Source organism: Acinetobacter sp. AG1 (assembly GCF_001005525.1).
GTDB lineage: Bacteria > Pseudomonadota > Gammaproteobacteria > Pseudomonadales > Moraxellaceae > Acinetobacter > Acinetobacter modestus.
Window position 1 is genome coordinate 1 of the sequence record NZ_LBMZ01000094.1, and the last position, 42,985, is coordinate 42,985.

The window sequence follows — 42,985 nt, forward strand, 5'->3', positions numbered from 1 at the left end:
GGTGGAACCATCCCTGATTTGGGAGAGAGCTTCAGTTAATGAGCTTGAACTTTTATCAATCATCTGACTACTTCCTGTACTATGAACCACTCAATCTTCATCCTGAAAACTGATGAAATTAAGCTGAGTGTTTTGTTCGGATTTCTTCTATTTATTTTTGATAAATTTTGATCTTAGTTCTATGCTTCAAAGTGTATTTTGTTCGATGATTGTTACTCATGTTCGATGATCGAACATTATCCAAGTAAAATAGTCTTCTTTAGATTAAAATAATGTTTAGAAAATAAATGCGGGATGGAAATCGAAATTATGGAAAATTCACAAGAGAAAAGTCTTCGCTTGATTCATCATACTGAGAACAAAAAAATCATTCGACATGAAGACTATATTGCGGGCATCGCTAAAGGTTTAAGTATTTTAGAATGTTTTGGACCAGATCGACATCGGCTTAATATTAGTACGGCAGCAGAAAAAACAGGGTTGACTCGTGCAGCAGCACGACGTCATTTACTCACCTTGGAATATTTAGGCTATTTAGATTTTGATGGTCATTATTATTATTTAACCCCTAAAATTCTAAAATTTTCAGGTGCTTATTTAGATGGCTCTCCTTTACCTAAAATTTGTCAGCCATTGCTCAATTTACTTACTAATCAAACCTCTCTGATTTATTCTGTTATGGTTCTAGATGGCTATGAAGCCATTACGATTGCGCGTAGTGCAGCACATCAACAAACAGATCGAGTAAATCCTTATGGATTACATTTAGGCAACCGCCTTCCCGCACATGCAACTTCAGCAGGTAAAATATTATTGGCACATCTAAATGCTGAAGAACAAAAACAGTGGTTAGAACAATACCCTTTAAAACGTTTAACTAAATATACGCATACGGATAGTGAAGTTTTCCTTTCATTATTACATGAAATTAAAGAACAAGATTGGTGCTATTCTTGTGAGGAACATGAACTAGGTGTACATGCGGTCGCTGTTCCGATTTACGATTCAAATGCAGATGTTGTTGCGGCATTAAATATTGTTTCACCAACAATGCGTACAACCAAAGATTATCTGATTACCCATATTTTACCGTTATTACAAGAAACTGCTCGAGATTTACGTCAAGTGATTTAATTTATAAAAAAAGCATTTCCTGAACATGGAAAATGCTTTTTAAAATATTACTAACTTAGATTAATTCTTATTTTTTGTGTAATCTCAAAATCAATTCATAATAATGAAACATGTTATTGATTATCAAAATTCTATAATTTATAGATAAAAATTTGTATCTTTAAGTAATTTTATTTTAACTTTCGTTAAAATTAAAACTTAATAACAATCACCTAAAATTTAAAAATTAATTAATTACAACCACTTAAATACCTATCAATTTAAAATACTAAAACCATCATAATTGCACACATCAAATTCACATAGTATTTTAAAAACATGAAAAATAAATAAATTTTAAACCTAAAGGTAGATAAATAATAAAAGTGAGATCATAAAATGATTGAATGGTTACAGAATGAATTAAAGCATAGTCCTGAAATACTCTTATTCTTATCACTTGCAATAGGATTTTGGATCGGACAATTTCAATTCGGAAAGTTCCAGTTTGGCGGTGTTGCTGGCTCTCTTCTTGTTGCAGTTGTACTCAGTTTAATTGGTGTTCCTGTCGATAATGGTGTCAAAGCAATTCTCTTCGCACTCTTTATTTATGCCGTTGGTTTCGAAAGTGGTCCACAGTTTTTTAAATCTCTTGGCCCACAGTCCATTAAAGAAATTTTACTAGCAGTATTTATGGCGGTGAGTGGCTTAATTACTGTACTCATTATGGCTAAAATCTTCCATCTTGATAAGGGATTAGCAGCAGGATTGGCCGCGGGTGGTATGACCCAATCTGCAATTATCGGTACTGCTGGAGATGCATTATCTCGCCTAGACCTCCCCTTAGCAGAAATTCAAAAACTGCAGGCAAATGTAGCAATTGGATATGCAGTTACTTATATTTTTGGCTCTCTTGGCGCGATCATTATTTGTGTAAATATCCTACCTAAATTTATGGGCCGAGAAATTCATGATGATGCATTAAAAGCTCAATCTGAACGCTTAAAAGGTGCTTTTGAACTCGCCCCTGGTCAAGAATTGGCGATGCCTGAAATCGTTGGACGAATTTATAAAGTTAAACAAGCCAATGGTCAAACGATTGCTGAATTCGAAGCTCAAAAACCAAGTATTACGATTGAGCGACTAAAGCGTAAAGATAAATTTATCGACGTATCTCCAGAGATTATTTTGCAAACTGACGACATTGTTTTGATCGTTGGACGCAGAGCGAGCGTTGTTTCGGTTGCTGATCAAACGGGTACTGAACTCCAATCCTCTCAAGGAATGGAAATGATTATGGATACCACAGATGTCATCCTGAGAAACTCAAAATATATCAATCGTACACTAGGTGATATTAAAGCCAATACACCCGACTATTTAAAACATGGCATCTATGTACTTGGTATTAAGCATAACGATGAAGTACAAATCTTAAATGATGACACGATATTACGCCAAGGCGATATCGTTACCGTTTACGGCACTAAAAGTGATCTTGAACGCTTAGTGAAAGAAGCTGGTAAAGCCTTACCTGAAAGCCTAAAAACTGACTGGATTTTTCACGGTGCAGGCTTGGTTGTTGGTCTACTGATTGGTTTATTTGTTATACGTATCGGTGATGTACCGTTAACGCTTGGTGCAGGTGGTGGTGCCCTACTCTCGGGTCTGTTATTTGGTTGGTTACGTAGCAGAAATCAAGTCCATGGCAATATGCCTTTGGCGGCATCACAACTACTTAAAGATTTAGGTCTCGCAGGTTTCGTTGCGGCTGTCGGTCTTCAGTCAGGTTTACAAGCCATTCAAACAATTAAGGAAAGTGGTCTATCACTCTTTATGATTGGGGTAGTCGTGACGCTGGTCCCACTCATTCTTTCAATGCTTTTTGCTCGTTATGTACTGCGTTATGACAATGTTGCTGTCATGGCGGGAGCATTATCCGGTTCACGTAGTGCTAATCCTGCATTTGGTGGTGTTCTAGATAAAGCAGGTAATTCAATTCCTACGGTTCCGTTTGCAATTACGTATGCATTAGCCAATGTTTTTCTAACCTTGCTTGGTCCACTGATCGTGGGCTTAGCTTAAATAAATTGATGATAAAAAATAATTCATCAGCTTTACTATAATGAAGGAGACTCCCCATGGGGAATATTGATTACTCTAAATACGCAAAACTTAGTCCATTTGAATTGAAAGACAATCTGATTGAATTAGCTCAAAGTAGAACCGACAGACTCATGCTTAATGCAGGACGAGGAAATCCGAATTTTTTAGCCACAATTCCTCGCAGAGCATTTTTCCAATTAGGTTTATTTTCAACAACAGAGTCAGAATTTTCCTTTTCTTATATGCCTGAAGGCTTAGGTGGTTTCCCCCGCCCTGTGGGTTTACAGTCTCGCTTTGATAACTTTGTAATGCAAAATAGAGATAAGCCTGGGGTAGTGTTCTTAGGAAAAGCAATTTCTTATGTTAGAGATCAACTCGGTTTAGACCCTGATGCGTTTTTGCTTGAAATGGTTGAAGGTATTTTAGGGTGTAATTACCCTGTGCCAGATCGTATGCTTCGACTCAGTGAAACGATTATCAAAGAATACATTTTACGTGAAATGGGCGTGCAAGGTATGCCTAAAGAAAATGTAGATTTGTTTGCAGTTGAGGGTGGAACTGCTGCAATGGCTTATATTTTCAACTCATTGAAAGAAAATAAAATTATTGCAACTGGTGATCGAATTGCAATTGGTGCACCTATTTTTACACCTTATCTCGAAATTCCTAAACTTAACGATTATCAACTGGAAGAAGTATTGATCGAAGCTGATCCAACACTTGGTTGGCAATACCCAGAATCAGAATTACGCAAATTAGAAGACCCATCAATTAAAGCATTTTTTCTAGTGAATCCAAGTAATCCACCATCAGTGAAAATGAGTGATGAAGGGTTAGCCATTTTAGCAGATATTGTAAAAAAACGCCCTGATCTAATTATTTTGACTGATGATGTATATGGCACATTTGCAGATAATTTCAAATCATTATTTGCAATCTGTCCAGATAATACCATCCTCGTATATTCATTCTCTAAATATTTTGGAGCAACAGGCTGGCGACTTGGTGTCATTGCGTTGAGTAACAATAATATTTTGGATCAAAAAATAGCTGCTCTCTCTAAAAAAGATAAAAAAGAACTCGAAGAACGATATTCTTCATTAACAACTGATCCAAGTAATATCAAATTTATTGATCGCCTCGTTGCAGACAGTCGTAATGTTGCATTGAATCATACGGCGGGCTTATCTACCCCCCAACAAGTGCAAATGGTTTTATTCGCATTATTCAATTTAATGGATTCACGTCAAAGCTATAAAAAAGCGGTTAAATCTGTAGTACGTGAGCGTGATGCAGCCTTATATCGACAATTAGGCGTTGATGTTCCACAAGATCCAAATGCGGTCGATTACTATACCTTAGTGAATTTAGAAAATACTTCGCGCACCTTATATGGTGACGAATTTGCAGATTGGGTAATGAAAAATAAAAATCCAACTGAATTATTGTTCCGTGTCGCAGACGAAACAGGGGTTGTGTTACTTCCTGGATCAGGTTTTGGTGTACAACATCCTTCTGCACGTGCGTCTTTAGCTAATTTAAATGAATTTCAATACGCAGCAATCGGAGATTCATTAAGACGTTTTGCTGAAGAAGCTTATCAAGAATATTTAAAGTCAAAAAAAGCGAAAAAATAATATTTCTTCGCTAAATCTTCAGTCTACTCAATCTATAAAGCCACGATGTTATCTCGTGGCTTTATTTTTTTAAAACAGGTTCATGTCAACACGCTCATGTAATATCGATCTAGTTCACATCAGATTCACATAACGCGCTCTAAGCTATTTATAAAATGAAATGAGTTTACGAGCATGGCATTTCTACGAACTTTAGCGGTTTCAACATTAGCCTTATTTTCTTTAGCCTCGTGTAAAAGTATACCGAGCTATTCATCTGACTACACCAAAGCAAGTAAACAAATCTCAGGCATAGCTTTGACGCAAGAACAAGCGACTGAAATCGGTAAGCGCTTTACTTCAGCATTCAATACACTTGGAACACCAAGTTTTATTAAAAATGCAAGCCAACTATATGCTGATGATCTATACATTAATGACACCTTATCCCAGTTTTCTAACAAACAAGATTTGGTAAAACATTTTTCAGGTATGAATGAGCATGTGAGTAACGTCAATGTCAAACTTATTAGTGCCACTTATCAAAAAGATTCAGCCTATATACATTGGTATATGGCTTATGATTTTAAAATGTTTGGTCGCAGTAAAACTATGGCATCGTATGGTATAAGTGAAATCAAGATCAATGCATCTAACCAAATTGTTTTTCAACAAGACTATTGGGACCCTGCCAATGGCTTATATCGTTCTTTACCTTATATCGGAAGAGCCTATTCTTTGATTCTACCATTCAAAAAATAGTTTAAAATTCAGCCACCAAAAATATAGAAAAAAATTATGGACGATAATTTCTTATTAAATCAATTTAGCCATATTGATGGTTTAATTGTTTTGGCTTTGATCGATATTGACGATGGCGCTATTTTAGAATCGATTGGAGATCATTATTTTAATATTGATATTGCTGCCCTAGAAATGGCAAATATATTTAATATTCAAAGAGAATTAGCTCAACAGCTTGATGAAATGGATTATCTTGAAGGCATATTGATTAGCTTACAAAATCAATATCACATTATCATGCCGCTCGAGAGTAACCAAAATCTGTTCTTGTATGGTGTTTTAGATCGTGATTCCAGTAATCTCGCTTATGCACGCCATGAAATTCAAAGAATTGAAAGAAATCTTAATTTTTATGCCTATTAAAAATATATCTTATTAAATAAGCTTTGAATTGAGTATTTCTTTGCACAATGGAGCTAAAAATGAATTCTAATTTAAACAAGAAAATATTTTTATTTTGTGCCATTAACTTAATAGTAGGTATTAATGTAGTTCATGCAAATGTTCAAACTTGTCAGAATGCCCCACTAATCGTTACGGGAAAAGTTGTTGGTTCAGTGACATACTTTGCAGAGGATTGTAAAAAAAACTGGGAAAACCAAAACATACGCCTAGACTTTTCTTATCGTAAAAACATTCCTGAATGGGCATTTAAACGCGCGGCAACTCATTTCCTTAAGAAAAATATTGCGGACTTCTCATATAATTCACCACTGAATAACATCACAGAATTATATCATCCTGTAAAAAAAGGTGATCTCTATAGCCTCAGCTACAATCAAAATAGCAATACACTTACATTATCTTTAAATCAAAAGACTCTCGGTGCGATTACAGATAAAAAAGCAAATCAGTATTTTAAAATTTGGTTTGGAAGTTCACCTTTTAATGCTAAATTAAAACAACAATTACTTAATCCATAGTGGATATTATTATGAGCAATCAATTTATCCTGATGGTTGAAGACCACTATGAACTTGCGGCAACTGTATGTGAGTTTTTAGAGGAACATAGTTTTGTAATTGATCATGCGCGTAACTTGGATGCTGCACGTAATTTTCTTAAAACACAGGCTTATCATCTGCTTTTATTAGACATAAACTTACCTGATGGCTCTGGTTATGATTTATGTGAATGGTTAAGAACAGACCAAGGTATGGATATTCCTGTGCTTATGCTTACCGCTCGTGACACCTTAGATGATAAATTGAAAGGTTTTGTTGCAGGCACAGATGACTATCTAGTTAAACCTTTTGATTTCAATGAATTAGTCATGCGTATTCGTGCCCTAATTAAACGTTCATTAGGCGAAGTTTCCAAAAATAAAATTCAAATTCATGACTTAATTTTAGATAGCTCCACACAAACCATTATCCGTGCAGGACAACACATCGAATTGCCACGCATTCAATTTAAATTACTTAAAATTTTAATGAGAAACTCACCAAGAGTAATAACCAAACAAGAAATTATTATTGAGCTTTGGGGTGATGAAGAGCCTGAAAGCGATGCTTTACGTAGTCATATTTATAATTTACGTAAAATGGTGGATAAACCTTTTCAACAGAAACTCATTCATACGATTTCGGGTGTTGGTTTAAAAATCGCAATTGAGGATTAAGTGCTTTAATTCATATATACAACAACAATTAATCCTGTTGTATTCGGCAGTTCAAGTTCAGTATGTGTATTTAAATAATATTGACGATCGAACAACTCAACTCTCCAGCCCAGTTGCATACATAGTTTTTCTACTAACTGTAGCCCTATGCCATGTCCTTTAGGGTTGAGTTTTAGCTGACTGCGACTTAATTCTCGGACTTTTAATTCATCTGGTAAGCTAATTCCAATGCCGTTATCAGCAATGATAATGCTATTTTTCTGTTGAATAATATGAATACTTGAGCCCTGAGAATAATTTAGCGCATTACGCAAAATATTGCTCAACACCATTTTTGTCATCGATGGATATAATAAACGTGTTGATTCTGAATCATCATACTGCACCAAGATTTCTATCCCTTTACTTTGGCTCACCATATCTAAATCGTGAACGAGATCAGTAATAATGACAGATAATCGAGTTTGCTCGGCATTTAGGTTATTGGTCGTGTTACGTGCAATTGCAAGTAAAGTATCTACGAGTAATTGCATGTCTTCAATGGTATTTGCTATACGGTTCAATGATTTATCATTACCATATCTTGCTTGGCAGATTTGGACATTACCTTTCAAAATCGTCAAAGGCGTACGTAATTCGTGACTAACGTCCCCTGTAAACTCGCGTTCACGATGAATAAATTCACTCAGTACTTCATGGTACTTTTCTAATGCCTGTTTTAGATATTCTGCTTCCAAATTGCCATTGGTACTAATATCTTGAAATGGAGAAGCTTCTTTATTTTGATGAACCCAGTCTATTTGTTCTAGCGCATTTGCAAGACGGGTAATCGGTGAAAAATAACGTTTCGCACGGCGATTTGACCACCATAAAATGCTATACAGCACGATCAAACTAAACATTAATGGCGCAAGACCAAACATCCAAACAATTTTATTGACGTTACTTTCACCAAACACCAACAACACATGTTGTCCATTTCGCTCGCCATAAACAGTCATACGATCTTTGCCATCTACAAAAATACGATGCACACCTTGCTGTAAAGTCAAATCACGAAATGGTTGCGGAGGCTTGTTTGATGACCATCGATAACCATATAAATTTTTAGTGTCTGGAAGATCAGCATTTGGATTTCGATCAACACGTATCCAATAATGTTCCATTTCTTGTTCAAGCGCAGTTTTGAGTAATGAACCTTTAATCACCCATGCACTACAAGCAATACCAATAATAATTGAAAGTGCGATCAGCCCGATCTGCAACCAATAATAGCGATTAAACATCTCACCGAGTGGATGATTATTTCCGTCATTTTGTTTCGATCTAAACATTGGCTGATCTACTTACAGAGCTATCTTTAATTATACGACTTTCTTTTTAAACAGGAAGTGACCGACAACCCACTCTTGCCCCTGTTCAAACCCAAATAATTCTGCACAAGCCATAAAGAAAATACGCCAACGTTGCCACCATGCTTCTGCATCTTGAGCGTAAACTTGTTCAAAAAGTGGTTTTAATTGTTCTACATTGCGATCCATATTTTCTAACCAAGCATTCGCTGTTTTCTCGTAATGAGTACCCGACCATTGCCAATGTTTAGATAGTTCTAAATGCTCTTGAAAATGTAAAAATGTTGAACTGGCTGGCATCAAACCACCTGTAAAGAAGTAGCGTGACATCCAATCATATTCACTTTTAATCTCAAATGGATAATGTAAGAAACGATGACAAAAAATATGACACCACAACATCCCATCCGCTTTGAGCCAAGACTGAATTTTCTCAAAAAGTTTTTGATAGTTTCGAACATGTTCAAACATTTCAACCGAAACCACACGATCAAAAGTATTCGCTTTTAACTCGAGCACATTAACATCACAGGTTAGGATTTCTACGTTGTTTAGACCACGCTTTTGAGCTTCTGCAAGAATATGTTGGCGTTGAGTAGCTGAATTAGACACTCCAGTAATTTTTGCATTTGGATAACGCTCTGCCATCCATAAAGTAAATGATCCCCACCCACAGCCTAACTCTAAAATTTGTTGACCATCATGTAATTGAGCTCGATCACTATATATCTGTAGTGCAAATTCTTCAGCTTCATCCAAATTTGTTCGATCATGGGGAAAGAAACATGCACTATATTTCAAACGTTTTCCTAGAACCGCCTGAAAGAATGCTGTAGGTAATTCATAATGCTGCTCGTTGGCTTTGTCCGTTTCGATCGCAATTTCACTGTGCTTTAACATATTAAGCACATCCATATAGCGCTGAGCACCTTGTTCAGGATCATAACGCCCTTCTTGAATCAAACGCTTTTTACTCAATGCACGGATGGCTGCACGAATCGCTTGATCAGGAACTAAACCGCTTTCGACGAGTTTTAAAGATTTTTGAATAATAAAGTCCATGTGCGTACCTACTCTTTGGGTTTCCACGGAATAAAGATAGAAGTTCGTTTTTGATAATCGAGATAATTTTGACCGCGATTTTTTAATGCTTGTTGTTCACTAAATGGAATACCTGTGATGTAGTACAAAAACAACCACATCAACACTGGATAAATCCACAAGCTATATAATCCTGCTGCTAATCCAATGGTTGGATAAGCAAACCAATGCAACCATTCAAAAAAATAGTTTGGGTGACGTGAATATCTCCATAGACCTTGATCCATTGTTTTACCATGGTTTTTCACATTTTCTTTAAAGCGGTAAAGCTGTTGATCAGCAATTACTTCTCCAATAAATGCGATCACCATAATCATTCCAGCAATAATCAAATAATCATTGGTATCTATGCTCCAAGACATGCTTGGTACATTCAATAAACACCACATTGGAAGACTAAATAAGATGGCCAATCCTGCCTGAAACATGAAAAAAGCAAAGAAACCTAAATGTTGATATTTTCCCATCGCCCTACGCATATTGGCGTATCGTCTATCTTCCTCATGTTCAGCCAGATAACGTCGAAACAAGTGCAAGCTCAATCGTAAAAACCAAATCGAACTGAATATTCCAATAAATAATCTGACGTACAATGGTGCAACATCAATAATTAATGCTGTCAGAGCAGTATTTAAAAAAATACAAAAGCTCCAAGCGACATCTACAATACCTGCTCGATGATTAGAGGTTGCCCACAACCAACAGAGTGACATTACTACGGCATCAATTAAAAATAATTGCCACAACATAACCACCTCCTTGATGCACTAAAAAATCATGGATTTTTTAATAAGGGCTTGCTTCAAATAGAAGATGCACATCACTGATCACCCCTTCTTTAAAGCCACCTTCGCAATAACAGAGATAGAAATCCCACATCCGAATAAAGTTTTCATCAAATCCTAAAGCCAAAACGTGTGCTTTAGCATTTAAGAAACGCTCACGCCATTGATGAATCGTTTCTGCATAGCTCAAGCCAATATCTTCAAGGTGTTTCAAACGCAACTGTTGTTCAGATGCTGCTTGAGTTAAAACGCTGATACACGGAATAAAACTACCTGGGAAAATATAGCGTTTAATATAATCCACGGTATTCAACGCTTTTTTATAACGTGCATCTTCAATCGTGATAGCTTGAATCAATCCCAAACCGTTCGGTTTTAATAAAGATCGACATTTATTGAAATAAGTCGATAAATATTGCTCACCTACAGCTTCGATCATTTCGATCGAAACCAACTTATCGAATTTTCCTTCTAATAATCGGTAATCTTTGAGTTGAACATTGACACGATGACTAAGGCCCGCATCTGCGATACGTTTGGTTGCTTCATCGTATTGTGCTTGAGAAATCGTAATCGTAGTGACTTTACAGCCATAATGCTGAGCAGCGTAGATCGCAAAACCGCCCCAACCGCTCCCAATCTCAACCAAGTGATCCATAGGTTTAAGCTGTAACTTCTGACAAATCAGTTCTTTTTTATAATCCGATGCTTCTTCTAAAGTCATATCTTTGTGCTTATACACAGCACTTGAATACATCATTGAAGAATCAAGAAAGAGTTTGAAAAAATCGTTACTCAGATCGTAGTGCTCTGCAATATTTTTACGACTACCAGATAATGAGTTCTTACGGGTTTTATACCAAGCTTTTAACAACAACTGACTGGCTTGAGAAATCACATTTTGATTAATTTTATCGAGCACATGGCGATTTCTTGCTAGAATCTGAATCACTTCAACAAGATGCTCAGTACTCCAATAACCACGAATATAACCTTCAGCTGCACCAAGTACACCGTTTTTAAAAATGAGATCGATCAATTCTTGATTATGAATCTCTATCGTCGCTTCTAAATCAGAAACCTCACCCACGGTACCATTCCATTCTCCACGAAAATGAATTTGTCCATGACGAAGTTTTAGCAAGCTTCGAAGAACCAAAGGCAGTGAATCCTGTTCACCGAAAATAAGCGTTTTCATCATGTTGTTTTAAATCCTTATCTTTTTTTGGGTGCCGATAAAATGGAACTTTCTTTCGCCATAGATGAAAAGCTTGAACGTAGATCGAAGCTAACATCTTGAAAGGTTCAAGGATATGATGAATAGCATAACGATTCAGTTGTGAAGGAACTGTGATGCTGGTTAACGTGAAACGCATCGTTGCATCAAAGATAAATTTATCTGATTGATAAAGCTGCATATGAATCACATTTTGTTCATCTGAAAAGTTAAATCGCCATTTGTACTGAATATCCATTGGCATAAATGGTGAAACATGAAAACTCTTTTCAAATTCGAACTCATAACTTTTAAAATGACTGTGCTTTTTTAATTTTTGACGGCAGTCATGCACATAAACTTTACGTTCATTCCAAGGGGTATTGGTAATTTCACTCAATATGAAAACAGGTTGTTTTTGAGGATTGAGTACAAAATAAAAGATGACTGAATTAAAACTAAATCCTAAAGTTCTTGGTAAAGCGAGGACACGAATTTCTGATTGTGTCGACAAAATCGTATCCACTTGCTGCAAAAGAATTTTCTTAATTCGTTCTCTGATCGAACCGGTATAGCCTTTTAGAAAATCATTTTCATAGAGATTTAAGATATTCCAACGCGAAGTTGAACAAAGCCATGAACGATCTAGGTTTTGATCGATACGATCTGGATCAAAACATAAATAGCTCAAACTAGACTGAAAATCGTGTACTTTTGGATGAAAGCGACGATGTCTAATCTGAGCTTTGGCTATGGAAAGTGAATCTTCAAACATATGATCACCTCCAAATTTAGTCATTCACTTTTAATAGTTCATCGACTACACGCTGAGCACTTCTCGCCCCATCTTCATGAAAGCCCCAACCCCAATATGCTCCACAGAATGAACTGCGGTTTTGACCATCGATCAAATCCCAACGTGCCTGTGACTCAATTGCTTTCTTATCAAAAACAGGATGTCGATAACGACGTTCGACATAAATCTTATCTTTTGCGATAGGCATATTCGGATTGAGTGTAGAAAATATCTGAGTTTTACACGGTAGCTTCTGCAAGCTGTTCATCCAGTAAGTAAATCCATAGTGTAATTGATGGGCTTTGCTATTTTTTTGAGGTTTCTCTTGAGCAGTGACATGCACATGCCAACTCGCCCATTGAGATTGACGCTTCGGCATAATCGAAGTATCACGATGTACTACCATAAAGTTATCTTGATAATCAAAACAACCTAATACTTCTCGCTCATCTGCCGAAGGATTTTGAATAAGCTTTAACGTATCATCAGCATGACTCGCAAACACAACCCAATCAAAAGTTTCTTGTTCTTGATTCGTGACAATATGAACTAAATCATTTTCACGAATCACTTGATGAACTTGCGCTTTTTTCCAAATAATTGATGGACAAGCTTTTTGAATCGCTCGTATATAAGAAGCTGAACCACCTTTGACCGTCTGCCATTGAGGGCGGTCTTCCAATTGCAACATACGATGATGTTGAAAAAAGCTTACGACAAACTTATAGGGAATATTTCCAACTTGATCCACTGGGCTTGACCACAATGCACCACACATTGGATATAAATGTTCTTGGCGAAAAACCTCTGAATAATCATTTTGATTCAGATAGTCTTCGATACTCAGTTCAGCGTTGCACTGATCTAACTGAATATCTTTGTTGTCTTGATAAAAACGAATCAAGTCGGACAGCATGATCCGAAATTTCTTGTTTAAAAAATTCTGAGGTCGAGTTAATAGTGACCATTTTTTTGATGGATTATATTGAAGCCCTGTCACTTGATTATTCACTGAAAAGCTCATGTCACTATTCTGTGCTTCTACACCTAATTTAGCCAGCATGGCACTAAATAGAGGATAATTATAATCATTGAATACAATAAAACCGCTATCTACAGCAACGTTTTTACGTTCAATCCAAAGATCATGTGTATCCGTATGTCCACCGAAATACTGTTCTTTCTCAAAGATAGTGACTTCATGCTCTTTTGATAATTTCCACGCAGCGTATATACCTGAAATACCAGAGCCTACGATTGCAATCTTCATCAAGACTCCTCGCTTTGAATTTTACTCGTGTTTATTTTGAGATTTAATTGATGACTTTTATGGGTATCATAAATACGTTGTGGTACAGGTTTAATTCCCCAAATCAGACCCAAAAAAGACATCATTTTTAAGATGTAATAAGTAATGTCGATTTGCCACCAGAAGAAGCCCTGCCGAGTACTCCCTGCATAATAATGATGGTTGTTGTGCCAGCCTTCACCCAATGTAATAATCGATAAAAATAAATTATTTCGACTATTATCCTTCGTCTCGAAGTCTCGACTGCCATACAAATGCGCAAGTGAATTGATACATAAAGTCGCATGAATCAGCAAAACAGTTGAAATCACAAATCCCCATACCAATAGCTGTAAGCCTGATGTACCTAAACTCGGATAAGCAATACTCAACCACTCACCTAAAACATAAATTGCAGAAGCAGTGAACAAGACCACAGGTAAACTAAAACGATCTAACCAAACAATTTCAGGAAACTTTAGCCAGTCTTTAATAACTTCTTTTCGTGTAGAAAAATTCTGTTCATTTAAAAACCATCCGATATGACTGTACCAAAATCCATGTGTAGATGAATGTGGATCGTGATCTGTGTCAGTAAAACGATGATGATAACGATGATGAGCTGCCCACCATAAAGGCCCTCGCTGTGCACTCATGGTTCCGATCAACACAAAAAAGAATTGTATTGGACGCGAAGTTTGAAAGGTTTTATGCGAAAGATAACGATGAAAAAAAGCAGTGATCGCAAACATACGAATAAAATAAAAAAACAGCATGAATGCGATAGCAAACCAAGATACACCCACCCAAAAAACTGCAAGACAAGCGATATGCAGCAAAATGAATGGTAAAATTCTAAACCACTGAATCTTGGTATCTTTTGAGCTTTCTCGAAAGGGAATATGCTGTTTATCTAAAGTATCAGTCAGTGACCAACTATCCATCCATCGCAGAAAAAATTTAAACATTGATTCTTCCTGACCCAATCTCTTTTTATATTTATAATATTAATAGAAATCATATGAAGTTTATGTGAAGCATCGTTTTAAGCATGCTAGTGAACTCTTAGCATCATAATACAAAATTACATAAGAAACATAAATTTATGTATCTTTTAACCTAAACTCAAAACCTCATCGCTTGAGTCTAGGTTCAGTTTTGGAAACTAAAAATCAAATAGATAACAATATAATTAAAGTGAAATCATGGGCAAGATCTTCGATACGCTTGAAATCACCAAATAAATCGCAACACAAATTACCACTACAGCAAATACCTTTTGTACCGTTTTGATATCAATCAGGCTGATTAATCTTCTGCCAATTAACATGCCAATAATACAAGCCACAACAAAGCTAACAGTTACAGCGATTGGATACTGAAAGCCATCTATGATGTGTATTGAAATACTTACACCACCAATTAAGAAAATGATCATCAGTGACGTTGCAACGATACTACGCATATCTAGATCAGTAACTTTACGCAAAGCTGGCACAATTACAAAACCGCCACCAACCCCTAATAATCCAGTTAATAGACCTGCAATCACACCGATAATACCCAATACTGAAGCAGTTTTAACATTCCAAATCAGTTGCCCTGTTGATTGATTCACCTTACACGGCGGATCTTCAAAATCATTCACTTTATTGAAAAAAATACGATAGGCCACAATCATCATCACGATACTAAAACCAAGGCTTAACCAAACTGGAGAAATAATACTGGCAAGATGAATCCCGTAACGTGCTGATGGCAAGCTAATTAAAGCGATCCATATCGCGGCACGATAACGTACGATTTTCTTGAATAAGCCTTGAACCATGCCAACAAATGCAGAAAGTGTTACTGCCAACAAACCTACTGGTGCAGCTTGAGACACTGTCCATCCTTGACTCGCCATCAATGCTGGTACAGCCAAAATACCGCCACCTGCGCCTGTCAATCCAAGTAAACATCCGATCGCAAGACCTTCTAAGACTAATAACCACATGATATGCAATGTCCTCGTACAAGGATGAACCCATTTCTGGAGAAAATACTGTCCTAACTCAGCTCTGAATCAGGACTAAGTATTTGATTTATTTAAGCTGAATAAACTAAAGTTTTGGCTTCACCAGCCATTCACGACCTTTGAGCATTCCATCCCAATACATCGGCGGTAAAATTTGCTCTTTTAACAACCATGCAAGCTGTGAAGGTTTTTGCCCATCGAGCAACCACTTAGGGAAACTAGGTAACAGTTTTCCGCCATAACCAAATTCTGCCAACACAATCTTTCCACGCTCAACTGTGAGCGGACAAGATCCATAACCGTCATATTGCGCAAAATTCTGATTGCCTTTTAAGTACTGCAATACATTCACTGCAACAATAGGTGCTTGCTTTCGTGCTGCTGCTGCCGTTTTCGCATTTGGTGCATTAGTAACATCACCCAAAGCAAAGATGTAAGGATACTTGTTATGCTGTAAGGTATGCTGATCAACACTGACCCAGCCTGCCGCATCAACCAAGTTACTCGCTCGGATAAAATCAGGTGCTTGCTGCGGAGGAACAACATGAATCATGTCGAAATCAGTTTCAATCACTGAAGTATTTTCCCCTTCACTGACCTTAAACCAAGCTCGCTTTTGGCTTCCATCAACTTTAATCAATTGATGATTAAAGTTTAAATTGGCATTGTAACGTTTAATATATTCCATCAAAGCTGGAACATAAGCTTGTACGCCAAATAACACTGCACCTGTATTATAAAAATCAATTTCAATATCTTTTAATACACCTTGTTTTTGCCAATAATCAGCTGACAAATACATTGCTTTTTGCGGAGCACCAGCACATTTAATTGGCATTGGTGGCTGTGTAAAAACAGCTTTACCCTGTTTCATATTACGAACCAAGTCCCACGTATATGGCGCAAGATCATAACGATAGTTTGAAGTCACACCATTTTTACCTAGCGTTTCAACTAAACCCTCTATTCCATGCCAATTTAATTTTAAGCCCGGACAGACGACCAATACTTCATAGTTAATCGGCTTACATCCCTCTAATAAAACTTGTTTATTATCAGGATCAAAAGCTGCAACAGCTGCCTTTATCCAATGAACTTGTTTAGGAATCAGACTCGCCATTGTTCTTACCGTTTTTTCAGGAGCGAATATCCCACCGCCCACCATCGTCCATCCCGGTTGGTAGTAATGGATTTCAGCAGGATCAATCACGGCAATATCTAAATTCGATTGACGAGACAACAAACTCGATGCTACTGAAATACCCGCCGCACCCCCACCCACAATCACCACAGAAAAAGTCGGTATATTGTTTAACTGAGTTGGATTTTGCTTCAAAATTCGAGGAACTAAACCTTGTAAATCGTAGCCCAGTGATTTTGACTGCAACAACATCTGATCAATGGTAAGTTCAGCCACTTGAGACAGTGCCCATAAGGTAATTGATCGAGTTCCTGAACGGCAAAATGCTAGTACAGGTTTCTGGGATTTTTGATAAAGTGACTTAAATTCAATTGCTTGTTCATCTGTCACCCGCCCACTTACAACAGGTAAATATTCCAATTGAATCCCATATCGTATTGCAGCTTCTTGGATCTCAATGATATTTGGCTGGTCGACACCTTCACCATCAGGGCGATTACAAATAATCGTTTTGATTCCCTTGGCTGCAATTTCAACCAAATCAGATTGATTGATCTGCGCAGATACCCAAAATTCAGGGTTAACTTGTTTTAAGTCACTCACAATTTTCCCCTTATTTCCCACACGCTTTATTGGCAGGCAGGGCTATATCAATCTTTTTAGGATATGGCAGATCAAGATTTTTCATAATTTCTACAAAATCTTGTTTGCTACGTCCATGACCTAAACGAGAGTTCGATTCACGTTCATGCCCTACAGTTGAAGACAAACGACCTTTATAATCATGTCCCGGGTAAACGATCGTGTCGTCGGGTAAAGTGAATATCTGTTGGTGGATACTATCGTATAAGGTCTCAGCATTTCCTTCTTGGAAATCAGTTCGACCACAACCATCTATCAGTAATGCATCGCCTGTAAACACCATATTGTCAATAACATAGCTTGTGCAGGCATTAGTATGTCCGGGGGTATAACGTGCTTCTATTAAGAATTCACCAACACGTATCGCGCTGCGGTCAGTGATAAAAATATCGCCGCAATCTACACCAGAATTACGATGTAAAACTGTTTTACAGCCAAAACGTGCTCTGAGTAAATTTGCAGCCGTAACGTGATCTGCATGAACATGCGTATCTAAGCTGTAAACTAACTTGAGATTTAACTGATTCAGCATTTGTTCATAACTTTCTATTTCAGAAGCAACTGGATCAATCAGTACCGCTTCACGTGTTTGTTCAGATGCAACCAAATAAGTATAAGTTGAACTTTCTTTTTCAAAAAATTGATGGAATATCATTTCAATTTGTCTCGATATGCTTGGTTATATTCTTATTTTGCAAACTAAGTGCCAACTTTATGCATTATAAATTATATTCAAATAAAACAATATATTAATTAATAATATTTAATTTTAAACAAAATCACCATTTCATTAATGTTGCACAATATGTTTCAATTGTTTCAAATGAAAAACATGCGATGAAACGTCATGCGCCAAGCGATTGATTTTTATACTCAAGCTGATTTAGAGAGCTTTTTGTTTAAATTGCAAACCCTAATGTTAGATAGTTCCCTTCTTATCTTAGAACAATCTAAGCAGCGCTTTGTGTATGAATTGAACGATAAAAAAATCAATAATTCGTTATTTCAAACTTTAAAAAAAACAATACAACATCATGAGCTTGAAATCGGACGACATATGATTAGTGATGCAGCTCAATCCATTGAGCTGTTTTGCCATCGTCATCCCATTAGAATTATCGATCAGCACTTTGAGGGAACCTTATATTTATTACAATCCACTCAAGTTATACAGAAAATAAAACAAGATCAAAACATCACAACTTTAGAACAGACTTTTCATAGCCATTCACCAGAAATGCAACGCATGTTTTCCATTATTCAACGTGTTGCAGTTACAGAGTTCCCAGTTCTAGTTCGCGGTGAATCTGGTAGTGGAAAAGAACTGGTTGCGCAGGCTATTCATGATCATAGTCAGCGGAAAAATAACGTATTTATTGCCATTAACTGTGCAGCTTTAAATGCCAATATTCTGGAAAGTGAATTATTTGGTCATGTAAAGGGTGCGTTTACAGGGGCGATTCGAGAACATAAAGGCGTATTTGAACGTGCTGCTGGCGGAACACTTTTTTTAGATGAAATAGCTGAAATTCCATTAGAACTTCAAGCAAAATTATTAAGAGTTCTTGAGACTGGTGAATTTACACCTTTAGGTGGAGAAAAATCGATTAGAGCGAACGTTCGTATTATCACTGCTACTCATCGAGCGTTACGAGAAGAAGCTCGTCTGGGCCGCTTCCGCCAAGATTTATTGTATCGACTGCGTGTGATTCCAATTTTTGTTCCACCACTCCGTGATCGTAAGCAAGATATTCCATATATTGCAGATTATATTTTATCTGAACAACAAAATGTTTTTAGTACATCGACTAAATTATCTAAGTCAGCATTACAAATCTTAATGCAATATGATTGGCCCGGAAATGTCCGTGAATTAAAAAATACGCTCCTTTATGCACTGACCATGGCAAACGAAAAATCTGAAATAGATGTTTGCGATTTACCTGATGAAATTATTGATAAGCAACATATTCCGCCGTCAAACTCAATCATTGAAGATGAACCATTACTGATCTCGGATAAAATCAATAAAGAAACGATACGGAAAGCATTAATTCAATACCAAAATGATCTTTCACTCGCAGCAAAAGCACTGAATATTAGTCGAACCACACTTTGGCGCTATCGTAAAAAATTTAATTTATAAAAAATAAAAAAGCGAGACTTGGATATCTCGCTTTTTTATTGACCACCTTATCTAACTTTTCAAATGAGGGTTTTCAAGAGGCAAGTCATTTTCTAAATGCTGATCAAATATATCAGTCAGCATACTATCGTAGCGTTTAGCGTTATATTTTAAAAGCTGTTCCGCTTCATTTGCAGTAATAAAACCCACTGCAACGGCATCTGTAATATGTTCCTCAAAAGTCAACCCTTTAAACTGATCTTTCGATTCAGCTTTTTTAAACTTATCCCAAAGCGGCTGCAAGCTTAGCAACATTTGGAAGGTTGATTCCATGCGCCCCATCACATCTGTTTCATCGGTTGTGTAATAAACATGTTTTTTCAATTCCGCTCTAAAAGAATTCTCTTTTAGCAGTAATTGAGCAACTTGTTGTTTAAGTTCATCTGATGGCTTAGTGACTGGTCGACCAAATGGGAAACTGATTAATTTCACCAATATCGCAGCAATTTTCACAGGGAAATTTTCATAGAATCCAAAGAATGCTTCCTGAGCATTATAGAGAGCCTTATTTAATGCTAATTCTGCATGTTTTTGATCCGACTCAGTTCTTTGTCCATGCTCATAATAATTAAGAATCGCTGTTGCAATAAATAAATGGGCATGAATATCCGCTAAACGACCCGAAAGCATTTCCTTACGTTTTAAATCCCCAGCCAATATTCCCAATGCCATGTCTGCCGTCAAAGCAAAATCAGCACTCATCCGATTGATGATTGCATAATATGGTTTTGAGAAATCATCAGCTGCTGAAGAGCCCTGTTTACTGCCCCCTGTGAGACCAAATGCGAGCGCTTTCGCAGCACGATTAAAAGTATAAGCAAGATGTTTGAATAACAAGGTATTGAATTTTTTTAGAGCACTCGCTTTATCATCTGATTGCAATAATTGCAGTTCTTCAAATAAATACGGATGGCATCTCATGGAACCTTGACCGAAAATCATTAAAGAACGCGTAAGAATATTTGCCCCTTCTACCGTAATTGCAACAGGTATGGATTGATAAGTTAAAGCCAGAAAATTACGTGGCCCTAGCTGAATCGCACGCCCACCAACGACATCCATACCATGATTAATCACTTTTCTCATGGTTTCAGTCGCATAATATTTTGCCATAGCTGTCATAACGGCTGGAGTACCGCCCTGATTCAAACCACAAGTCACCATATATCTAAATGACTCAAGCATATAGGCATCACTGGCAATATCACTGGTTGCCTCTTGCACACCTTCAAAATGCCCAACTGACACTTTAAACTGTTGTCGAACGCTAGCAAATGCACCCACTAAAAGGTAACTCATCTCACCCGCAGCGGTCGCCAATGCTGGTAAAGAAATACCACGACCAACGCCTAGACATTCCATCAACATGCGCCAACCTTTACCTGCATTTTGTTGACCACCAATAATCCAGTCGATTGGAATAAAAATGTCTGTTCCTTCCACAGTTCCATTCATAAATGGCGCACCGGGATTATGGCGTGCACCTATTTTTATCCCTTCATGACTTGCAGGTATTAATGCACAGGTAATTCCGTATTCGCTTTTACTTTTATCACCTAATAGACTATCTGGATCGTACAACTTAAACGCCAAACCAATTACCGTTGCAATGGGTGCAAGTGTAATCCATCGTTTAGAAAAGTTCATTTTTAGACCAAGAACTTCTTGTCCTTGATAAGACCCATAACAGACTATACCTGTGTCTGGAATCGCTCCCGCATCAGAACCAGCTTCTGGACTGGTTAAGCCAAAACAAGGGATTTCTGTACCATTTGCTAAGCCGGGTAAATATCGTTGTTTCTGTGCAGTTGTACCGTAATGTAATAATAGTTCACCGGGACCAAGCGAGTTGGGCACCATACAACTCACTGCCGCAGTCAATGAACGTGATGCTATCTTGCTCATAATGCGGCTTTGAGCAAATGCTGAAAATTCTTTTCCCCCAAATGATTTTGGAATGATTAGTCCTAAAAAACCTTTATCTTTAATAAACTGCCAAACTTCAGGAGGTAAATTTTTATCTTTGTGGTGAATTTTCCATTCATCAAGCATGGCGCAAAGTCGTTGAACTTCATTGTCTACAAAAGATTGTTCTTCTACAGAAAGTTTTGGATAAGGATATTGATCGAACTTTTGCCAATCAGGCGCTCCCATAAATAATTCTTTTTCCCACCAACTTGTACCTGCTTCCAAAGCCTCTCTTTCTGTAATACTCATGCTAGGCATCGCTTTGGAAAGAATATTAAATGCAGGTTTAGCAATTAACGCTTCACGTAATGGTGCGACAAGTAAAATAATACTCATTAAAATGATGGGAATACCAACCACTAAACTCCAAGGTGTAATAAAAATCGCGCAGAAAATGGCAGTGGCGATAGCAACAATACTACCAATTGTTCGATTGAGTTCGAAATAAAATACAGCCCACAACACAACAAACTGAATCAACAAGCTAAGCAATATCAATACGAGAGTCATAGTTACTCCTTTGCCTTTAACTTGAACTGAGAAAAATGATTTATTTGAATTACTTCATGTTTGAACTTAGATGGAAATAAGTGAAAAAAGCGTGAATTTTTATTCTACAGATTGGATTGATTTTTTTTAAATTCGCTACCAAACATTACACAACCGCATCAAGATAAAACCTATTTATTAAAATAATTATTAAATAACAAATGATTAAATATTGAATTTTACCGTTTTATAAAGAAAATCAGGTAAGCCCATAATATAAATTTTAGCTTACCTAATAGAACTACGACTTATTAGACCAACGATTCGCAATTACACCACAGACCATTAATTGGATTTGATGAAAAATCATAATCGGCAATACAATCATACCTAAAGGCTGACCAATAAACAGAATTTGCGCCATTGGCACGCCACTCGCTAGCGTTTTTTTAGAGCTACAAAAGAAAATCGTAACTTGATCTGCCTGATTAAAACCCAACCATTTTGGTAAATACAAAGCAAGTAACATTACAATAGTAAGCAAAACTGAGCATGCAAGTACTAAATACAGCAAAGCTAATCCACTGATTTGATGCCATAAGCCTGCAACTACAGCACTGCTAAAGGCACCGAAAACTACCATTAAGATTGATCCTTGATCGAAAGCTTTCACTAAGCTTGGTAATTTGATCATATAAGGAAAAACATAAGGGCGAAGTAACTGACCTAGAACAAATGGAACCAATAGTAACAAGGTAATTTGAACAATCGATTGCGTAGGATCAAAGCCATGTTGGCTTTGGCCTAAGATAAAATAACTCACTAAGATTGGCGTAATAAACATCCCAATGATATTGGAGAATGATGCACTACAAACTGCCCCTGCAACATTCCCTTTTGCAATCGACGTAAATGCAATTGAAGATTGTACTGTTGAGGGTAAGAAGCACATAAATAAGAAGCCCCAGTACAACTGTTGCCCAAGAAGTGGCTCCAAAACAGGTTTAGCTAAAAGCCCAATTGCAGGAAAAATCACAAAAGTAAAAGCAAAAACCAATGCATGCATTTTCCAATGCAGCATTCCCTGTACAACGGCTTCACGCGACAACTTGGCGCCGTGTAAAAAAAATAATATAGCAATCGCAACTGTCGTTAGGATATTGAAGTAATGTGCAACCTGTCCTGAAACTGGCAAAAAAGTCGCTAGCAGTACCATTGCTATCAATAATATTGTGAAACGATCTAGCGCCAAGAGCTTTAACATAACTTTTCCCAATCTGTTCACTAATAACGAAACAGCCCAACATGAGGTTATTGACCATTTGATCAAAACATCATACTGAGCTGTATAAATAAAGCTAGGGCTTTAAATTAGAAATTGTAGATCAAGATACGAAATTAATTATTACGAGCATTTTGATCTTGTTGAATCAATTCAACTTTATAACCATCTGGATCTTCAACAAAAGCGATCACCGTGACACCACCTTTCATTGGGCCGGCTTCACGTACTACTTTTCCACCACGTGCTTTGATTTCTTCACATGCTTTATAAGCATCATCTACGCCAATCGCGATATGACCATAGGCATTGCCTAAATCATAGCTAGCTGTATCCCAGTTATGAGTCAGCTCAAGCACAGTGTTGTTTTCTTCATCACCATAGCCCACGAAAGCCAAAGTAAAACGTCCCTCTTCATAATCACGTTGACGTAGTAATTTCATACCAAGTACCTCAGTGTAGAACTTTAAAGATTGTTCTAAATTACCTACTCGTAACATCGTATGTAACATGCGCATATTTATTCACCTGTCTGTTGAGTTGTTTGGTTTTCATGGTCACGCAATAGTTTCGCAACCCAAACCACAAGAATCAAAATTGGAATTCCAATTAAAGTCGTCATTAAAAAGAAATTTGGGTAGCCAATATTACTCACAATCGTTCCTGAATACCCCCCCAATAATTTGGGTGTGAGCGTCATTAAAGAACTAAAAATCGCATATTGAACCGCAGTAAATGAAACACTCGTTAAGCTAGATAAAAAGGCAATAAATGCAGCACCTGCTAAACCTGAAGCTAAATTATCTACAATAATGGCAAAATAGAGCCACAATGAGCTATAGCCTTTTATCACTTTGCCGGAAAGTTCTATTGTGCCTGACTGGCTTGGATCGACCACAGCAATTGGCTGAATATCGACATCGAGTGCGGTTTCAGCATGTGATGCAGTATTGATACGGTATGATTTTGTTGCAAATAACTGACTTGCATTGTTATTTTTTAAATTAACAAAAGCTTTAATGGTTTTAGTGGGAGATGCTTGTAATAGCTTTCCATCTATAGCACCAGTAAATATTCCTTTATCATCCACTTTCGCAGCAAACTCTTGATTATCTAATTTAAGGATAACAGGCTTATCCCCATCTAAGTCTTCACTTTTAAGCCCTGCTAATTGCCCTTTAACGACTAGACTTTGTTTCAACTCTTTTTCCGTTAATTGATCATCACCGCTGATAGGTAATAATTGAATCTGAGCGTACTGGGCATTTACTAAATATGGTATTGCAAGAGTTACATTGGTATCGCTCTGATTTTGGTACTGAGTACTTACCTGTACCGAATTTGCTTTTGCTAAGACATCATTCGGCACTTGTAATTTCCAATATCCAACATCATCGGTTTGCACTTGATAATGTTTATTTCCAACCTGAATCTCAACTGGAGCCAGTGGTTTTCCTGATTTGACCAAGCCAATAAAGATTAAATTGGTTGAACTGGCCAACACTGCACCCACAAACATGAGTTTCATAATGTTCATGCGCTGCGCTAATAAACCACCGAGAAAACCACCAACTAAACTAAAGATTACACCATAAATTTTCACAGCCTCAGCAATTTGTTCTTTACTGAAATTTAAATCTTGATAGAACACATTGGAAATCACTCCTGCAATAATGTCTGAGATGCGGAAAAAACCAATCAGCAGCAAAAGAACTAAGGCAAGTTTAATACCGTAACGTTTGAAGAAATCTAAAATTGGGGCAACCCAAGTTTCTTTAGCCATTTGTTGATTCACGACGCCAGTTTTAACTAAACCAAAACCAACGAATAAAGCTGTGGCTGTAGCAGTTAAAAAGCGCAGGGCTTCTAAACCAAATAAAGCTGCGGTGTCTTTAATATTTACGGCTTTGGCGGTAGCATCTGTTACATTCCCAGAGTAAATATAACTGACAACAAAAGTTGCAACAGCAATAAAGAATACAAAGACTAAGCGATAGTAATCTGTAGTTTTATAATGTTTATAAACACGATTTACTTGAGGTTCACGAATGCATAAAGTTGTAATAATACCAACCACCATGACTGCTGCCATGGTTAAATAAGTATATTTCCATGCTTCATAGATATAATTGCCTTTAGCTGTACCTAAATAAGCAGCAAGAAATAAAGCCCCTGCACCCGCCACGATCATCCCAATACGATAACCTGCGTTATAAGTTGAAGCTAAAACCGTTTGCATCTCACTTTCGGCAAGTTCAATACGATAAGCATCGATGACAATATCTTGAGTCGCTGCCGAGAATCCTAATAAAACAGCACCAACTGCCATTTGAATTAAATAGCTTTGTCCAAGTGCTGGGTCGGAAAATGCCATAATACAAATTGCACATATAATCAAAGACTGTGCAATCAACAACCAAGCACGACGGCGACCTAAACTCTTCGTTAATAATGGAACAGGCAATTCATCAATCAATGGTGCCCAAACGAATTTAAAAGAGTAACCTAATGCCGCCCAACTAAAAAATGTCACAGCACTTTTATCAATTCCTGCCTCACCTAACCATAAAGACAAGCTAGAAAAAATCAATAAAATGGGTATCCCTGCCGAGAAACCAAGAAATAGCATAATCAGTGCACGGCGATCTAAAAAAGCTTTAAATGCGGATGCCCACCCAGTGGCTTGAGTTGTCATTGGTTATTATTTTCCATGAACATGCGTGAATGTGCCTATTCAATCGTTTCTTGCTCTTGCTTGCAAGTTGCTTTATGCAACCATTGTTTTGTTTTGTCGATAAAAAACACAAGTTCGCTTGATCTTTAGACCTAAAACTGTATACCTTTAATTACTTAACTTTCGTTTCTTTGTTGGATAGCAATAGTGACCCAAAAACTTGATCAAATGACTGCAACAACTTTATCTTCAACACCAACAAACACGACTACAGCGAAAATCAATTCTTTACCAAGCGCCTTTGAGCAGACGGATATTCAAACGACACTTAAGAAAACAGCACTAACCCCTGAACAACTCACGCATATTCTAAATTTAGCTGAGATTCCGAGTTCAACTAAACGTATCAAACCCCTCAATAACTTTCTTGGGCAAGATCGTGCACGTGCTTCAGTAGAAGCTGGTATTTCCTTACCATACTCTGGCTATAATATTTTTGCAGTCGGCACAGCGGGTCTCGGCAAACGTACCATGATTAAACGGTTGCTTCAGCAACACGCTAAAAGCATGCCTACGCCAAACGATTGGGTTTATGTCAATAACTTCAAAAATCCAAGACAACCCATTGCACTACGTTTTCCTGCAGGACAAGGTACAAAATTTCAAAATGCTTTACAGCAAACATGGCAAATCATTCTAAAACAATTGGAACGTCGTTTTAGTGCTGAAAGCTATCACAATCGCATTGAACGCATTCGTCAAGATACAGGTGACGTCCAACAGCAAGCTTTAATAGAACTCACTAAAGAAGGACAAGAACTTGATTTAAAGTTGATTTCTCGTGATGACAAACACGTGTTTATTCCAATGCAGCTCATAGAAAATGAATATCAAGAATTAACAAAAAATGATCTTGATGCGCTAAGCAGCAAAGAACGTGCTGAAATCACATCCAACATGCGTTATATGGAGAAAAAACTAGAGCGTTTAGGGTTACATCTTGGTGATTTAGAAGATGATGCTCGTGATCAAGTATCAATTTTAAACCGCGAAATTGCCACTCAAGTGGTTACACCACGTATGGAGTCGATTTTAAATAAAAACAAAGAAGTAAAAGGTCTCGACTTATACCTAAAACATTATGCTGAAGATATTATTGATAATGTTGAGCTGATTTTAGAACAAGAAGAAGATGATTTTACGCCTGCTTTATTTAATCGTGTTCCATCACGTTATCAAGCTAATGTAATTATTGCCAATAAGCCAAATAGCGGTGCTCCAGTTATTTTTGAAGATTTTCCAACGCACTACAATTTATTGGGTCATGTTGAGCAACTTACACATAATGGTACGATTACCACCGACTTTACCTTAATTCGCCCAGGGTCTTTGCATCAAGCCAACGGTGGCTTCTTAATGCTTGAAGCAGAGCAATTGCTTGAACAGCCTTATGCATGGCAAGGTTTAAAACGTGCATTGAAGTCAGGTCAGCTCAAACTTTCTTCGTTAGAACATATGCTAACATTAACAGGCAGCATTTCGATTGAGCCCGCTTCTGTTCCTTTAGATATCAAAGTTGTTTTATTGGCAGAACCTGAAATTTACTATGAAATTTTAGAAGTTGAACCAGAATTAGGCAGTGTCTTTAAAATTCGCGCAGATTTTACTGATACCTTGCAGCGTAATAACAGCAATGAACAGGCCTACATGCAATTGATTGCAGACTATGTTCAAGCCGATAAATTGCTTCCATTTGATCGTTCAGCGCTCGCCGCTTTACTCACCGACTCTAGTCGTCAAGCAGAAGATCAAAGCTCTCTCTCACTTCATGCTTCTACCTTAGGTGATTTAATTCGAGAAGCGCATCACCATGCCTTTAAAGCTGATGACAAAATCGTCACTGATCAGCATGTCAACCAAGCATTACATCATCGTCAATATCGCTTAGGCTATTTAAGAGAGTTATATTGGCAAGATCTTTCGCGTGGAACACAATTGATTGAAACCTCAGGCCATCGTCTCGGTCAGATCAATGCCCTCTCAGTGATTCATTATGCTGATGTCGAATTTGGATTACCATCGCGTCTAACAGCTTCTGTCTATCAAGGTGGCGGTGATATTTTAGATATTGAACGCAGTGTCGAGTTAGGCGGCTCGCTTCATGCCAAAGGCGTGTTGCTCATGTCAAGCTTTTTAAAAGCACACTTTGGCCGTGAACAAATCTTACATTTCTCCGCAGCATTAGCGTTTGAGCAAAGCTATGGGCAAGTGGATGGTGATAGTGCCACGGTTGCAGAACTTTCAGCTTTAATTTCTGCCATTTCTCAAATTCCAATTGACCAATCATGGGCGATTACAGGTTCTATGAACCAACTTGGTCAAGTACAACCAATTGGTGGAGTGAATGCAAAAATCGAAGGTTTCTACGATGCATGTAAACTTCAAGGCTTAACAGGCAAACAAGGCGTCATTATTCCCCGTCAAAACATGCAACATTTGATGCTACGTCAAGATGTAATTGAAGCGGTTCAAGCAGGTCAGTTCCATGTCCATGCGATTGAAACTATTGATCAAGCCTTAGAAATTCTAATGGCTCGTCCAGTGGGTACACTGGATAAGAAAGGTCGATATAGTAAAAATTCAATCTATGCAGCCGTTATGGAACAACTTGAGTATTGGCAAGCAATTGAGGACGGCGAAGCTGTTGAAGATGATGAACCTAAGAAAAAGAAAAAGCGAAAAAAGACCAAAAAAGCTGAAACTGAGACAAAATCTTCAGAAGAATCTACTGTTGAAGCTAAAAGCTTAAAATCACTTCGTAAGAAGAATAGGTAAAATGAAAAGGCCATGTTTTTAAATAAACATGGCCTTTTTCTTAGGCTACACCCTGTAGAGATCGCCCACCAGGTAATTGAGCGAAATATTGTTTTAATGCATCAATACAACGATGCACTTTCATTGGGTATTGTTCACGCTTGGAAGTTAAAGCATGAAGTGTATATGCAGGAAGTTGCCAATCAGGTAGAACTTCAACCAAAGAACCATTAATCAGTTCTTTTTGAATGTCCATATATAGAATACGTGCAATACCATGCCCCTGCTGGCACAAGGATTTAGCAACAAAAACATTGTTTGTGCCTAAGCGTGTTTTCATATCAACATTGACAATTTCACCACTCAAACCATGGCGGAAGGCAAAATGTTGATAATTTTGCATCAAGGTAACAGGTAATAATTCGTGATTTCGTAAATCTTCTGGACGAGTAATAGGTGATGCTTGATTGAGATAACTTGGCGATGCAACGAGAACCTGATCAACTCTCGCTAAAGGTACTGCGGTGAGCTGATGATCATCAACACGCAGGCTCATCCGTATTGCGATATCAATCCGCTCTTCAATCAAATCAATATAACGATGGTCTGCTTCAAAATGAATTGCTAGACCTTTATGTGCTGACATCCAATGAGATAGTGCTGGAATGACATGCAAGGCACCTAATTCAGGTGTCGTCGCAATACGTAAATCTCCAACAAGATCGTCGCGCAGTTCATTGATACGAATTTTGCCACGTTCAGCGGCAGCCAACATTTCTTGACAACTGAGAAAAAATGCTTGTCCTGCTTCTGTAAGACTGAGTTTTCGAGTAGAACGATGAAGTAAAGTGACATCCATTTCATGTTCTAAAGAACGAATTTGTTGACTGACTGCACTTGTTGTAATTCCTAATTCTCGTGCTGCACCACTAAAAGAACTTTTTTCAACAACGCAAGCGAAGACCCCCATTGCACGCAATTGATCTAGCATAGACTTCCCTCTTAATTTATTAAAATATGCTTATTGTTCTAATTAAAGCAATCTCAATAAGTATACAGGGAAGTCTACCCTTAAACTAGCGATTATTAATAATTTATTGAAAGATTATTAATTAGGCTATTTTAGTTTGGTAAAACTGTCATTGGATTCACAGGCTTACCATCTAAACGAACTTGGAACTCAAGCATGATACGTGAAGCACCTGAAGAACCCATTTCTGCAATTTTTTGACCAGCAGTCACATTATCCCCACTCTTGACTAACATCTTACTGTTATGTGCATACGCCGTAATATAACCATCAATATGCTTAATCAAGACTAGATTGCCATATTCTTTTAAACCATCAGCAGCATAAACGACTTGCCCATTTGCAGCAGCAAAAATTGGATCACCTTCATTGCCACCGTAACGTGTTCCTTTGACATTATTTGCCAAATTGAAACTTTGAATGATCGCTCCATTTGATGGTTTTACCCAGCGTAAACTCGAAGCAAGCGTCGTTGAAGACGGTGTAACAGGATTTGCTAGAATAACAGCTTTTGGTATAACAGGCTGTGTCTTAGGAACAACAGGTTGTTGTGTTGGTAAGTTAATCGTTTGACGTTGAATCGGCGTGGTTTGTACCACCGCTTGTGTAGATGTAGTTCGTTGTGCAACAGAACCTTTTAACCGTAATGATTGATTGACATAAATACGATAAGGCGGCGCAATATCATTCAGCGCAGCAACATCTAAATAATTCAATCCATAACGATTTGAAATTGCACTCAGCGTATCGCCTGAACGTACTGTGTAATAATTGGGTGCTTGCTGTACATAACGATTACCACCTTTTGCTTGTGGTTTTGATGCACAACCTGTAACGACGACAATGCTTGTTACTGCCATAGACAACACGATTGTTTTAATCATTTTTCGTGATAGAAAAATCGAGACATGGTTTAAATGCATCTTCGCCCTCATCGAAAAAACCTTAATTTATTTGCGCCTAAGAGTACCAAAAAAGTGAGAAAAAACGAGTTCTCACTTTCTATATTCACAAAGTTATAACATAGCCACTGCTAACCATTTACATGAAGATGTAAATTGTCGAGTACAGCATAATTAGTTGCATCCATTTGAATCGGCGTGATACTGACATAACCGTTTGCCACAGCAAAGAAATCAGACTGAATATGACTTGAAGCGGATGGAGGTTCTGTAACCGCCTCACCAGCTAAACCAATCCAATAGACTTGGCGACCACGTGGATCAACATGGCTACTAATTGGTTTGGATTGTGCTCTACGACCTTGATAGGTGATTTGTGTCCCTTTAATTTGCTCGACATCAGGAATATTAATATTAAAAATATGACGGGGCGGCAAAATTGGTAGCCCATTCGCAATAAAATCATGAACCCATTGTGCAGCTTTCGCATAATGCTCTGGATGTTCATAGGAACGTACATTTGAACCTGCTAATGAAACTGCGATTGCAGGATGTTTCATTAGGCGACCTTCAAATGCAGCACCAACCGTACCTGAATATAGAACATCATCGCCGAGGTTTGCGCCACTATTAATACCGCTTACAACGAGATCAAACTCAAAATCAAATAGACCATTCATCGACAGATAAACACAATCTGCAGGCGTTCCATTCACAGCCCAAACATCTTCTGCAATCTGAACGGGTCGTAACGGTCGATCTAATGTCAACGCACTTGAATAACCACTCCGCTCACTTTCAGGTGCGACGACGACGATGCGTCCTAACGGTTTTAATGCTTGCGCTAAGGCCTGTAGTCCTGGTGCGAATACACCATCATCATTGGCGATTAAAATATTCACTAAGATCCTATCTCTTCAAATGTTACTACGTAGTTTTTTCAATTGAATTATTCAATGAATTATATATATTTGTAACTTCATAGTATTAGAAATTTATGCGGCCATGAGACATTTATCGACTTTTATCCGTGTTTTAGGGGTAAGTTTTTCGCTTCTAACAGCACCAGCAATTTTTGCTGACACAACGGTTTCAGCTAAAGAAGCAGATGCACTCATCAAAGATGATATTGCAAATGCACAAGTTCTTATTGAGATGTGTCCGAGTTTAATCGGAAAAAATGCTAAATTTGATCAAAACATCAAAAAAATGGTGAGCTCATATTTAAGTAATTATTCTGACAAATCAGCTTCACTTGAAAGTTTACAAAAAGATGGTGAATTTCAATCTTTGTTGAAAGATGCTCGCGAAGCTGCAAAAGAAGTTGAAAAACCAGAACAAAAGTCTGTATGTGACGATGTATTAAATTTTGAAGGCTAATACGCCATTAAAATTTGAAAGCGTTTTCAAATTTAAGATTTGAAAACGCTTCCGTTTAATTTCCTACAGCAAACATACAATCTACTGATATTTTTATGCTATAAGCTATTCAAATTCTTTAAGTCTTGTTTCTGAGTTTGAGTTCTTATGAAGAAAAATGTTTTCAAAACACTAGGTTTATCATTTCTCATTACTTCTAGTCTTTTCACAACAACTGTATTTGCAGCAGAAAAAAAATCTGAAACTGAAAAAATTGAAGTTACACCGACGTCTGAAGGCGTGACTCCTCAAGAACTTGCTGCGATTTATGTATTGTCAGAAATCTGCCCAGATTTAATTGGCAAAGATCTAAAATTTAATAAAGCATATGACAACCTCGTCAAATCATACTTATCAAATGAACCAAATGCTGTAGAGATCCTGAATAAACGTGCTAAAACCAAAGAGTTCCAAGCTCCTCTTGCTGAAGCGCGTAAAGATGCGAAGGCTGCATCTGAAGATGATAATCGTCAAATTTGCGATGATGTTCGGAATTATTATTCCAAGTAACTGATTAGTTACAATACTGCATGAAAAAGCCGACTTCTGCCGTAGAAGTCGGCTTTGCTTTATCCTAAAATGCTAGGCTCATCTGCTTCATACAAGATATTGGAACACCTAGAATGACTCAAAAAAGCGCTCTTGCTGCATTATTACTTTTGCCAAGCCTTTCATATGCAGCGACTGTCCTACCGTCTCCACCAGAATTAAATAATAAATCCTATGTATTGATGGATTACGAGACAGGACAAATCCTTGCTGCAAAAAACGAAAATGAAAAACTTGCACCCGCTTCTATGACTAAAATGATGACAAGCTACATCATAGAACAAAAACTTTTAAAGGGTGAATTAACTGAAAATGAACAAGTACGTATGAATGAATCTGCATGGTGTCGTGGTACCAGTGCTGAATCATGTATGTATGTTCCATTAAATGGCACAGCAACCGTATTAGAAATGTTGCGTGGTATTATTATCCAGTCAGGAAATGATGCTTCTAAAGCAATGGCTGAACACATTGCAGGTAATGAAGGCACATTTGCCCATATGATGAACCAAGAAGCAAAACGTGTTGGTATGGTGAATACACATTTCATCAATTCAACAGGTATGCCTGCTGAAGGTCATTACTCAACAGCTAAAGATATGGCTGTTCTTGCTCAACACATTATCAAAGATAGCTCTAAATACTACCCGATCTATTCAGAAAAGGAATTTACGTTTAATGGTATTAAGCAAGGCAACCGTAATGCATTGCTTTATACAGATCCAAGCGTTGACGGTTTGAAAACAGGTCATACGGATGAGGCTGGTTACTGCTTAACCACGTCAAGTAAACGTGGTCCAATGCGTTTGATTTCAGTCATCTTCGGTACGCCAAGCATGAATGAACGTGCTGGACAGACTCGGACATTATTAGCATGGGGCTTTGCAAACTTCGAAACTGCAAATGTACAACCTGCTAACCAAGTACTTGCTAAAGCAAAAGTATGGTTTGGTAAAGAAGATAATGTTCAAATTGGTCTTGCTGAAAACTTCAACGTAACCATGCCTAAAGGTCAAGCGGACAAAATCAAAACTCAACTTGTAGTTCAACCTAAATTGAATGCGCCTTTAGCCAAAGGTCAAGTTGTGGGTAAATTAGTAGCAAGCCTTGATGGTAAAGTCATTGCAGAGAAACCACTTGTTGCATTAAAACCTGTTGAAGAAGCAAGCTTCTTTGCTCGTCTAATTGACCATATCAAGATGTTCTTTAGTAATTTATTCTAATTTTAGAATAGACTAATTAAGCATTCATGCTCTTGGGCATGAATGCTTTTTTATTTTATAATTCATCTATATTTGATATTGATCATACTCATGGCTAAGAACATTCGCCCTTATCTCGACCAAGAACCTAATATTGACTCAAGCTGTTATGTGGATGACATGTCTGTCATTATCGGTGATGTCAAATTAGCAGAAAACGTTTCAGTTTGGCCTTTTGCCGTAATTCGCGGTGATGTGAATTCGATTCAAATTGGCAAAAACAGTAATGTGCAAGATCACTGTATGTTGCATGTCAGTCATAAAAACCAATCGAAACCAAATGGTTCTCCGCTGGTCATTGGAGAGGATGTGACGGTTGGGCATCATGTAACTTTGCATGGTTGTACCATTGGTAATCGTGTCCTGATCGGGATTAATACCGTTGTTTTAGATGACGTGATTATCGAAGATAATGTGATGATTGGTGCTGGTAGTCTTGTTCCACCACGTAAAGTGTTAAAAAGCGGTTATCTTTATGTCGGTAGCCCTGTGCAACAAGTTCGTGCGCTGACTGAAAAAGAAATGGAGTTTCTACCTTACTCGGCACGTCATTATGTGAAAGTGAAGGATAATTATAAGAATAGCGAAGCCTAGCTTCGTTATTATTTTTCAATCCTTTATGCATAAAAAAAATAATAAACTTTTAGAGATATCTAATGAACACTGATCATCCACATGATTGCCCTACTCAGGATGCACTCATTAATACAACTAAGCTCAATATTGAAAAGCACGGACTGCAAATTATAGGAATTAGTGCAACAGACTATTTACCTTCTTTTAGTTATAGTATCGGTTTATATGAAAGCTATCAGCATCCTGAAATTATATGCTTTGGGTTACCAACGGACTTGGCACATACCATCATCAATGATGTCGCCAATCTGATCAAAAATGGAGAAACAATTGCTCTCAATCAAGAGTATGGCGATCAAATTTTTAAAGAAACTCGTGCTCAATTTTTGCATGTAGATGTTAAAAATATTGAAGATTATTTTGGTGCTGCTTTAAATTACTATCAACACGACAATTTTTCCGCTTTGCAATTAGTTTGGGCAGATCGTAATAATAAATTGCCTTGGGAAGATGGATTTGAGGAAAAACTCATTTATGATCAACCACTCTTAGATCGAAATGCTGATTTTAAGTTCAGAGAGGCGAAAAACCTTGGTATTTTTACCACTCGGCAATGGTTAGAGCATAATCAAGCAATCTTACGTGTTGTTCATGATACCGATGGAGATTGGCAGTTTTTAACTGGTGATCAAGAACCTGATGATATTCGTCTCGTTGCTTTGGAACAAATGATATTAAGAGATCCAACTCTGAATGAGGTATTCGATCTGGAATACAATCAAGCAGCAGAAAGAGACGTTAAGGGTGGTAAATGGAAAATATCAAATCTTGAAGATTATAAAGATATATAAGGCAATTATTTTGTCTAGAAATCTGACCATAGCCAAAAACTCTCAAATTTTGTAGAATACGTTTTTTAAAACCATGTTGCTTTCTATGACCGCTTGGACACCTCATGTCACAGTCGCCACTGTAGTCGAAAAAGACGGACGTTTTCTGTTTGTTGAAGAACACAGCGAAGGCTTTGTACATACCGTGTTTAATCAACCTGCGGGACATGTAGAATGTGGTGAAACCATTATCGAAGCAGCCATCCGTGAGACCTTAGAAGAAACAGGTCATCATGTTGAAATTGATCATCTACTCGGTATTTATACCTATACTCCACCAATGTTTCCTGATCGTACCTATTACCGTTTTTGCTTTTTAGCACATGTCACGTCAGTTGAAGAAAATGCTCAACTGGATACAGGTATTGTTGATACAGTATGGATGAACTTAGATGAGCTACAAGAATCAGCACGTGCGCGTAGCCCATTGGTTTTAAAAGTAATTGAAGATGCCCTTGCTGGCAAAAAATATCCCTTATCGCTCATTTATGAGCACCCTTTCTCTCCCTCATTAACTTCTCATTTGGACGCTTAATTAGATGCAACAACGTGTCATCGTCGGTATGTCTGGTGGTGTAGACTCCTCTGTTTCTGCCGCATTATTACTTCAACAAGGATATCAAGTTGAAGGTCTTTTCATGAAAAACTGGGAAGAAGATGATGGTACGGAATACTGCACAGCACTTGAAGACTTAGCCGATGCACAAGCCGTTGCAGACAAAATTGGTATCAAGCTGCACACTGCCAACTTTGCAATGGAATATTGGGATCGTGTGTTTGAACACTTCTTGGCTGAATATGCTGCGGGTCGCACACCAAACCCAGATATCTTGTGTAATAAAGAAATTAAATTCCGTGCCTTCCTCGATCATGCCATGACTTTAGGTGCAGACTTTATTGCAACAGGTCACTATGCCCGTCGTGGTGCAAGCATGCAGAATTCGCGTGGCGAAACCTATGCCCCATTACTCCGTGGTGTCGATAATAATAAAGACCAGACTTATTTCTTACATGCGGTACATGGTCGGGAAATTAACAAGACCCTATTCCCTGTGGGTGAAATTGAGAAACCCGAAGTCCGCCGCATTGCAGAAGAGTTAGATCTAGCAACTGCCAAGAAAAAAGACTCGACGGGTATCTGCTTTATTGGTGAACGTCGTTTCACCGATTTCTTAAAACAATATTTACCTGCACAAGCTGGAAAAATTGTTTTAGAGTCAGGTAAAGAAGTTGGTGAACATCATGGCTTGATGTACTATACGCTCGGTCAACGCGGTGGTATTGGTATCGGTGGTATGAAAGGTGTACAAGAAGGTGCATGGTTCGTACTCCATAAAGATATTGCCAATAATCGCTTAGTGATCGGTCAAGGACATGAGCACCCACTCATGCAAAGCACACAGCTTTGGAGTGAGTCGATTGATTGGGTCGCAGGTGAACAGGACATCCCAAGTACAGGATTCCGATGCACGGCAAAAACCCGTTATCGCCAGCCTGATCAAGCGTGTACAATTTATCGTGATGAGCAAACCGAAAATGGTATTCGAGTTGAGTTTGATGAACCACAAAGAGCTGTAACTCCTGGACAAAGCGTGGTGTTCTACTCCGGAGAAGTGTGCTTGGGTGGTGGTGTGATTCACCATACCAATGCACCTGAACCAGATTTTATTTAAGGAAATTGGAAGCGAAGCATGGTGGAGTTACCCTTTCAGCACGCCCAAGCGTTGAATGTTCGACAAAATCGTGCTTTGGCATTGGCTGCTGTGTTTCAAGCAACTCAGCTCACGCATATGACTGCAATGGCGGGTCAGCAAAGTATTGGCGATAGCGGTAATTTTTATTTTGAACTACTGATTAAAGCCAGTCTTAATATTCGCCCAGCCACCAATAATGCCACTCAAACTTTAGATTTTTTTAATCAACTTGCAGATATCTCTCTTGGTTTAAAAACATTGGAAGGTTGTATAACCCAACCTTTTAATACTGCTCCTAAATCTCGTATTCCGAAAATGTCGACTGCTAAACTCCCAATGTCTTATGCAATGGCTTTATTGCAATTAGAAAAGAAAGTGTATAGCAATCCTGAATACGTCAAAATTATCGAAGCAGCTCAGCAAAAAATATTAAAACAGCTTTCATTTTTCGATAACAATTATTTGCACCCAAGTATTATTGCCAACCTTGCACAAACTTATGTGGAAACAGCAGGGCAAATCAATCCTCGCATTTTAGTTCGCGGTAATGCGGAAGCATTTAAAGACATCAATCATACCAACCGTATTCGTGCATGCTTATTTACTGGCTTACAACTTGCACATTTATGGAAGCAGCTCGGTGGTAGCTCTTGGAGTATGATTTTTACTAAACGTAAGTTATTACAAGATATTCAAGCTCTCGCTCGTTTACAGTATCAGGTGGTATAAACCGATGCTAAGACGAATTTATTTTTATGTTTATTCCAAAATTAAGGAATCTGTATGAATGCTTTAACCGCACTCTCACCACTTGATGGACGTTATGCAAGCAAATGCGATGCGTTACGCCCTTTTTTGTCTGAGTTTGGTTTAATCCACGCTCGTGTTACGGTTGAAGTGCGTTGGTTACAAGCACTTGCAAATCGTGCAGAAATTATTGAAGTTCCAGCTTTCTCGGCTGAAACCAATGCAGCTTTGGATGCGATCGTAACAAACTTCTCTGAAGAAGATGCGAATCGTATTAAAGAAATCGAACGTACGACCAACCACGATGTAAAAGCAGTTGAATATTTCCTTAAAGAAAAAATTGCGAATATTGATGAGCTACAAAATGCGGGCGAATTTATTCACTTTGCATGTACCTCTGAAGACATCAACAACTTATCTCATGCATTAATGCTTAAAAATGGTCGTGAAGTTTTAGTTTCAAGTATGAAACAAATCCTCAATGCGATTTCTGCTTTAGCAATCACACATGCTGAACAACCAATGTTGTCTCGTACACATGGTCAAACTGCAAGCCCTACTACCTTGGGTAAAGAGATGGCAAACGTTGCTTATCGTTTAGCGCGCCAAATCAAGCAATTTGAAAATGTCGAATTATTGGGCAAAATCAATGGTGCTGTAGGTAACTACAATGCTCACCTATCTGCTTACCCAGAAATTGACTGGGCTGCACATGCTCAAGCATTTGTAGAATCTTTAGGTTTAGCATTTAACCCATACACCACACAAATTGAGCCACACGATTATATGGCTGAATTGTTTGATGCATTACGTCGTTACAACACGATCTTGATCGATTTTAACCGTGATGTTTGGGGCTATATCTCACTTGGTTACTTCAAGCAAAAATTAAAAGACGGTGAAGTTGGTTCATCAACCATGCCTCATAAAGTAAACCCAATTGACTTCGAAAATTCTGAAGGTAACTTAGGTATCGCAAATGCGGTATTGGGTCATCTTGGTGAAAAACTTCCTGTTTCTCGCTGGCAGCGTGATTTAACTGACTCAACTGTTCTTCGTAACATGGGTGTTGGTTTTGCACAAAGCTTGATTGCTTTTGATGCTTGCTTAAAAGGTATTGGTAAACTTGAACTCAACGCGAACCGTTTAAATGAAGATTTAGACCAAGCACAAGAAGTTCTTGCAGAGCCAATCCAAACCGTTATGCGTCGTTATAATGTTGAAAAACCTTACGAAAAATTAAAAGCATTGACTCGTGGTCAAGCAATGACGCGTGAGATGATGGTGAACTTCGTAAATGGTGATGAATTATTACAAGTTCCTGCTGACGAACGTGCACGTTTGGCTGAATTAACACCTGCAACATATACAGGTAATGCAGCTGAACAAGCGAAACAAATTAATGATCTAATTGGCAAAATCTAAGTTTTGTTGATAAAAAAAGCAAAGCCTCGGCTTTGCTTTTTTTATTTCTTAATTTTGCTAGTTAAAATCATCAGAATCCCAACGATTTTAACTGATCACCACCCTATTCTTATTTAAAAACGTTTACTTAAATTAAGCCAAGCTTCAACGTCATTACGCTTATCAACGCTATCAGGTTGTGCTCCTATCGGAAACCCAACAGTTAATGCTGCTTGCCATTGCATCGCATTTGACCAGTTTAGTCCAAAACCTGCACTACTAATCTGTTCTATATTTTTGCCTGTTAAACCACTCCACTCTCGTGCTTGGTGTTTAACCATTGCTGTATCGACATAGATCTTCGCTGCAAGTTGATTTTGTGCAGAAGCATATAAACTCTGTCTAAGTTCAGACAAAACGTAATATCCAGTTGAACCACTTAACGCACTGTTTTTATATCCTGCAATATTCGATGCACCACCAACACTAAATTGCTGAGCACTATCTAAATTGTCAGGGCTATATTGTGCTTGTAAAGCTGCATAGATTTGGATTTTTGAACCATTTAAATTTTGCAATCGAGAGACATTCATAAAGGCACTAACAAATTCACCTTGTGTTTTTGCTGTTGCTTGATCGCCAAGTTCTGCCATCGCATTTTTAAAATTAACTCGTCCAATATCTGTTGCAACGCCAAGTTGAGTTAAACCGCCACCCGCAAAATCATCATATTGCGAAGCATCTAAGCGAATACGCCCGACATCAATATTCCGATCCCGATAAATTTCTGCAACATTGATATCATCTTTCAGGCGTTTATGATCGTATTGCAAACCCAAAATCACTTCACTACGATTATTCAATAATACTGGTTGATTCAACCACACACTGATTTGTTGTGCTGTGCCTGTTGCATCTAAAGCTTTATATTCTTTACCTAATTCATAGGCTAAATCTGAATAACTCGCACCTAAACGTGTCCCGACACCATTAATGGTTGCTTCATAGCCCAATCGACCAAAGTTTAAATTGCCCGATGTCATACCATCCACAGTCAGGCGATCACCCAAACCCAAAGCATTATTGACTGCAACGCCAGCATTTAAACGCACTTCATGGGTATATTCATTGCCATAATTATCCAAACCGACATAACCTGTCAGTGATGATGTTGGCTGAATATCAATTGTTAAATCACTTGTTCCAGCATAACGCCCTGCGCTAATGATATTACGTGTTTGAATCCCATCTAAACGATTCAACAATTTAAGCTGCTGCTGCAAGGTCGCCGAGTCAATAATATTGCCAGGCTGTAACGGCTGCAAAATAGCTTGTATTAAGTGTGGAGATATTTTGGTTTGATTATTGATAATGATACGATCATATTTTGCCTCCAAAATCGCAATCTTAACCACACCATTTTTCAAACTTTGTACAGGTAAATACGCCCGACTATAGGGATAACCCTGCTGTTGATAATAAGTCGTAATCCGTTTCGTTAATTGCTGTAAATCAGCAAGTGTCAACATCTTAGTTTCAGCATCGGCAACCAAAGCATGTAAATCTACTGTGCTAATGCTCTGGTTTCCTGTAATTACAATCTGTTCAACTTTAACTTGCTGTTGAGCATCTGCTTGTGCAATTTGCATTTGTGCAGGCTGCTCAATATTCACCTCAGCTTGAGGTTGGTATTGCTGTATGGTTTGCTGTTGTAGAAGTAGTCCAGCATTTGGCACATTATCTGCAAAAACTGAAAAACTACTCAGTGAAAGCATACTCATTAATAATGTTGTCTTCGGATATAACATAATTAAAAATTCCCCGTTAATGTGTGAATACCGTCCATGTTGATGCCATCACCAATAATTTCTATTTCGATGTTATCCGACTGTTTTGGTTTATGTGCTTGTGGAGCAAAATGAATCGCTCGCTGATATGGATTGCCTAATAACTCTTGCCAAATTGAGAGATCAGGTTGGTTCGGTTTTTCAGGTACGATAGGTGGTTTTGGATCGACTAATGGCGCTTCAATTTTCAACATTCCAGCAGTAAATGTCAGATCATAGTTCTGATCACGACCACTGACCTGATTCTGATAGTTCCCTGTTGAAGTGGCACTTGCACCTGTCGCTGTCACATTTGTTAAGACCTCTGTACTTTCCCCGTTCACTAAGCCTTGAGTAGTGAAGCCAGTGACATGTTGTTGCTGACCGTTATAAGTCGTAGTTAAACTATTACCAATGACTTGTGCTTTGGCTTTTGCAATATTCGCTTGCGTTTGACTATTGGCTTGTAAGCTATAGTTGCCTGCATCTGTACCACCTAAATTGCCTGATACATTTACATTCTTGTTTGAACCTGCATTTTTATCAGCAAATTGTCCTTGCGCATTCAAGTTGACTTGATCACCTGTGATCAAACCATTCAAGCTACCATTGACGATCGCACTAGTCGTCCCATCGTAAACTTTGTCTTGAGCGGTGATGCTGCCTGTAATTTGTTTCTTACTGATGTTCGCAGTGACTTGTCCATTGGTCGTGAGTTCATAGTTACCTGCATCTAATCCAACCAAGCTACTTGAAGCCGTGACAACTTTGTTTTGACCCGCGTTCTTATCTACAAATTGCCCTGTTGTACCAACACTGACTTGATCACCTGTGATGACACCACCTGCATTTAATGTACCGCTAACATTGACATGAGTTGTTCCATCGTAGACTTTGTCTTGAGCTGTTAATACACCTGTAATTTGCTTCTTGCTGATACTCGCTTGGGTTTGACTATTCGCTTGTAAGCTATAGTTGCCTGCATCTGTACCACTTAAATTGCCTGATACATTGACCGTCTTATTCGAACCTGCATTTTTATCGGTAAATTGCCCTTGAGCATTCAGGTTAACTTGGTCACCTGTAATCAAACCATTCAAACTGCCATTCACAATCGCACTGGTTGTACCATCGTAAACTTTGTCTTGAGCCGTTAATACGCCTGTGATTTGTTTCTTGCTAATGTTCGCAGTCACTTGTCCATTGGTCGTAAGTTCATAGTTGCCTGCATCTAATCCAACCAAGCTACTGGAAGCCGTGACAACTTTGTTCTGACCTGCGTTCTTATCTACAAATTGCCCTGTTGTTCCAACACTGACTTGGTCGCCAGTGATCACATCACTTGTGTTCAAACTACCGTTTACAATTGCACTGGTTGTACCGTCATAAACTTTATCTTGGGCTGTTAATACACCTGTAATTTGTTTCTTGCTGATGTTGGCTTGAGTCTGACTATTGGCTTGAAAGCTATAGTTGCCTGCATCTGTACCACTTAAATTGCCTGATACATTTACATTCTTGTTTGAATCTGCATTTTTATCGGCAAACTGTCCTTGTGCATTCAGGTTGACTTGATCACCTGTAATCAAACCATTCAAGCTACCATTCACAATCGCACTGGTTGTACCATCGTAAACTTTGTCTTGAGCCGTTAATACGCCTGTGATTTGTTTCTT

At 38.0% G+C, this 42,985-nt stretch carries 37 protein-coding genes; 18 read left to right on the forward strand and 19 right to left on the reverse strand.

What is annotated here, in order from left to right:
- Nucleotides 1-309 precede the first annotated feature (309 nt).
- From pcaU to AAV96_RS04245, 7 genes are all read left to right on the forward strand, one after another.
- The gene (gene pcaU / locus AAV96_RS04215; RefSeq protein ID WP_046738438.1) at nt 310-1,134 is read left to right on the forward strand and encodes an IclR family transcriptional regulator PcaU; all 825 of its coding nucleotides are present in this window, start codon (nt 310-312) and stop codon (nt 1,132-1,134) included.
- Nucleotides 1,135-1,512: 378 nt separating this feature from the next.
- Nucleotides 1,513-3,198 (forward strand): aspartate-alanine antiporter, encoded by a 1,686-nt coding sequence (gene aspT, locus AAV96_RS04220; RefSeq protein ID WP_046738418.1) that lies wholly within the window; start codon nt 1,513-1,515, stop codon nt 3,196-3,198.
- A gap of 56 nt (nt 3,199-3,254) precedes the next feature.
- The gene (locus tag AAV96_RS04225; protein ID WP_004662715.1) at nt 3,255-4,856 is read left to right on the forward strand and encodes a bifunctional aspartate transaminase/aspartate 4-decarboxylase; all 1,602 of its coding nucleotides are present in this window, start codon (nt 3,255-3,257) and stop codon (nt 4,854-4,856) included.
- Nucleotides 4,857-5,030: 174 nt separating this feature from the next.
- Entirely contained in the window at nt 5,031-5,597 is a 567-nt protein-coding gene (locus AAV96_RS04230) for a nuclear transport factor 2 family protein (protein ID WP_046738419.1), read from the forward strand.
- Between the two features lie 36 nt (nt 5,598-5,633).
- Nucleotides 5,634-6,002 (forward strand): hypothetical protein, encoded by a 369-nt coding sequence (locus AAV96_RS04235; protein ID WP_005216792.1) that lies wholly within the window; start codon nt 5,634-5,636, stop codon nt 6,000-6,002.
- A 59-nt stretch (nt 6,003-6,061) separates the two neighbouring features.
- Nucleotides 6,062-6,562, forward strand: coding sequence for a chalcone isomerase family protein (locus AAV96_RS04240; RefSeq protein WP_046738420.1), 501 nt, complete (start codon nt 6,062-6,064; stop codon nt 6,560-6,562).
- A gap of 11 nt (nt 6,563-6,573) precedes the next feature.
- A complete protein-coding gene (locus AAV96_RS04245) occupies nt 6,574-7,260 on the forward strand; it encodes a response regulator transcription factor (RefSeq protein WP_046738421.1) in 687 nt (228 codons plus the stop codon).
- A gap of 5 nt (nt 7,261-7,265) precedes the next feature.
- On the opposite strand, the gene AAV96_RS04250 is transcribed toward AAV96_RS04245, so the two are convergent.
- The 10 genes from AAV96_RS04250 to AAV96_RS04295 form a co-directional block, all read right to left on the reverse strand.
- Nucleotides 7,266-8,594: a sensor histidine kinase gene (locus AAV96_RS04250; protein ID WP_046738422.1), complete on the reverse strand. Its 1,329-nt coding sequence runs from the start codon at nt 8,592-8,594 to the stop codon at nt 7,266-7,268.
- Between the two features lie 30 nt (nt 8,595-8,624).
- Complete coding sequence (locus AAV96_RS04255) at nt 8,625-9,674, reverse strand: SAM-dependent methyltransferase (RefSeq protein WP_004662728.1); 1,050 nt, start codon at nt 9,672-9,674, stop codon at nt 8,625-8,627.
- Between the two features lie 8 nt (nt 9,675-9,682).
- Nucleotides 9,683-10,462, reverse strand: coding sequence for a DUF1295 domain-containing protein (locus AAV96_RS04260; protein ID WP_046738423.1), 780 nt, complete (start codon nt 10,460-10,462; stop codon nt 9,683-9,685).
- 37 nt (nt 10,463-10,499) lie between these two features.
- Nucleotides 10,500-11,699 (reverse strand): SAM-dependent methyltransferase, encoded by a 1,200-nt coding sequence (locus AAV96_RS04265; RefSeq protein WP_046738424.1) that lies wholly within the window; start codon nt 11,697-11,699, stop codon nt 10,500-10,502.
- Entirely contained in the window at nt 11,674-12,489 is an 816-nt protein-coding gene (locus tag AAV96_RS04270; RefSeq protein WP_046738439.1) for a DUF1365 domain-containing protein, read from the reverse strand. The genes AAV96_RS04265 and AAV96_RS04270 overlap by 26 nt, the downstream gene beginning before the upstream one ends.
- A 16-nt stretch (nt 12,490-12,505) precedes the next feature.
- The gene (locus AAV96_RS04275) at nt 12,506-13,780 is read right to left on the reverse strand and encodes an NAD(P)/FAD-dependent oxidoreductase (protein WP_046738425.1); all 1,275 of its coding nucleotides are present in this window, start codon (nt 13,778-13,780) and stop codon (nt 12,506-12,508) included.
- The gene (locus AAV96_RS04280) at nt 13,780-14,766 is read right to left on the reverse strand and encodes an acyl-CoA desaturase (protein WP_046738426.1); all 987 of its coding nucleotides are present in this window, start codon (nt 14,764-14,766) and stop codon (nt 13,780-13,782) included. The genes AAV96_RS04275 and AAV96_RS04280 overlap by 1 nt, the downstream gene beginning before the upstream one ends.
- A gap of 224 nt (nt 14,767-14,990) precedes the next feature.
- Complete coding sequence (locus AAV96_RS04285) at nt 14,991-15,794, reverse strand: sulfite exporter TauE/SafE family protein (protein WP_004662740.1); 804 nt, start codon at nt 15,792-15,794, stop codon at nt 14,991-14,993.
- A 106-nt stretch (nt 15,795-15,900) separates the two neighbouring features.
- Nucleotides 15,901-17,559: a bifunctional protein tyrosine phosphatase family protein/NAD(P)/FAD-dependent oxidoreductase gene (locus AAV96_RS04290; protein ID WP_046738427.1), complete on the reverse strand. Its 1,659-nt coding sequence runs from the start codon at nt 17,557-17,559 to the stop codon at nt 15,901-15,903.
- A 10-nt stretch (nt 17,560-17,569) separates the two neighbouring features.
- Complete coding sequence (locus AAV96_RS04295; protein WP_004662743.1) at nt 17,570-18,253, reverse strand: MBL fold metallo-hydrolase; 684 nt, start codon at nt 18,251-18,253, stop codon at nt 17,570-17,572.
- 192 nt (nt 18,254-18,445) lie between these two features.
- Here AAV96_RS04295 and AAV96_RS04300 point away from each other — a divergent pair, with 192 nt between their 5' ends.
- Nucleotides 18,446-19,744 (forward strand): sigma-54 interaction domain-containing protein, encoded by a 1,299-nt coding sequence (locus AAV96_RS04300; RefSeq protein WP_046738428.1) that lies wholly within the window; start codon nt 18,446-18,448, stop codon nt 19,742-19,744.
- Nucleotides 19,745-19,795: 51 nt separating this feature from the next.
- Here AAV96_RS04300 and AAV96_RS04305 read toward each other — a convergent pair whose 3' ends face one another.
- The 4 genes from AAV96_RS04305 to AAV96_RS04320 all read right to left on the reverse strand — a co-directional run bounded on the left by AAV96_RS04305 (nt 19,796) and on the right by AAV96_RS04320 (nt 26,217).
- Nucleotides 19,796-22,261, reverse strand: coding sequence for an acyl-CoA dehydrogenase (locus AAV96_RS04305; protein WP_046738429.1), 2,466 nt, complete (start codon nt 22,259-22,261; stop codon nt 19,796-19,798).
- Between the two features lie 280 nt (nt 22,262-22,541).
- A complete protein-coding gene (locus tag AAV96_RS04310; RefSeq protein WP_046738430.1) occupies nt 22,542-23,504 on the reverse strand; it encodes a bile acid:sodium symporter family protein in 963 nt (320 codons plus the stop codon).
- Between the two features lie 134 nt (nt 23,505-23,638).
- Nucleotides 23,639-24,040, reverse strand: coding sequence for a lactoylglutathione lyase (gloA, locus tag AAV96_RS04315; protein WP_004808260.1), 402 nt, complete (start codon nt 24,038-24,040; stop codon nt 23,639-23,641).
- A gap of 2 nt (nt 24,041-24,042) precedes the next feature.
- A complete protein-coding gene (locus tag AAV96_RS04320; RefSeq protein ID WP_046738431.1) occupies nt 24,043-26,217 on the reverse strand; it encodes an AmpG family muropeptide MFS transporter in 2,175 nt (724 codons plus the stop codon).
- A 186-nt stretch (nt 26,218-26,403) separates the two neighbouring features.
- On the opposite strand from AAV96_RS04320, the gene AAV96_RS04325 reads away from it, so the two are divergent.
- Nucleotides 26,404-29,031 carry a Lon protease family protein gene (locus tag AAV96_RS04325; RefSeq protein WP_004662925.1) on the forward strand — a complete coding sequence of 876 codons (2,628 nt, stop codon included), beginning with the start codon at nt 26,404-26,406 and terminating at the stop codon, nt 29,029-29,031.
- A gap of 40 nt (nt 29,032-29,071) precedes the next feature.
- Here the strand turns inward: AAV96_RS04325 and AAV96_RS04330 are convergent, their stop codons facing one another.
- The 3 genes from AAV96_RS04330 to surE form a co-directional block, all read right to left on the reverse strand.
- The gene (locus tag AAV96_RS04330; protein ID WP_004662927.1) at nt 29,072-30,001 is read right to left on the reverse strand and encodes a LysR family transcriptional regulator; all 930 of its coding nucleotides are present in this window, start codon (nt 29,999-30,001) and stop codon (nt 29,072-29,074) included.
- Nucleotides 30,002-30,132: 131 nt separating this feature from the next.
- Nucleotides 30,133-30,963: a peptidoglycan DD-metalloendopeptidase family protein gene (locus tag AAV96_RS04335; RefSeq protein WP_046738432.1), complete on the reverse strand. Its 831-nt coding sequence runs from the start codon at nt 30,961-30,963 to the stop codon at nt 30,133-30,135.
- A gap of 110 nt (nt 30,964-31,073) precedes the next feature.
- Nucleotides 31,074-31,844 carry a 5'/3'-nucleotidase SurE gene (gene surE, locus AAV96_RS04340; RefSeq protein ID WP_046738433.1) on the reverse strand — a complete coding sequence of 257 codons (771 nt, stop codon included), beginning with the start codon at nt 31,842-31,844 and terminating at the stop codon, nt 31,074-31,076.
- 103 nt (nt 31,845-31,947) lie between these two features.
- Here surE and AAV96_RS04345 point away from each other — a divergent pair, with 103 nt between their 5' ends.
- The 9 genes from AAV96_RS04345 (at nt 31,948) to purB (ending at nt 39,504) form a co-directional block, all read left to right on the forward strand.
- Complete coding sequence (locus tag AAV96_RS04345) at nt 31,948-32,322, forward strand: MCR_0457 family protein (RefSeq protein ID WP_004662933.1); 375 nt, start codon at nt 31,948-31,950, stop codon at nt 32,320-32,322.
- Nucleotides 32,323-32,469: 147 nt separating this feature from the next.
- Entirely contained in the window at nt 32,470-32,871 is a 402-nt protein-coding gene (locus AAV96_RS04350; protein WP_005217055.1) for an MCR_0457 family protein, read from the forward strand.
- Nucleotides 32,872-32,984: 113 nt separating this feature from the next.
- A complete protein-coding gene (gene dacC, locus AAV96_RS04355; protein ID WP_004662935.1) occupies nt 32,985-34,133 on the forward strand; it encodes a D-alanyl-D-alanine carboxypeptidase PBP5/6 in 1,149 nt (382 codons plus the stop codon).
- A 90-nt stretch (nt 34,134-34,223) separates the two neighbouring features.
- On the forward strand, nt 34,224-34,766 hold the full coding sequence (locus tag AAV96_RS04360; protein ID WP_046738434.1) for a gamma carbonic anhydrase family protein: 543 nt from the start codon (nt 34,224-34,226) through the stop codon (nt 34,764-34,766).
- Between the two features lie 62 nt (nt 34,767-34,828).
- On the forward strand, nt 34,829-35,599 hold the full coding sequence (locus tag AAV96_RS04365; protein WP_046738435.1) for a DUF4262 domain-containing protein: 771 nt from the start codon (nt 34,829-34,831) through the stop codon (nt 35,597-35,599).
- An 85-nt stretch (nt 35,600-35,684) separates the two neighbouring features.
- Nucleotides 35,685-36,173: an NUDIX hydrolase gene (locus tag AAV96_RS04370; RefSeq protein WP_046738436.1), complete on the forward strand. Its 489-nt coding sequence runs from the start codon at nt 35,685-35,687 to the stop codon at nt 36,171-36,173.
- A 4-nt stretch (nt 36,174-36,177) separates the two neighbouring features.
- Nucleotides 36,178-37,311 carry a tRNA 2-thiouridine(34) synthase MnmA gene (mnmA, locus tag AAV96_RS04375; RefSeq protein ID WP_004662939.1) on the forward strand — a complete coding sequence of 378 codons (1,134 nt, stop codon included), beginning with the start codon at nt 36,178-36,180 and terminating at the stop codon, nt 37,309-37,311.
- 18 nt (nt 37,312-37,329) lie between these two features.
- Nucleotides 37,330-38,061, forward strand: coding sequence for a high frequency lysogenization protein HflD (gene hflD / locus AAV96_RS04380; RefSeq protein WP_005217064.1), 732 nt, complete (start codon nt 37,330-37,332; stop codon nt 38,059-38,061).
- 54 nt (nt 38,062-38,115) lie between these two features.
- The gene (purB, locus tag AAV96_RS04385) at nt 38,116-39,504 is read left to right on the forward strand and encodes an adenylosuccinate lyase (RefSeq protein WP_004662941.1); all 1,389 of its coding nucleotides are present in this window, start codon (nt 38,116-38,118) and stop codon (nt 39,502-39,504) included.
- 113 nt (nt 39,505-39,617) lie between these two features.
- On the opposite strand, the gene AAV96_RS04390 is transcribed toward purB, so the two are convergent.
- Together AAV96_RS04390 and AAV96_RS18230 are read right to left on the reverse strand one after the other, a co-directional pair.
- Nucleotides 39,618-41,291: a ShlB/FhaC/HecB family hemolysin secretion/activation protein gene (locus AAV96_RS04390; protein ID WP_046738437.1), complete on the reverse strand. Its 1,674-nt coding sequence runs from the start codon at nt 41,289-41,291 to the stop codon at nt 39,618-39,620.
- 2 nt (nt 41,292-41,293) lie between these two features.
- Nucleotides 41,294-42,985: YDG domain-containing protein (locus AAV96_RS18230; RefSeq protein ID WP_227505823.1), on the reverse strand; the 1,692-nt coding region annotated here is incomplete at its 5' end.

Coding starts and splice junctions, on each gene's coding strand:
- AAV96_RS04295 (WP_004662743.1), bottom strand. CDS start 18,253: ATGATATTCCATCAATTTTTTGAAAAAGAAAGTTCAACTTATACTTAT.
- AAV96_RS04280 (WP_046738426.1), bottom strand. CDS start 14,766: ATGTTTAAATTTTTTCTGCGATGGATGGATAGTTGGTCACTGACTGAT.
- hflD (WP_005217064.1), top strand. CDS start 37,330: ATGGTGGAGTTACCCTTTCAGCACGCCCAAGCGTTGAATGTTCGACAA.
- AAV96_RS04345 (WP_004662933.1), top strand. CDS start 31,948: ATGAGACATTTATCGACTTTTATCCGTGTTTTAGGGGTAAGTTTTTCG.
- AAV96_RS04350 (WP_005217055.1), top strand. CDS start 32,470: ATGAAGAAAAATGTTTTCAAAACACTAGGTTTATCATTTCTCATTACT.
- aspT (WP_046738418.1), top strand. CDS start 1,513: ATGATTGAATGGTTACAGAATGAATTAAAGCATAGTCCTGAAATACTC.
- AAV96_RS04300 (WP_046738428.1), top strand. CDS start 18,446: ATGCGCCAAGCGATTGATTTTTATACTCAAGCTGATTTAGAGAGCTTT.
- purB (WP_004662941.1), top strand. CDS start 38,116: ATGAATGCTTTAACCGCACTCTCACCACTTGATGGACGTTATGCAAGC.
- gloA (WP_004808260.1), bottom strand. CDS start 24,040: ATGCGCATGTTACATACGATGTTACGAGTAGGTAATTTAGAACAATCT.
- AAV96_RS04225 (WP_004662715.1), top strand. CDS start 3,255: ATGGGGAATATTGATTACTCTAAATACGCAAAACTTAGTCCATTTGAA.
- AAV96_RS04390 (WP_046738437.1), bottom strand. CDS start 41,291: ATGTTATATCCGAAGACAACATTATTAATGAGTATGCTTTCACTGAGT.
- pcaU (WP_046738438.1), top strand. CDS start 310: ATGGAAAATTCACAAGAGAAAAGTCTTCGCTTGATTCATCATACTGAG.
- AAV96_RS04370 (WP_046738436.1), top strand. CDS start 35,685: ATGACCGCTTGGACACCTCATGTCACAGTCGCCACTGTAGTCGAAAAA.
- AAV96_RS04250 (WP_046738422.1), bottom strand. CDS start 8,594: ATGTTTAGATCGAAACAAAATGACGGAAATAATCATCCACTCGGTGAG.
- AAV96_RS04305 (WP_046738429.1), bottom strand. CDS start 22,261: ATGACTCTCGTATTGATATTGCTTAGCTTGTTGATTCAGTTTGTTGTG.
- AAV96_RS04360 (WP_046738434.1), top strand. CDS start 34,224: ATGGCTAAGAACATTCGCCCTTATCTCGACCAAGAACCTAATATTGAC.
- AAV96_RS04310 (WP_046738430.1), bottom strand. CDS start 23,504: ATGTTAAAGCTCTTGGCGCTAGATCGTTTCACAATATTATTGATAGCA.
- AAV96_RS04260 (WP_046738423.1), bottom strand. CDS start 10,462: ATGTTGTGGCAATTATTTTTAATTGATGCCGTAGTAATGTCACTCTGT.
- dacC (WP_004662935.1), top strand. CDS start 32,985: ATGACTCAAAAAAGCGCTCTTGCTGCATTATTACTTTTGCCAAGCCTT.
- AAV96_RS04240 (WP_046738420.1), top strand. CDS start 6,062: ATGAATTCTAATTTAAACAAGAAAATATTTTTATTTTGTGCCATTAAC.
- AAV96_RS04265 (WP_046738424.1), bottom strand. CDS start 11,699: ATGATGAAAACGCTTATTTTCGGTGAACAGGATTCACTGCCTTTGGTT.
- AAV96_RS04335 (WP_046738432.1), bottom strand. CDS start 30,963: ATGCATTTAAACCATGTCTCGATTTTTCTATCACGAAAAATGATTAAA.
- AAV96_RS04230 (WP_046738419.1), top strand. CDS start 5,031: ATGGCATTTCTACGAACTTTAGCGGTTTCAACATTAGCCTTATTTTCT.
- AAV96_RS04330 (WP_004662927.1), bottom strand. CDS start 30,001: ATGCTAGATCAATTGCGTGCAATGGGGGTCTTCGCTTGCGTTGTTGAA.
- mnmA (WP_004662939.1), top strand. CDS start 36,178: ATGCAACAACGTGTCATCGTCGGTATGTCTGGTGGTGTAGACTCCTCT.
- AAV96_RS04285 (WP_004662740.1), bottom strand. CDS start 15,794: ATGTGGTTATTAGTCTTAGAAGGTCTTGCGATCGGATGTTTACTTGGA.
- AAV96_RS04245 (WP_046738421.1), top strand. CDS start 6,574: ATGAGCAATCAATTTATCCTGATGGTTGAAGACCACTATGAACTTGCG.
- AAV96_RS04365 (WP_046738435.1), top strand. CDS start 34,829: ATGAACACTGATCATCCACATGATTGCCCTACTCAGGATGCACTCATT.
- AAV96_RS04255 (WP_004662728.1), bottom strand. CDS start 9,674: ATGGACTTTATTATTCAAAAATCTTTAAAACTCGTCGAAAGCGGTTTA.
- AAV96_RS04320 (WP_046738431.1), bottom strand. CDS start 26,217: ATGACAACTCAAGCCACTGGGTGGGCATCCGCATTTAAAGCTTTTTTA.
- AAV96_RS04235 (WP_005216792.1), top strand. CDS start 5,634: ATGGACGATAATTTCTTATTAAATCAATTTAGCCATATTGATGGTTTA.
- AAV96_RS04270 (WP_046738439.1), bottom strand. CDS start 12,489: ATGTTTGAAGATTCACTTTCCATAGCCAAAGCTCAGATTAGACATCGT.
- AAV96_RS04275 (WP_046738425.1), bottom strand. CDS start 13,780: ATGAAGATTGCAATCGTAGGCTCTGGTATTTCAGGTATATACGCTGCG.